Source organism: Xanthomonas hortorum, from assembly GCF_040279205.1.
GTDB lineage: Bacteria > Pseudomonadota > Gammaproteobacteria > Xanthomonadales > Xanthomonadaceae > Xanthomonas > Xanthomonas hortorum_F.
This window is the reverse complement of sequence record NZ_JBEOLS010000018.1, coordinates 1-57,492: the sequence shown is the minus strand read 5'-3', so window position 1 is coordinate 57,492 and position 57,492 is coordinate 1. Positions and strand designations below refer to the sequence as shown.

Genomic DNA, 57,492 nt, shown 5'->3' with positions numbered 1-57,492 from the left:
CAGGAACAGCGAGCGCGCCAGCCGATGCTTGAGGCTGCCGGTGGGGTGGCTGGACTCGTCCTTGAAATACAGGTCGATGCCCGGAAAACCCGGCAGGTCCATCGGAATCAGGTGGGTGTCGGCCGAACGGTTGAAATCGGCTTCGATCTTCTGGATGGCGGCGGCCACCCACTGGCGCTGCGACATGGCAGGACTGTGCGGCGAAGGAAGCCCCGATTCTACCGCTGCCAGGCACGCGGACACGGCCGGCGGGTCATCGGGCGGACAGCTGGGAGCCGATGCTATGCTCATCGCACCTGTTCGCCTGCCCTGACCGCCTGTGCTGCGTTGCCTGCTCCGCCTGCTGCTGTGCCTGTGCCTGGTTGCCAATACGGCCACCGGCGCGTGGGCGTCGGTGGGCATGGCGATGCCGGCGATGGCCTCGGGTGCGATGGCGCCGGCTGCGTCAGCTGCGCAGGCTTCCATGCCGGCCGCAATGCCGTGCCATGCCGACATGCAGCCGACTGCCGCCGTGCCTACCCACGACAACGCCAAGCATGCGCACGCAGCCGATTGCTGCAAGCTGGGTAGCTGCGACTGCCTGCAGCACTGCAGCCTCGCCTTGCTGACCCTGCCTGCGGTGCCCGCAGGTCTGCTCGGTCACTCGGCGTTGCCGGCCAACCTGGCCGAAGGACGCAGCAGCCCGTTGCCCGAGCAACCGGTTCGACCTCCCATCGCCTGAGCGCTGACGGCCTTGGCCGTCATCGGGCCCGCGTGCTTGCTGCGCGGGGTTTCTAAGCGATGCGATGCGCCCGCCCTCCTCGGTGGGCCGCAGCGGAGATGTCATGTCTTTCGATCCCACTTCTTTCGATCCACCCTCCAACGGCAGCCTGAGCCGACGCCGCTTCGTGCAGGGCATCGCCCTGGGCGGTGTTGCCGCAAGCGCCGGCCTGTGGCGCAGCGATGCGCGTGCCGCGAACCCGGCGACGCCTGTGTTGCGCGGAAGCAGCCAGTCGCTGCAGATCGGCCGCATGCCGATCAACTTCACCGGGCGCACGCGCAGCGCCGTCACCGTCAATCAAAGCCTGCCGGCGCCCACGCTGCGCTGGCGCGAGGGCGACATGGTGAGCGTGCGCGTACGCAACGCGCTGGCCGACCAACCTACCTCGGTGCACTGGCACGGCCTGTTGCTGCCGGCCAACATGGATGGCGTGCCGGGGATGAGCTTTAACGGCATCGCGCCGGGCCAGGAGTATCACTACCGCTTCGCGCTGCGCCAATCCGGCACCTACTGGTACCACAGCCATTCGATGTTTCAGGAGCAGGCCGGGCTGTATGGCGCGATCGTCATCGACCCGCTGACACCGCCGCCTTATCGGCACGATCGCGAGCATGTCGTGTTGCTCTCTGACTGGACCGATCTGGAGCCGGCCGCGCTGTTCCGCCGGCTCAAGCAGATGCCCAGCCACGACAATTACGCGCAGCGCACGGTGGGCGATTTCCTACGCGATGCGCGTGACGATGGCTTGCGCGCAACGCTGGCAGATCGCGGTATGTGGGGGCGCATGCGCATGACTCCGACCGACCTGTCCGATGTCAACGCCAATACCTACACCTACCTGCTCAATGGCGTCGCCCCGGCCGGCAACTGGACCGGCATGTTCAAGCCCGGCGAGAAGGTGCTGCTGCGTTTCATCAACGGCTCGTCGATGACCTACTTCGACATCCGCATCCCCGGCCTGCGGATGACCGTGGTGGCTGCCGATGGCCAGTACGTGCATCCGGTCAGCGTCGACGAGCTGCGTATCGCTGCGGCCGAAACCTTCGACGTGATCGTTGAACCCATCGGGCAGGATGCATTTACGTTGTTCGCACAGGACATGGGCCGCACCGGATTCGCTTGCGGCACGCTGGCGGTGCGGCAGGGGCTGCAGGCACCGATTCCGGCGTTGGATCCGCGTGCAATTTTGACCATGCAGGATATGGGGCATGGCGATGGCATGGCGCATGACGCTCCCCCAATGCACGGCGCCGCCGGGATGCAGGCGGCGCATGCGACGCACGACATGCATACGCATGGCGATACCCAAGCGAATACAGATGACAAGACGCCACACCACCCTGCCAGCGAAGACCGCAACCCGCTGATCGACATGCGTAGCAATGCCACTGCGCCGCGCCTGGACGATCCCGGCGTTGGCCTGCGCGACAACGGCCGCCGCGTGCTGTGCTACGCCGACCTGCACAGCGTGTTCGACGATCCGGATGGACGCGAGCCCGGCCGCGAGATCGAGCTGCATCTCACCGGCCATATGGAAAAGTTCGCCTGGTCCTTCGACGGCGTCGGCTTTGCTTCGGCAGAGCCCTTGCGGCTGCAGTACGGCGAGCGGCTGCGCATCGTGCTGGTCAACGACACCATGATGCAGCACCCCATCCATTTGCACGGCATGTGGAGCGATCTGGAAGACGCCGATGGCAATTTCCAGGTGCGCAAGCACACCATCGACATGCCGCCCGGCACGCGCCGCAGCTATCGCGTGCGTGCCGACGCGCTCGGCCGCTGGGCCTATCACTGCCATCTGCTGTACCACATGGAAGCAGGCATGATGCGAGAAGTGCGGGTGGAGGCATGAGTACGCTTCGTACGCAACACGTGTTGGTGCTCGCGCTGTTGATAAGCACATCGGCCGGTGCGCAGGAGCATGTGCATGCGGCGATGGATGCATCTGCACATGCCGATGGCGCGCATGCGATGCCGATGGCCGAACAGGCGACGGCTACCCAGCCGCAGACGTCCATCGCGACAGAGGCATCGCCGCCATCCGCGCAGGAGAGCGCTGATACGATGCAGATGGATCATGCGCATATGCAGCACGCGCAGCACTCAAGCGATGCATCGTCACCGGAAGACGCTACTGACAGCATGCCAGAACAGCAACCTGTGCCAGCTGACGTTCCGGCATCGCATGCATCGATGCAACACGCAGGAATGCAGCATGCCGCACACGAGACATCTCCGATTCCACAGATGGACCACACCCACATGTCGCACACAGACATGGACCATGGGGCAGTGAATCACGTGTCGATGCAGCACGGATCGATGCAGCACGAGTCCATGGATCACACGAAGATGGATCACGATCTGCATACCAAAGCCGTCACGCAAACGTCTGCATCACCCAATAACGCCGCACTACCACGCGAGCCGATTCCCCAACTCACAACCGAAGACATCGTTTCAGCCTTCGCACCCTTAAAAAGCCACGCAATGCACGCGGCAGGCATCAATCATTACGTGTTGCTCGATCGGCTGGAAGCCTTCGACACCGACCGCGGCAGTGGTCAGGACTGGGAAGCACGCGCCTGGATCGGCGGCGACATCGACCGGCTCTGGCTGCGCAGCGAAGGCGAGCGGCAGGATGGGCGCACGCAGGACGCATCGTTGGAGGCGTTCTATGGCCATGCCATCTCGCCATGGTGGGACCTGCTGGTCGGCGCACGTCAGGACATCGGCGCGGGCGCGCATCGCAGCTGGGCCGCCTTCGGCGTGCAGGGACTGGCGCCCTATAAATTCGAAACCGAAGCCACGCTCTACATCGGCAGCGGCGGCAGCGCGGCACTGCGACTGGAAGGCGAGTACGACGTACTGCTGACCAACCGGCTGATCCTGCAACCGCGCGTGGAAGCCAGCATCGCGCTGACCGACGATGACCGGCGCGACATCGACAGCGGATTGGAACAGGCCGAGTTCGGCCTACGGCTGCGCTACGAAATCACCCGCCGCTTCGCGCCGTACATCGGCTGGGTACACAGCCGTAGCTTCGGCGATACCGCCCGAGGCGCCACGATCGAAGACGAACCGGCGCGCGACAGCCGGTTCGTTGCCGGCGTGCGCATCTGGTTCTGAGACGGCGGCTGTGCGTGCATGGACCTGATCGTTCGGGTCCATGCAACACCCTCTAAGAGGGCAAGGAAGTCTGCTTACAGCGATCACCTAAAGAACAGCCGCGATGAGCGAAAGAAGCATAACGGCCAGATCACCGATTTCTCGCAATGCAGACATACCGACAACCATTGCCTCGCTACTATCGGCGTCCAACGCAGCCAGACCTGCTCCCCCATTCCATCGAGGAGACCGCAATGCCTTTGACCGATCTGCAACACGTTCCCGGCGCCAGCGCCGCGCCCGCCGAGACCGGCGGTTTCGTGTTCAACCACACCATGCTGCGCGTCAAGGATGCACAGCATTCGCTGGATTTCTACACGCGCGTGCTGGGCTTCCGCCTGCTCGATGCACGCGATTTTGCCGATGCAAAGTTCAGCCTGTACTTTCTGGCCTTACTGCCTGAAAACACTTCAATCCCCGACGACGATGCAGAGCGTCGCCTGTGGATGGCAGGCATCCCCGGCGTGCTGGAACTCACCCACAACCACGGCACCGAAACCCAGGACGGCCCGGTCTACCACGACGGCAATAGCGAGCCGCGCGGCTTCGGCCACATCTGCATCTCGGTGCCCGACATCCACGCCGCCTGCGCCCGCTTCGACACCCTCAACGTGCCCTACCAGAAGCGTCTGGAAGACGGCCGCATGAAGCACCTGGCCTTCATCAAGGACCCGGACGGCTACTGGGTGGAGATTATCTCCAATACGCCGCTGGCCTAAGCACGCGGGCCACCCGGCAACTCTGACGTTTCAGCAGATGGGTAAGGCAACAACGGGGATGCGGACGTGAAAACGCCTCCCGTCCCCTGCCCGGAGGCTCTACGCCCAGCAGGAAACAGGCACCGCCAGGTGCGGCGTGACGACTGGACACATCGCCGGGCTGGAGTAGACTTTCGCCGCCCTCCGCAATGGATGCACATTGATGCTCGCCAGGAAGATCCCACTGATCCTTGCGTTAGCGCTGCTCGCCGCCTGCAAACCGGAGCCACCGGATGCCGCGGCTTCGAAGACGCCAACCCCCACGGCCAGTACTGCCACTAAACCTTCAGACAAGGACGCTTCTCCCATGCAGGATGCAACCCAGGGTTCAACCCAACAGATCCAGCCGCCCCGTCCGGACAGCGTGCTGTATTTCATCAGCAACGTGGACGGCGACGGCGCGACGTCTTACGAGGTCGCCAATGGCAGCTGGATCAATTACTGGTATGGCTTCCAGTTCGAACTCGGTGGTACGCGTTATTACACCGGCTTTGCCTGGGAAACGCCCGAGCTCTATGGCGCCGAGCGTGAGAATCACTCTGCCGCGCCGGGTACCAAGGTGACCTTGGCCCACGCCACCTTTGTGACCAGCGAACCCGGGAGTAAATCGCCCTGGAAGCTTCTTGGCGCAGAGCCGTACATCGGCGAATTCGGCGGAATGGAACAAGGCAACACCGTCGACACGACGCGCGAGGCAGAGAACGTTGTCACTGACGACGGCCGGCTGGTCCTGGCCGTGCCCACGTGGAGCCTGCAGTCGGGCGTACGGATCCTTTCCTACGATGCATTCGTGTTCAACCCGAAGGAAACCGATGACGTCAACGACAAGCATTGGACCTATATCGGCAATATCCCGGCGGGGCAGGACAACAGTGCAAATTGTGGCGAGGATGCGCCCGGGAAGATTGCCTGCGTCAAGAACAGCAGCACGCTTGCGTTCGTTAAGCAGCCCGGCCTGCCCGCGCTGCGGGTGAGCGTTTCTGCAGACCCGCCGACCAGCGGGGGTGACGAAACGCTTGAATACCGCTACGATGCGGCCCAGAAATCGTATTTGCCGACCCCTTAATACAGGACCAAAGGAATTGGTTCGGGCGGCGTACCGCTGCAGCCGCGTGGCTGCAGCACTCAATCAAGGACCTTGAGCGATGCCGACGAATTACTCACGAGCCCAAGTGCTCGACATCATCGAACGTGAAGCGACCGAGCGGAATATTCCGCGTGACGACTTCCTGCGTTTTGCCCACGTAGAGACTGGCGGTGCCTTCGACGAGTTGGCCAGCCGCGGAGCCGGTGGCGCGAAGGGGCTCTTTCAGTTCACTCCCCCGACTGCCGCGCAATACGGCATCGCTGGGCGCGAGTTGGACGCTGTGGTCAACACCGACGCAGCCGCGCGGTTGTATCTGGATAACAGGACGAGTCTGGTTGACCGGCACGAACGCGATGGCCGGCCTTACCTCTCGGGCAAACCTGCGCCGGACGGCCTGGACATGTACTTGGCCCATCAGCAGGGCGCCGGTGGCTACCGCTCTCTTCAGACTGCGATCGCCACGGGATCTTTTGGTCTGGAAAGCACACGCGCCAACATCATCAACAATGTCGGCGAGAAAGAGCTGAAGTCACTGACGGGTGTCGATTCGGCGACGTTCCGCAGTATGTCCGACAAGGATATGGCGCAGACGTTCGTGCAGTACTGGGATACGAAGATGGACCGTATCCGTATCCCTGAAAAAGGCATCGAGCCCATTTCGGCCACGCAGCAGACACCGTCGTCGCAGGCTGCGCCATCGCAGTCCGCGCCTGCCCAGCCGGAGAAGGCTGCAGCGCAGGGCATCGCGCTCCACGCCGCCTATGACCTCACCAACAAATACGACCACGTCAAGTACGGCCTGGGCGCAAAAGATCCGGACAAAGGCAAGGTCGATTGCTCTGGCTGGGTGGTCGAGATGCAGAACGCGACCATGGATGAGATCAACAAGGGCGCCGGCAAGGCTGTCTTCACCAAGGACGAAAAGTTCAGCCCTGGTTTCGACAGTGCATCCGAACTGCTGCGCAAGGCCGAGCAGCGCTCTGGTGTGCTGATCCAAGGCAAAGACGTCACTGCCCAGACCCTCAAAGAGGGCATGATCATTGGTGAGGACAATGGTCCCCAGAGCTGGGACAAGGGGCGCTACAAGGGCATCGACCACATCACCATGGTGGTGCGCGACCCCAAGGATGGCGAACTCAAGATCAGCCAATCGCGTGGTGGCGAGGGTGTCGAACTCAGCTCGTTGGATTCTTACCTTGAGCGCAAGCACGCCAAGGGGGTCAAGCTTTACGCCAGCGACCCGCTGTCTGAGGCGCGCGACCTGCTGCAGGACCGTAGCCAGGACAAGCAGCAGTCCCACGCAGCCACAGAGCACACACCCAGCCAGGCACGCGCCGCCGCTGATGCGCCGGGTGTCCTGCGCGAAAATGCACGTGGCACCGAAGTTCATGCCTTGCAGCAGACGTTGCAACAGCTGGGCTACAAGGACGCTGGCGGCAATGAACTCAAGGCCGACGGCGCATATGGCCAACGGACGAGTGACGCGGTCAAGGCATTCCAGCGTGCACACGGGCTGCAGGACGATGGCGTGGTTGGCCGCGACACGCTCACTGCACTGAAGCAGGCAGAAAAAACGCCGCTGCTTTCGGAGAAAACCAACCCCGACCACCCGCTGTTCAACCAGGCCGTCAGCAAGCTGGAACAGCTGGGTCCGAACGCATTCGCCAACCGGCAGCAGCTGGTGAACGCTGCCGGCCACATGACCTTCGAAGCAAAGGTCAGCGGCCTGCAGCGCATCGACATGGTGGCGCAAAGCAAGGATGGCAACGGGTTGTTTGCCGTACAGGGTCAGCTACATGACCCGGCACACCAGCGGATCTACACGGACAAGGCGGTAGCTGCAGAACGTCCATTGGAGCAAAGCAGCAATGCTGTGCGACAGGAAGCGCCGCAGCCGCAGGTTCAAGATCAGCACGAGCAGCAACGCAACCAGCCGCGCAGCGTAGTTTGATAGATCTGCAATCCAGAACAGAAGGGGCACTGATCGATAGATCAGTGTCCCTTCTGTTCTTAGGGATGTATTTACCGTGATTTTTTGTCAGATCACATCAGGCGCTGGATATCCGGCGTCGAACGATCTGACAATTCGATTGGATGCCGCAACAGCTTCCCTGTCGGGGAACCACTGCGGCAAACGCTCGGCTAATTTCGCCGCACACTCGTCGCTATAGGCTTGCGCAGCGGCTTTGACCAATGCGTAATCGTTGGCTTCCCATTCCTCGATCGACGCAGTGCGAGGAGTGGGCTGGCAACCCAAGCTATACGGACTGGCTTTGCGCTTCAGGAACCCGCTTGACTCACCACCGATGCTGACTTGGTAGCGTAGTTCGTACGGGGATTTATCGTCGCTCAGGCTCTGGTAGACCAGCCGCCATTCGGACATGAGCACCTGCAATGGAAACGGATCAATCGGCATTGCGCCGGGCTTTGCGGTGAAATAGCGCTTCAACTGCGCGTTGATTGCCTCGCGCTGTATCGCGTACCCAGGGTTGCCGATATTTTCTATCGACTCACCCTTCAACTGGCGTTTGTCAAAGGTGAATCCACCAACCCTGCCGAAGATCGCAGCAGCCATCACATTTCCAACAACCTGCCCAGCGATGACCGCGCCGGTATGACTACGACGGATCACGTGCAACATCTCATCACCGGCAGGCTGACCATTGGAGCTGACGACCATGCGCGCCTGTAATGGCAGCAGCAGGGCCCAGTCCGCAGAAAGCGATAGCGCAGCCGCTGCATCCCCACCGGCGATGGTCGCAGGCAGATCTTCTGCCACCACCACTACCGTCCCTGCCTCAGCAGCAACCGCATAGGCGGTTGCGGTTGAAAAATCCCCGCCCGCAAATGCAGGGACGACCGCGATGGCTTCGGCACCACGCGCAGCCGTACAGAACGCGCTGGAAGCACGCATCTGTACCTCATGAAATTCGATGCCGTTGATCTGATGTACGAGCGCATCCTGGCCGTACTGCGCCACCAGTTTGGCAACAATGGCCTCCTGCTCGACCGGCTGCTGGCCGCAGACCTTGGCCGCGGCGATGCGCGACCAGGCGAACTGCAGCGCAGGATCCCACCCCATCGCGTCTTCACCGACGAACCCGTGGTCGTAGTGGTAGGCGTAGATGGCAGGGTCGATTTCTTGCAAGGTCATACCGCCCACACCCGCATAACCGGGCGGAACATCGCCAGCCATCGCAACGCTGCTCAGTGCCGAGATCGCCACTGCAATCAATGCTTTCATAGATTCCTTCCACTGGAAATGGCGTCGCATTGCGTGTCCCCCACGCAATGCGACAAGACACTGTCAGACCGCGCGGACAGCGGCCGATAGCACAGTGCTCGGTCCATCAGACAACGATCCGCAGTCGGCTCGAACGCTTAGTTGCGAACATAGTGTGGGCACATCACGCGCACTTGGCAGTCGGGGCGGTCCCCACATCTGTAGGGACTGCCCCGGAAGTGGCACTTATCTATGCACGCAACAGTCCACCAGTACGCTGCCACTCGCGCGGCGGGCGCAGTGCAGCAAGCGTGTGGACCAACTCGCGATAGCTCTCGGCCAGTTGCGCGAACAGGCTGGCATCGCTGCAACGCGTGTCGGCCACATCGGAATAGGCGCCGCGCCCCAGGTCGATGAAGTAGTCCACGCTGAGCCGGCGACGTTGCGCCACACCAGGAAACAGCCCGGCAATCAGCAGACAGCCATCGCCCACATCGCGCAAAAGATCGGCACGCACACTGCCCATCTGTTCCTGCGCATGCAACCACGCCAATGCCTGCGTGCGTGAAAGCAGATGCGCATCGCGCTGGAAGCGCAGCAACACGAACACCAGATAATGCTCGCGCGATTCGTCCAGCGGCCGCGCGATGCGCTGCCCTGCCTCACGTACCAACGCCTGCCACAACTCGGCCGGCGCGCCCTGTTTGAAAGACTCGTGCATACGTCCTCCTGCGTGGTGGAACCCTCGCCAAGACAGAAGCATATTCCGGGCCAAACAGTTGGCAGTGCCGGGCGTTGAGCGCTAAGGCACCCCGTGCCGACGAGCGCAGATGGCGGCATGGTGCGTGGCCACATGCCAGCGGCATCGAAGCCGCATGTCTATCGCAACGGCAGGGTGGATCCGAGACACCTTACTGTGTCGATGCTCGGCATGTTGACGAAAGCGCGCAACAGCACGACTTGTCCGAAAAAGTGACCTGGCTCGCGCAGCGAGACATTGGCATCAAACGAACGCGACTGTGTGATCCATGCTCGCATTCAAACGCGTGCGCCTCTCTAGGATGGCCGCTGCCCGGCGCGCCCGATGCCGCTGGACATCCAGGTTCTGCGGTCGCGGAGGCGCGATGCACATGCATGACGCCCAGTCCTTGCCGTGCTGCATCGGCGGTCGCAGAACTTCCCAGCGGGATCAATGCGCAGTGGTTTGGCGCGCTCCCGCAATTCCCGGAAGCCTTGTGCTTCCGCAACAGGAGTCATCCGACATGGGTGTAAAAACGTCAGTCGTTTCATTATTCCTGGCATCCACGCTGTGGCTGTCCAGCAGCGATGGCCACGCCTCTGCACGGCCTGGCAACCCGCCGGATGCGCGCACACCTGCAAGCAACAGCAAAACCACCGCGATCGGTCCTGCGTCCGCGGCGTATCCAGGTCCGACAGAGGTGCCAGCCGGCACGGCGATGACGTTCTGGGCATCGCAGCCGGTCGACCGCAACGAGACGGTGGTAGTCAGCGGTGGCAACATCGGCCCCAGCGCCACGGTACGCCTCACGCGGCTCGACGATGGCGCGGTGGGCAGTCCGTTGGAGGCGACAGACAGCACCAACAACGGCTGGAGCAGCGTGACACCGACGCAGGCCACCGAGCAATCGCTCAAGTTTCAGCTTCCCGATAGTGCGCGCGGCGTCTATGCGTATCAGATCGTCACCGGCAGCGGTGCGGGGGCAACGACGCTGGTGAATGCGCCGGATATCTGGTTCGTGCAGGGCAATGTCGGCGGCGGTGCATCGCCGCGTGGCAGGCTCAATGTGTTCGGCACCGCCTTGGGCAGGATGTCGGCATCGAGCCAGCCGGTGCGGGTTGCGCTGGTCCAGAATGGCACCGTGCAGCGTATCGTGATCGCCGACGAATCGAACCCCAAAGAAGGCATGTACGCACAGAGCTTCGCCATTCCGGCCGACATGCCCGAAGGCGACTATGAGCTGTATTTGCACAATGGTTCCGGCGGTCCCAGCGCATGGAGCCGCTATCAGAATTTCGGCGTCGGCGCAGATCGCACCGCCCCACGTCGCACCATCACCACCGTCAGCATTGCCTATCCGACCAACTGGCCGAACATCCAGTGCAGGGTGGCCCCGGCGATCGGCAACGGCGCACCGGACGATGCGAGTTTTGCCGCCGCATTCGCCTGCGCGGCCAACGGCGGTGTGGTGTCGATTCCCGCCGGCAGATACACCTTGTCGCAGCAATACGCACAAGGATTCAATCAGACGATTCCTAACCACGTGGTGATCGCGGGCGCGGGCAAGGACGCCACGGTGCTGTCCTTTCCGATTGCCAATAACACCACGTTGTTCAAGGGCAACGGCATCTTTTACACGCCGCCACGTCAACCCAAGTGCGATCAGCAGATCAACTGGGCCACCAACCTGTTTGGCATACGCGACCTGGCCATCGAAGCGCCCGCCATGCGCGAAGGAACCGGCATCGTGTTCGAGCATATGCCGCTGACGGATCTGCGCTCGGTCCCCTTCGTGCGCGATATCCGGCTCACCCTCGGCAGGCAAACCGATCGCACGGCCAACGGACCGCTGACGACCGGCATCCAGGCGAGCAATATCTCCAACCTGCAGATCAGCGGAAACGACATCACCGCCAGCAAGCCGATCACCATGGATAAGCATGTGTACGGCGCCACCGTGCAAAACAACACACTGCGTTGGCACGAGCTGGCACTGACCTTCAATCACGATGTGCAGAACGCGCTCATCACGCACAACCAGCACATCTCCGCCGGTGCGCCGTCCCACAAGACGCCGTCGGAACTGGGCTTTGCTGCGCCTGGTCGTGATGTGTATTACGCAGACAATGCCAGCCAGTATCCGCAGGATGCGCAGCAGACCTGGCAGCTGACGATGGACGAGGGCATCGGCAACTATCTTGGCAAGGTCGCTGCCAGCTCTGGCACGACGCTGACGTTGGCCAGCAATGCAAAAGACGTTCCGTATCTGTGCGATCCCGATGGCAACTCGGTGATGATCGTCTCCGGCAAGGGGGCTGGCCAGACGCGTTACCTGATGGGCAATGCATCGCCGCTGGGCAACCGCGTGAACCTGGACCGTGCATGGGACATCCCGCCCGATCAGAGCTCCATCGTCACCATCGTGACCACCAACGGGCGGATGTTGTTCGTCAATAACGACCATGGTGGCGCCGGGCCGATCACCAATTTCTTCCCTTCCGCCGATGTCATCCATGCGCACAACCGGCTGCATCGCTTCGGTGCCGGCATCGTGCAACCCACTGGGTTCTATACCGATGCCAGCTCGCTGCTGGCAGGCTGGCATTCGCAGATGCTCAATAACGAGGTCACTGCGGATGCGGTTGCCAATCCGTCCTCGATCGGCGGCCAGACGGCAGCATTCAACCTGCAGGGAAGCAACCTGATGATCAGCGAAGGCAATCGAGAAAACGCCTGGTACACCGATGCGGTCACCAACACCGGCATCATCCGCAATAACGCTTCGCTGCAGGCGCAACTGGCAGCGTGGGCCTGTGGGATCGGGTGAAGAACTCGCTGATCGAGAACAACATCACCCCGGAGGTCCGCATTCAAAACGAAAACGTCAAGGACGCATTGATCCGCGGCAACCGCATGGCAAGCGGGCAAACGTCGCCGGTCATCATGAATGAGCCCCGCCCGGGAAATGGAAATCTGATCGTGCCGTAGCTGACGCGGGTACCGGTACGCTGCGCCCATCGTCTCGCAGCGTACTGGCCTAATTGCTCAGCCGGCGCAACAGGCGCGTTACGCCGAGGACGCGGCTCTGGATAACACCATCTGGTGAACGCTCTTCGGCATGAATCCGCGTCGAAGGCGCCCATCTCGCAGTGAGCGCAGCGCTTTATCGGCCGTTCCTACTCCACCGTCACCGACTTGGCCAAGTTGCGCAGCTTGTCCACATCGGTGCCGCGCGCCAACGCGGTGTAATTACGCCAACAGTTGCACCGGAATGGTGTGGATCACCGGCGACAGCACGCCGGCGTCGCGCGGGGTGCGGATCACGTGCACGCCTTCGGAACTGCCACTGCAGGGCACGTCATCAGGTACGCAAGACCAGTGCCTTTCGCTCTTCACGATTCACGAGCCACGTGAGCAATGCACCCGGCAGCAGGAATCCCAGCGTCACAAGCAAGCCGTGGAGCATATGTACCGCCGGCTCGTCCAGCACGGCGATGTGCTTCATCGGAGACAGCCACGGGGAAAGATTGAAGAACGCGATCGTCAAGACGACAAGCGGCCAAATCCAGTTCACCCCACGCTTGCGCGCAGAATTCCAGGCGTAAGCGGCCAGCACAACAACAAAGACTCCTTCGATCACCCAAGAGGCGGTGCCAAGCCGTCCCCACAGTCCCAGACCAAAGTGGGTCTGGGAATGCGGCAAAAGCGCCAGGTCATTGTTGTGCATCGGCCAGTCGGCGAGGAAGTGAGAGAAGGACGCGATGAACGCCAGGACTGCAACGCGCCTGTCTTTCCAGAAGAAACCGGCCCAGACAACCGACCACACGACCGCCGCCAGCAGCGAATGATCCCAGTCGATGAATGTCAGGTCGAAGAACAGATAGGGGCCTGCAGCGAGGTTGGGCGTTACCAGGTCCCAGCCAAGCATGATGAAGATGCCGTCCAGGATGTCGAGGAAGCCGACGCCCAGCAGGAGCGGAAGCGTCGGGATGCTTGGAAAGCGGGCTTTCAAGGCGAGTCCGATCGCAAAGTGACCCACATACATGGCTGGTGCTCCAAAGATTAGGCCTGCATGGTGCCCCCGTTGAACCCTCCAGACTGTAAAATCAGAACAGTTCGACCACGGTCCCGGCTATGCCTGACGATGGAACCCTGAGTCCAGAGATTGCAGAGATTTTTCTCTCTCAGGCGTCGGTTCGAACGTTTGTTGCGGGCCAGCGGATCTTTGATCTGGGCTCCTCCCCCGCCTGCATGTTCGGCATTCTCAGCGGCGCGGTCCGGGTCTCACTGGAGCCGATGCAGCTCAGCGAGAGGCTGTCGCTGGTGCTTGGACCAGGCCAGTGGTTTGGGGAAGTTCCGCTACTGGATGAGCGGGCGCGGGCATTCAGCGCGGTCGCCCACGGACTTAGCAAGATCGCCGTCGTTTCGACTGTCGCCTTCAACCGGGTCATCGTATCCAACCCGGCTGCGCTCCTGGCCATCACACGCCTGGTTTGCTCAAGATATCGCCAGACTCTGGACTGGATTGAAGCCAACCAGGCACGTTCACTCGAACGCCGACTGGCGGCCCAGCTTCTCACTGCCCAACACAACATCCGCATGCCACAGAGTGCTCTCGCTGACAGGCTAGGCGTCTCCCGTCCTACCGTGAGCCGACTCTTGAAAGCGTGGAAAGCCCAAGGGTTGATCGACGTTGGCTATGGCAAGGTGAATGTGCTCAACGTGGAAGCCCTGACATCGATCTTCGCAGGGGAGCGAGAACGGGACTAGCGCGCCTGGATGCCTACTCGCACCTCGATGATCAGGCCAAGCCACGGAACCAGCATGGCTATCCAATCTGTGGGGGACACGCCGACAGTAATCGCAAGAGTCGCGCCGTGGAAACGCAGAAGGGCGGGAGCAATGACGCCCCCGCCCTTCTGCTCTTTTCATATTTGGACGAGTAAGTACTGCACGCCCGTCACGCGTCAGCGCCAGTTGGACCGCTAGTTACATCCGACCACGCAGGATGCTGCGCTTTTGCTGCTACTCCACCGTCACCGACTTGGCCAGATTCCGTGGCTTGTCCACATCGGTGCCGCGTGCCAGGGCGGTGTGATACGCCAGCAACTGCACCGGGATGGTGTGGATCACCGGCGACAGCACGCCGGCGTGGCGCGGGGTGCGGATCACGTGCACGCCCTCGGACTCGCTGAAGTGGCTGTCCTGGTCGGCAAACACGAACAGCTCGCCGCCACGTGCGCGCACTTCCTGCATGTTGGATTTGACCTTTTCCAGCAGGCGATCGTTCGGCGCAATCACCACCACCGGCATCGCCGCGTCCACCAAGGCCAGCGGGCCATGCTTCAACTCGCCGGCCGGATACGCTTCGGCGTGGATATAGGAAATTTCCTTGAGCTTGAGCGCGCCTTCCAGCGCGATCGGGTAATGCAGGCCGCGGCCGAGAAACAGTGCGTTTTCCTTGGCCGAGAAACGCTCGGCCCAGGCCATGATCTGCGGCTCAAGATTCAGGGCGTGCTGCACGCTGCCCGGCAGAAAGCGCAGCTGCTCCAGATACTCCGCTTCTTCGGCCTCGCTGATGCGGCCCTGCAATTTGCCCAGCACCATGGTGAGCTGGAACAACACCGCCAGCTGCGTTGTGAACGCCTTGGTCGAGGCCACGCCGATCTCGGCGCCGGCACGCGTGTAGCACACCAGTTCGCTGGCGCGCGGGATCGCGCTTTCGGGCACGTTGCAGATCGACAGCGTGTGCAGATGCCCCAGCGATCTGGCGTATTTCAGCGCCTCCATCGTGTCCAGCGTTTCGCCGGATTGGGAGATGGTGACGATCAGATGTTTGGGATTGGCGTAGGCGGCGCGGTAGCGGTATTCGCTGGCGATTTCCACGCTGCACGGCAGCCCGGCGATGGCTTCGATCCAGTAACGCGCGGTCATGCCGGCGTAGTAACTGGTGCCGCAGGCCAGGATCTGCACGCCTTCGATGTCGCGCAACACCGCTTCGGCATTCGGGCCGAACAGAGACGCAGGAAATCCCTTCGCATCGATCGCCGCTTCGATGGTATCGGCCAGCGCACGCGGCTGCTCGTGGATTTCCTTCTGCATGAAATGCCGGAACGGACCGAGCTCCAGCGATGCCAGCGACACATCCGACAGATGCAGCGGGCGTTCGACCGGCGCGTCGTTGCCATCGAAGATGCGCACGCCATCGCGGCGCAATTCGGCCGTATCGCCTTCTTCCAGGAAGATCACCTGGCGGGTGGCCTGCACGATGGCCGAGACATCGGAGGCGACGAAGTTCTCGCCCTCGCCCACGCCGATCAGCAACGGGCAGCCCATGCGCGCGCACACGAAGCGCTCCGGTTCGGCCTGGCTCATCGCCGCCAGCGCGTAGGCACCGGTGAGCTCCTTGACGGTGCGCTGCAGCGCGGTCAACAGGTCGCCTGCGCTGCCCAGATGGTGATGGATCAGGTGCGCGATCACTTCGGTATCGGTCTGCGACTCGAAGGTATAGCCGAGCGCACGCAGCTTCTCGCGCTGCTGTTCGTGGTTTTCGATGATGCCGTTGTGCACCAGCGCCACGCCGTCACTGATGTGCGGGTGCGCATTGGCCTCGGTGACCCCGCCATGGGTGGCCCAGCGGGTGTGGCCGATGCCCAGCGTGGCCCCGAACTGCTCGGCCTGCGCCGCCTGCGCCATCTCCGCCACGCGCCCGGTGCGGCGCACGCGGCGTACCTGCGCGCCATCGAGCACGGCGATGCCGGAGGAATCGTAGCCGCGGTACTCCAGACGCTTCAGTCCTTCGATCAGGACCGGGACCACATCGCGCCCGGCGATCGCTCCGACAATGCCGCACATAGGACAACCCTTGAGGACGAAGCCGGGCATTTTAGCGTGTCCGCTATTGTCCGCTGCATGACCATGCCCGGACAGCGTGTCCGCGTTGGTGTCCGCGGACACTGCGGACACTGCGGACACTAACCATGCAGGCATAAAAATCTTTAGTTTCAACCACTTGGCAATTGGCACAGGTTCTGCTTTATCGCGGTGACGCCAACGAGCCAGCCGATCATGATTCGCGATACCTCTGCCCAGGACCAGGTTCTCCGTACATCCGCCCAGCGCGCGCCGTGGCGCCGTTGGCTATGGCCTGGTATCGCTGCGGTCGCCGTGTTGGCCGGTATTGGTTGGGCGGTCACCGCGTGGAGCGCCGGCAGCCGCTCGTTCGATGCCAGCCGGGTGCGCATCGCCACCGTCAGCCAGGGGGATCTGGTGCGCGACATCGCCGCAGACGGCCGCGTCATCGCCGCCAACAGCCCGGTGCTGTACGCCATCTCGGCCGGCACGGTGACGCTGAGCGTGGTGGCCGGCGACGTGGTCAAGCAGGGCCAGGAGCTGGCGCGCATCGACAGCCCGGAGCTGCGCAGCAAGCTGGCGCAGGAGCAGGCCACGCTGGCCGGCCTGGAAGCCGAATCCAGCCGCGCCGGGCTGGATGCCACGCTGGCCCGTGCCAACGCCAGCAAGCTCACCGACCAGGCCAAGATCGACAAGCAGGCCGCCGCACGCGACCTGGAGCGCTATCAGCGCGGCTACGATGGCGGCGCCGTGCCGCAGGTGGAACTGGCCAAGGCACAGGACACCTTGAAGAAGACCGATATCGACCTGCAGCACGCGCAGCGCGACGCCTCACTGAAGAGCCAGGGTGCGGATCTGGATTCGCGCAACAAGCGCCTGCTGGCCGACCGCCAGCGCGCGGTGGTGGCCGAGGTGCAGCGCCAGGTCGATGCGCTCACGCTGTTGTCGCCGTTCGATGGCCAGGTCGGCCAGGTGCAGGCGGTGCAGCGCACCCAGGTCACTGCCAACGCACCGATCCTGGGCGTGGTGGATCTGTCCAAGTTCGAAGTCGAGATCAAGGTGCCCGAGAGCTTCGCGCGCGATCTGGCGATCGGCATGCCGGCCCAGCTCACCAGTGGCAATGGCGAACCGTTCCCCGGCGCCATCTCGGCGGTGTCGCCGGAAGTGGTCAACGGCGAAGTCACCGCACGCATCCGCTTCACCGACAAGCAGCCGCCGGGCCTGCGCCAGAGCCAGCGCATGAGCGCGCGCGTGGTGATGGACACCCGCCGCAACGTGCTCAAGGTCGAGCGCGGCCCGTTCGTCGAACAATCCGGCGGCAGCTACGCCTACGTGATGGACGGCAACACCGCAGTACGCCGCCCGGTGCGCATGGGCGTCAGCAGCCTGGGCGAAGTGCAGGTGCTGTCAGGGCTGCAGGTCGGCGATCGCGTCGTGGTGTCCGGTGCAGATAACTTCGGCGATGCGCCGCGCGTCACCGTTCACTAACTCTCTTTCGCACACATCTCCTACGCAAAGGACTCGGCAATGCTCAAGATGCAATCGGTCTCCAAGGTCTTCCGCACCGAACAGGTAGAAACGCACGCGCTGCGCTCGCTGGACCTGCATGTGCGCGAAGGCGAATTCGTCGCGGTCACCGGCCCCTCTGGCTCGGGCAAGACCACTTTTCTCAACCTGGCCGGGTTGCTGGAAACCTTCACCAGCGGGCAGTATCTGCTCGATGGCGAAGACGTCAGCCATCTTTCCGACGACGCGCGTTCGCGCCTGCGCAATCAGAAGATTGGCTTCATTTTCCAGGGCTTCAATCTGATCCCCGACCTCAACCTGTTCGACAACGTCGATGTACCGTTGCGCTATCGCGGCATGGCGGCGGCCGAGCGCAAGCAGCGCATCGAAGAGGCCTTGACCAAGGTCGGCCTGGGTTCGCGCCTGAAGCACTACCCCACCGAGTTGTCCGGTGGTCAGCAGCAGCGCGCCGCGATCGCGCGTGCATTGGCCGGCAGCCCGCGCTTGCTGCTGGCCGACGAACCCACCGGCAACCTCGACTCGCAGATGGCACGCGGGGTGATGGAGTTGCTGGAAGAGATCAACAGCCAGGGCACCACCATCGTGATGGTCACCCACGACCCGGAACTGGCCGCCCGCGCGCAGCGCAACGTGCACATCGTCGACGGCCAGGCCACTGATCTGGAACGCAATCCTGCGCTAATGCGCTCGCGCGATAGCGCACCCACCTTGGCCGAATAAGGGGCACGTCCATGTTCGGCTATTACTTCAACCTGGCGGTGCGCAGCTTCCGCCGCAACAAGATCCTCACCGCGCTGATGGTACTGGCGATCGCGCTGGGCATCGGCGCCAGCATGACCACGTTGACGGTGTTCTATGTTCTGTCTGGCGATCCGATTCCGCAGAAGAGCGATCGGTTGTTCACTGCCTTGGTGGACCCGTACCCCAAAGCAGGCTACCAACCGGGAGAAGAACCTGGCGACCAGGTCACTCGCTTCGATGCCGAAACGCTGCTGCGCGAAAAGCGCGCAAAACGCCAGGCCTTGATGACCGGCGGACGAGTGGCGATCGAGCCCGACAAGAACGGCATGACTGCCTTCAAATCGGAAGTACGCTTTACTTCGGCAGATTTCTTCCCAATGTTCGAAACGCCCTTCCTGTATGGCCAGGGTTGGTCGGCCGGTAGCGACGAGGGGCACGAACGCGTTGCGGTGATCACCAAGGAACTCAACGACAAGCTGTTCGACGGCAGCAACAGTGTCGGCCGCGACCTGCGCATGGACAAGAACACCTTTCGTATCGTTGGTGTTCTCAATGACTGGAAAGTCAACCCACGTTTCTATGATCTCAGCAACAGCTACGGCTCGAGCGAGCAAGTGTATCTGCCATTCTCCGTCGCGATGGATCTGAAGATGGATCATTACGGCGGTATGAATTGCTACGGCAAGAACGACAGCGACCAGACAGCGCTCAACGCATCCTGCACATGGATGCAGTACTGGGTGGAGCTTGACAGCCCAGCGCAGGCCGGCGACTACAAAGCCTACCTGGATAACTACTCCGATCAGCAGCGCGCTGCAGGGCGCTTTGAACGTCCGAACAATACCCGCCTGCGCAACGTGATGGAGTGGCTGGACTACAAGGAAGTGGTCCCTAGCGACGTCCGCCTGCAGCTGTGGCTGGCGATGGGCTTCCTGCTGGTGTGTCTGCTCAATACCGTAGGTTTGCTACTCGCCAAGTTCCTGCGCCGCAGTGGAGAGATCGGCGTGCGTCGCGCCCTGGGTGCCTCACGCGGTGCCATCTTTGCGCAATGCCTGGTCGAAGCCGGAACCATCGGACTTGCCGGCGGCGTTGCAGGGCTTGGGCTGGCATGGTTGGGGCTGTGGGTCGTGCGCCAACAACCTGTCGACTACGCCAAGCTTGCGCATCTGGATCCGAAGATGTTGTTGCTCACCTTCGCATTGGCGCTCGTTGCCAGTCTGTTGGCCGGCTTGCTGCCCTCCTGGCGTGCCATCCAGGTTGCGCCTGCGCTACAGCTCAAAGCGTCCTGACCACCAAGCCCGCCGCCCTGCGGCGGGCACGGCCTCTTATCCGAAGGTACCGCCCATGGACATCCGCCCCATCATTTCCACCCTGCGCCGTCACAAGACCGCATCAGCATTGATCGTGCTCGAAATCGCACTCGCCTGCGCCATCATCTGCAATGCCATGTTCTTGATCGGCAACCGCATCGAGACGCTGCAGCAACCCAGCGGCATCGCCGAATCGGAACTGGTCAGCGTCCAATTGGGCGGCATCGGCACCCAGGTCAATGCAGAAGCGCGCACACGCGAAGACCTGGCTGCACTGCGCAGCCTGCCAGGTGTCCGCAGCGCGATCGTCATCAATCAGATTCCCTTTGTGCATTACTCATGGAACAGCAGCATCTCCCTGACGCGTGAACAAGAGCGCCAGACACTTAGCGCTGCGCAATACATGGCCAGCGAAGGCACCCTCGGCACACTTGGCCTGCAACTGGTCGCAGGGCGTGATTTCACCGCAAGTGAATTCATCGATATGGCACAGGCCAATAACGACAGGTCCATCGACCAGAAAGGCCTTTCAGTGATCATCACTCGGCGCATGGCTGACAAGCTGTTCCCCTCGCAGAATGCATTGGGAAAGACAGTCTATGCAGGCGATACCGCACTCCACATCATCGGCATCGTGCAGACACTGGCACGCCCCACCAACAATAGCGCCGGCGGTGTTGATCAAAGCAATTACTCGATGTTGCTACCACTGCGCATCGACTACACCGCAGGCCAGTACATTATTCGTGTCACCGATCCAACGCGTCGGGCAGAGGTGCTGCAATCTGCCGTCGCTGCGCTGATGAAATTAGACAATAGCCGGCTGGTGCTGAAACAGGAGACGTATAGCGAAATCCGCGCGGAATATTTCGAGAATGATCGCGCAATGGTGTGGCTACTTGGCGCGGTCTGTATCGCACTGCTGATCGTCACCGCACTAGGCATCGTGGGCTTGGCCAGCTTTTGGGTGCAGCAACGCACCAAGCAAATTGGTATTCGGCGTGCCCTGGGCGCCACGCGCGGCCAGATCCTGCGCTACTTCCAGATCGAAAACTTCCTGCTGGCCTCGGTCGGCATTGTGCTCGGCATGTTGCTGGCGTACTCGATCAATATCTGGCTGATGGCCCGTTACGAGTTGCCACGCCTGCCGGTGCTGTATCTGCCGATCGGCGCGTTACTGCTCTGGGCGCTGGGCCAGATCGCCGTGTTCTGGCCCGCGCGCCGCGCCGCGCTGGTACCGCCGGCAGTGGCCACGCGCAGCGCGTGAGGTGACACAGATGCCGATCGACACACGCAAAGACGTCCGGTGATGTTGCATTACTGCCTGCAACTGGCCTGGCGCAGCCTGTTGCGCACCCCGATCGCCAGCACCCTGGTGGTACTGGCAATCGGTCTGGGTATCGGTGCGAGCATGACCATGCTGACGGTCCTGCATGTCATGTCGCGCGACCCGTTGCCCGGCAGAAGTCAGCGGCTCTACACCCCACATCTGGATCCGCTGCCCCTAGACCTTCCACGTACGCGGGAATGGGGCGACCCTTCAGACAATCTGACCTGGCCAGATGCGATGGCCCTGCTACGTGCAGGGCCGGCTGTCCATCAAGCGGCCTTGGCGAGCGGACAAGCGCTGATCTGGCCGGTGCAGGTCGCCACGGCCCCACTCGACCTCAATGGCCGCTATACCACTTCAGAGTTCTTTGCGCTGTTCGGCATCCCGCTGCAACGTGGGAGCGGCTGGAACAGACAGGACGACCAGAACCACGCGCGCGTGATCGTGTTGAGCCAGCAGCTTGCAAGAACCTTGTTCGGTTCACGCGATCCAATCGGCCAGACCGTCGCCGTCGGCGGGCAGCACATCGGCTTTCGCGTTATCGGCGTCGTTGGCAAATGGAATCCGCAACCGCTGTTTTATGCCGACCCAAGCCGCAAAGGCGCCTTTGGCGACCAGGACGATTTCTTTCTGCCGCTCTCGACCGCGATGGAGCTTGAGCTGGACGCCGGCACCAGCATCAGCAGTTGGGAGACGCGCAGCGACAGCGGCGTCAAACAACTCCAGAACCCATCCACCAGTTGGCTGCAGTTCTGGGTGCAACTGGATACCCCGCAACAGGTGGCTGCGTATGAGCGCTTTCTCTACGACTACGCCGCAACCCAACATGCCAGCGGGCGCTTTCAGCGACCACCGCAGACGGCCCGACTGTATTCGTTGATGGACTGGCTGGAACACCTGCAGATGGTGCCCAACGACCTGCGCCTGCAGACGCTGCTGGCCTTGGGATTTCTGTGGATCTGCCTGATCAACGTGATTGCCCTGTTGCTGGCGAAATTCCTGCGCCGCAGTGGCGAGATTGGCGTGCGCCGCGCACTTGGCGCGCGCCGCGGCCACGTGATGTTGCAGTTTGGCACTGAAGCGGCACTGATCGGCGTCGTGGGTGGCCTGCTGGGAACCGCGATCGCCGCAGTGGGGCTCTGGAGCGTGCGCCAGCGCCCCGACGACTATGCCGCGTTGGCGCACCTGGATGCGCCAATGCTGCTGACCACCGTGGCGCTTGCCATCGTCGCCGCACTGCTCGCAGGACTGCTGCCGGCCTGGCGGGCAAGCCGCATCAACCCGGCCCTGCAGGTCAAGGACCTCTGAGATGCGACTGCCACTTCGCCCGATTCTTTCCAGCCTCGGACACCACCGCCTCACCGCCGGGCTGTTGGCCCTGCAGGTGGCGCTGACCTGTGCATTCGTCACCAATGCGGTGTTCCTGATCGGCGACCGGATCGACAGACTGCGCACGGCGACCGGCTTGCCCGAAGACCAAGTGTCGCTGGTCACCGTTCGCGGCCTGCATGCCAAGGCCGGTGCGCCAGCGCAATGGCAGGCCGACCTGATCGCGCTGCGCGGCATTCCCGGGGTCACGGCAGCCACGGCAATCGGCGAGACGCTGCCGCTGTCCGGTGGCGCCGACGACAGCGGCATCTGTGCCGATCAACGCGCACTGGAGCGCGCAATCGCACTGCGATCCAGCGGCGCTGCCGGCTGCGTCGACGCCAGCTATTACACCGGCTCGCCCGGCTTCGTGCGGGCCATGGGCGCACGCCTGATCGCCGGCCGCGATTTTCGGCCGGACGAGTATTCCAGCTCCACGCCGGGCGCGATCATCGTCACCCGCTCGCTGGCGCAGCAACTCTGGCCAGATCAGGTGGCCGTCGGCAAAACGCTTTATGGATGGGACAGCCAAAGCACCGTCGTTGGCGTGGTGGAGGACCTGCTGCGACCAAGGCTGCGCAAGCCCGAGCTCGATCATCTGGTGGCCTTGTCGCCGCAGCTCCCCACCGGCAATCAGACGCACTATCTGTTGCGCAGCGCGCCGGAAGACCGCCGTCGCGTGTTGGCGCAGGTGGCCGGCGTGCTGGTCAAATCAGGCCCGTTGCGTATGATCCCGGGCGACAAGCAACGCAGTTTTGCGCAGATACGCGCACGCTACTTCCAACGCGATACGACGATGATCGGCCTGTTGCTTGCGGCGACCACGGGCCTGCTGTTTGTCACCGCCCTGGGCATCGGAGGATTGGCCAGTTTCTGGGTCCAGCAGCGGACGCGACAGATCGGCATCCGTCGCGCCATCGGTGCGACCCGTGGCGATATCCTGCGTTACTTCCAGACGGAAAATCTGCTGATCGTCGGCAGCGGCAGCGCCTTGGGCATGCTGTTGGCGCTGCTGCTCAACCAATGGCTGATGCTCCGCTACGACGCGCAACCCGTACCGCCGCTTTACTTACCAGCCGGTGCGGTGACCGTGCTGCTGCTCGGCCAGCTTGCGGTGCTGTGGCCTGCACGACGCGCCGCGGCAGTGGCCCCGGCGACCGCGACGCGCAGTGCATGAGGTGCCTGAGCCGTCGGATGCCGGCACGACAACCCTGCCTGCTACTGCGATGATGCGATCTGCCTACCCCGTTCGTCCGTTCGCTCTCGCATTCCAACAAGGTTCCCGATGCCGCAAATCCTGATCATCGACGACAACACCGCCGTGGCCACCGCGCTGGAGGTGCTGTTTTCGTTGCACGACATCGACGCGCGGCATGCGCATTCGCCGCAGGCCGGATTGGCGTTGCTGGACGAGCAAGGGTTCGATCTGGTGATCCAGGACATGAACTTTACCGCCGACACCACCTCCGGCGAAGAGGGCGAAGCGCTGTTCGCGCAGATCCGTCAGCGCCACCCGGATCTGCCGGTGATCCTGCTCACCGCCTGGACCCATCTGGGCAGCGCGGTGGGCCTGGTCAAGGCCGGTGCGGCCGACTACATCGCCAAGCCCTGGGACGACACCAAGCTGCTGACCACGGTCAACAACCTGCTGGAACTCTCCGAAGCACGCCGCGAACTCGAACGCCGCCGCGAGCGCGAACGCCGCGGTCGCGAGCAGCTGACCCAACGTTACGATCTACGCGGCGCGGTGTTCGCCGACAACGCGCGATCGCGCTCGCCTGCCAGGTCGCACGCTCGGACCTGCCGGTGCTGATTACCGGCCCCAACGGCAGCGGCAAGGAGAAGATCGCCGAGATCATCCAGGCCAACTCGCCAGCAAAGAACGGCCCGTTCATCGCGCTCAACTGTGGCGCACTGCCCGGTGAATTGATCGAAGCAGAATTGTTCGGTGCCGAGGCTGGTGCCTACACCGGTGCGAACAAGGCGCGCGAAGGCAAGTTCGAAGCGGCCGATGGCGGCACGCTGTTTCTCGACGAAATCGGCAACCTGCCATTGGCAGGTCAGATGAAGTTGCTACGCGTGCTGGAAACCGGCCGCTACGAGCGCCTGGGCTCCAATCGCGAACGCCACGCCAAGGTGCGCGTGATCAGCGCTACCAATGCCGATCTGCAAGCGATGATCCGCGAGGGCAGTTTCCGCGAGGATCTGTATTACCGCCTCAACACGGTGGAAATCGCGCTGCCCGCACTGGCCGAACGCCCCGGCGATATCGAGCAGTTGGCCGAGCACTTTCTGGCCGGCGACAAACCGCTGTCCACGCAGGCGCGCGATGCCTTGCAACGGCATGCCTGGCCCGGCAACGTGCGCGAGCTGCGTAACGTGCTGCAACGTGCGTCCCTGCTCGCGCAAGGTGTGCGTATCGAAGCCAGCGATCTGAACTTGCCACGCGCAGCCGCACCGCGCCCGGTTGCGCCGGCGGCAGGCGAGCCGGATCGTGCCCGCATCGAACAGGCACTGGCGCGCGCACAAGGCGTCATCGCCCAGGCTGCCGCCGAGCTTGGCCTGAGCCGACAGGCGCTGTATCGGCGCATGGACCGCTACGGCATCACCTCGGAATGATTCCCCGTATGTGGCAGCGTTCTTTCACGTTCTCGCTGTTTTTGCGGCTGTTGCCGGTGCTTGCGCTGGCGGCTGCACTGCCCTGGTTTACCGCGTACTGGCTGGATCGCGGCTGGGAAGTGGCGGTGTTATCGGCGGTGGTCCTGTTGTCGGCAATGTGGTTCAGCCTCAGCCGCGCCACAGCTCCGATGCGCTCGCTGTTCCGCGCATTGGCCGGCACCACCAGCAGCTACCGCGATGGCGAATACAACTTCGGCGTGTACTGGCGCGGCACTGACGAGCTGGCGCAGCTGGTGCAGGCGCATGCAGAGCTGGGCGAGGTGCTGCGCGCGCAACGGCGCAATCTGGTGCAGCGCGAATTGATGCTCGACACCATGTTGCAGAACACCCCGGTGGCGATGTTGCTGGTGGTGGCCGGTGGCGATGGCGTGCGCCGTATTGGTTTCTCCAACAACGCAGCGCGCAAGCTGCTGCATGACGGACGCAAACTCGAAGGCCAGCATCTGGACGATGTGCTCGGTCGCATGCCGAACGAATTGCGCGATGCACTCGCACGCGGCGGCGATTGCCTGTTCGCAGTGCGCGAAGACGGCGATGACGAAGACGACGAGCAGATCTATCACCTCTCCCGCCGCAGTTTTCATCTCAACGGACGCGGCCACGAGCTGTTGTTGATCCGCACCTTGACCAACGAACTGCGCCGCCAGGAAGTGCAGACCTGGAAGAAGGTGATCCGTGTGATCAGCCACGAATTGAACAATTCGCTTGCACCGATCGCCTCGTTGGCGCATTCCGGCGCCGAGTTGCTGCGTCGCGAACGCACCGATCGGCTCGGCATCGTGTTCGAAACCATCGAAGAGCGCGCACGCCATCTGGAAGGCTTCATCCGCGGCTACGCACGCTTTGCCAAGTTGCCGCAGCCGCAGCTGCAGACCATCGAATGGGCGCCGTTTTTGGAACGTTTGCAGCAACAGATCCCCTTCCAGCTGCAAGGCGCGCTGGCGGATGTCTCCAGCCGCATCGATGCGGCGCAGATCGAACAGGCATTACTCAACCTGCTCAAGAACGCACACGAAGCCTGCAGCGAGGCGCAGCCACCCAACAGCGACGTCGCTGTGCGCGTGACCCGCGTGCCGCAATGGCTACGCATCGAAGTGCTGGACCGCGGCAACGGCATGAACGAGGCCGTGCTGCATAACGCGCTGATGCCGTTCTACTCGACCAAGCGCAACGGCACCGGGCTCGGACTTGCGCTCACCCGCGAGATCGCCGAAGCCCATGGCGGACGCATCTCGCTGCACAATCGCGAACACGGCGGGTTATGCGTCACCTTGTTGCTGCCGTCTGCGGTGGCCGGTTAGTTCGCTGCAAGCTGTAGCGAGCAACCGTTTGATAACGGCTTCACTCGCCACGAAGCGTGCCACGCTCTTCGATTCGCGGTTTCTTCAACTCACCACAGGCGTCGTCTGCACCCGTCGTTCGCGTGGCGTCGATCGCGCCGTAATAGCCAGCCCCCACCGTGTTGTCGAAGAACTGCCCGCCTTGCGAGGGACACTCGCCTTCAGGCTTGATCCAGTCCGAAAACGCCGCGTACTTGCCTGCCCTGACGAAACGGTTGGCACCCACGTAAGTGTTGTCAGAAGCATCGCGGGTGCGTACCGCATCGCCGTTGACGTCGATAAACGTATTGCCCTCGATCCGATTGCCGGAGGAGTGACGGGCCAGATACAGCGCATGGATGAAGCCCGAGGTCTTGGTGTCATTTTCGATGGCCACGAAGCGATTGCGTTCGATGCGATTGTCGCGCGAATTCTGCAGCCGGATCGCCGCGAACGAATACGCAGCCTCGCTGCTGCTGCCGTGGATGCCACCAATCCGCTCGAAGGTCATATTGCGGATCACGTTGCCGCTGTTACCGTCCTGGCCGCGTTTGCTGCTGCCCAGATCCATTGCCATCCAGTAATTGCTGACCTTCAACCCGGTGAAGGTCAGCCGGGTGGCAGCATCGCCGCCGCCCTTCAGCGTGAACCAGGTCGCGCCACCGCGTCCGTCGAACCACGGTGGCGCGGCAGCGTCGGACGCGGCGATAAAGCGAATGGGCGCCCCGTTGGTGAATGACCATTGCACCGACTGCCGCAAATAGGTGCCTGCGGCAATCACCACATCTACCGCGCCGGTGGGGCGCCGTTCGAGCAAGCGCTGTTGGGCTGCATTCAAACTGCGCAATGCCGTCGAGGCACTGGTGCCTGCTGCGGTGTCGTTGCCATCCGGTGCCAGATACAGCCGCAAGGTCTGTGCGCATACCGCGCCGGGCAGCAGCGCTGCCAGGAACACCATCAACAAGACTGCGTAGCGTCGCATTTGCATCGGGCACCTCGTGATCGGTGGTGACGTGCGTGGTCTGTCGGTATCGTCACTGCGCAGCACGTATACAGCGCAGTGCAACGAGCCGCACACACCAGAACTACTTTTTGGTCGGACGCTCCCAGCCTTCGACCACGGTCTGACGCGCACGGGTGACGCTAAGCTGCCCGGCAGGCGCATCGCGGGTGATCACCGAACCCGCGCCGACGGTGGCCATGGCACCGATCTCTATCGGTGCCACCAGTGCGCTGTTGGAACCGACAAAGGCGCCATCGCCGATGGTGGTCTGCGACTTGTTCACCCCGTCGTAGTTGCAGGTGATGGTGCCGGCGCCGATGTTGACCTTGCTGCCGATCACCGCATCGCCCAGATAGGTCAGATGGTTGGCCTTGCTGCCCACGCCCATCGTGACCTTTTTGGTCTCGACAAAGTTACCGATGTGCACGCCATCGGCTAATACGGTGCCAGGCCGTAGCCGCGCGAACGGGCCGATCATCGCTGCGCCCTCGGTCACCACGCCTTCCAGATCGCAGTGCGCGCGTACCTGGGTACCGGCGCCGAGCGTGACATCGCGCAGCCGTACGAACGGGCCGATCACCACGCCATCGCCCAGCGTCACCTCGCCTTCCAGAATCACATCGATATCCAGTTGCACGTCATTGCCCACTGTCACCGTGCCGCGTTGCTCCACGCGCGCCGGGTCGGCCATGCGCACGCCGCGCAGGCACAGCGCACGTGCCGCACGTGTCTGCCAGGCGCGCTCCAGTAGCGCGAGTTGCCACAGGTCGTTGGCACCTTCCACATCCTGCGGATCACTCACATGCACCATGTCGGCCGGGGTGAAATCGGCCGCGGCGCTGGCAAACACATCGGTGAGGTAGAACTCGCCCTGCGCATTCTGGTTCGACAAACCACTCAGCCAACGACGCAGCGCCGTGGACTCGGCGGTGAGGATGCCGGTGTTGATGGTGCGGATGCGGCGCTGCTCGTCGTTGGCATCCTTCTGCTCGACGATCGCGGCGACCTTGCCTTCGGCATCGCGCAAGATGCGGCCGTAACCGGTGGGATTGGGCACATCGGCCACCAGCACCGCCATGCGCCCGGGTGCGTGCAGCAGTTGCAGCAAGTCGTTGGACTGGATCAGCGGCACATCGCCGTACAACACCAGCACCGTGGCTGCGTCCGGAATCGCATGCATCGCCTGCTGCGCCGCATGCCCGGTGCCCAGTTGCTGACGTTGCTCGGCCCAGTGCAGATCGCTTTGCGCAGCGAACGCCGCCTGCACCTGCTCACCACCGTGCCCGTGCACCACATGGATCGCGGCTGGCTGCAACTGCCGCGCAGTGGCGATCACGTGCGCCAGCATCGGCTGGCCGGCAAGCGGCTGCAGCACCTTGGGCAGGGACGAGCGCATGCGCTTGCCCTCTCCCGCGGCCAGGATCACGACGTGCAGGGGCAAAGTCATCGAAGCGTTCCAAAACGTGAGATGGACAAATTCTAGTCGCTGTCTCGGCAGCGCGTCGTTACCGCATCGCCGTCTTTTGGTGATTACGATTTTTAAGCGCCGCTGCCGTTAGCATGAGCGCCCTCTCACGATCACCCGGCCCGCATGAGTCTGTTCCGCCAAGGCAGCCAGTTCACCCTGATTGGCGCCCTGCAATTGGCTGTGGATTGCGGCATCTTCATTGCCGCCACGGCGGCGGGCATGCCGACAGTGCCTGCCAATCTGCTCGGGCGCATCAGCGGTGCAGTGCTCGGCTTCTGGCTCAACGGCCGCTACACCTTCGCCCAGGAAGGCGGTGCACGTCTGGGCTGGCAGCGCTTCCGGCGCTTTGCGGTGATGTGGCTGGTGCTCACACTGATCAGCACCTGGCTGCTGTCGGCGACGGTGGACCTGGTCGGCCTGCGTCAGGCCTGGCTGGCCAAACCGCTGGTGGAAGGCGGCTTGGCGATCGTGTCGTTTTTTCTTGGCCGGCATGTGGTGTATCGCTGAGCGAGCGCACTGACGCTAGCGTAGTGACGGATGACGGTGTTGCTGCTTTCCGCTGGAGGGAACGCCATCTGTACCGCCGCCAAGTGCAGACAAGCCAACACAGGTTTAGCTGATCGCTTGCTCGGTAGAGCGTCCCCCTCGTAAAGGGAGGGTCGGCGCTTAGGTGCTGGTGGCGGGCCGAATTTCAATCAGCATCGGTTTCATCGAAACCAGCAACCGACAAGCGTTGCTGCGTTCGTATTCAACCGATACATGCCGCTCAACTCAGCGGCAGAAATCGCCCAGGCTGCGTACCAGTGCGGCGCGATGCAGCGCATCCAGCTGCCATTGCGCCGCGTAATGCGCTGCTGCACGCGCGGTGCTGGCCGGGCACCCGGGCGCTGCGCGCAAGGGTGCAACGTCGGCCAATGCATCGAGCAATTGTCCTTGCAGCTGATCCAGACGCACACGCAACGTCGCCAGATCCGGACGTGCGGTGTCCGGCGCGCGTCCGCGTTCGCGCCAGTGATTCAACAGTGCGTACTGCACTGCCTTGTTGGCCTCGATCTGCGCCGCAAAGAACCGCGCCGCATCCTCGGCATCCAGCCCGTGCGCAGCGGCCTGATCGCGCACGCTCTGCAGCACCGCCGCCTCGCGGGTCTGATCCAGCACCGGCTTGCCGCTGTCCCACTTGCTCAGCGCCACCGCATCGCCGATCGCATTGCGCTGCACGATGCGATCCAGCAACGGATCCAGCGGCGGCTGGCTACGCGCCGGCAGTGCACAGCCCAGCAGTGCGACGGCCAGCAGGCCGGTCAGCGCGTAACTGCGAAAGCCATCGATCGTGCGGGTCATTGGGTGTTCCTCAACGTGCATGGGTGAGAGGCCGCGCCGCCTGCAGAAGGCGGCATCGCGCAAGGCACGCAGTGTGCCTGCTCCCCCGGTGCAGGTGGGCTGCGCCACGCAGGCGCATCTCTGAAAACGAAAACGCCGACACGATGGTCGGCGTTTCCAGTGCCACACCTGCGTGTGGCTGTAGATCTGTTGTCACGCTTGCACGCGCCGCGGGGGCGCACGCCATCGTGCGTTTAGTGCTTCAGCGTACGACGCAAGCGCTCCAGCGCCTGCAACTGCACGGTCGCCTCGGCCAACCGACGCTGCGCTTCCGCCACATCCACCGCGTCGCCACGGTTGGCCAGCAGACGTTCGGCCTCTTCCTTGACCTTGCGTACCGCAGCTTCATCGATGTCCTGGGCACGCACCGCGGTGTCGACCAGCACGGTCACCACCTGCGGCTGCACTTCCAGGATGCCGCCGGAAATGGCGAAGTCCAACTGCTCGCCGCTGGCGGTGGTGACCACCACCTTGCCCGGCTTCAGGCGCGTGATCAGCGGCGCGTGCTTGGGCGCAATGCCCAGCTCGCCCAACTCGCCGGTGGCCACGACCAGCGTCGCCTCACCGTGGAAGATTTCCTTCTCGGCGCTGACGATGTCGCAACGGATAGTGCTCATGGTGCCTCACTCTGTGAGGCGGGGAATCGGGAATCGGGAATCGGGAATGGGAAGAGCCGCTGGCTGCGTACGCTTCCTGGTTCCCACATTTCCGACTCGCCTACAACCCGCCTTTACGATTCCCGATTCCCGATTCCCGATTCCAGCCGCACAGCGGCTGGGATCACATCAGGCCTTGGCGCTCATCTTGTTGGCTTTCTCGACGGCTTCTTCGATGCTGCCGACCATGTAGAACGCCTGCTCCGGCAGGTGGTCGTACTCGCCATCGCAGATCGCCTTGAAGCCGCGGATGGTGTCCTTCAGCGAGACGTACTTGCCCGGCGAGCCGGTGAACACTTCAGCCACGTGGAACGGCTGGCTGAAGAAGCGCTCGATCTTGCGTGCGCGCGATACCGACTGCTTGTCTTCTTCGCTCAGCTCGTCCATGCCCAGGATCGCGATGATGTCCTTCAGTTCCTTGTACTTCTGCAAGGTCTGCTGCACGCGCTGGGCGGTGTCGTAGTGCTCGTGGCCGATCACCAACGGGTCCATCTGGCGGCTGGTGGAATCCAGCGGATCCACGGCCGGGTAGATACCCAGCGAGGCGATGTTACGGCTCAGCGTGACGGTGGAATCCAGGTGGGCGAAGGTGGTCGCCGGCGACGGGTCGGTCAGGTCGTCCGCGGGCACGTACACGGCCTGGATCGAGGTGATCGAACCGCTCTTGGTCGAGGTGATGCGTTCCTGCAACACGCCCATTTCTTCAGCCAGGGTCGGCTGGTAACCCACTGCCGACGGCATACGGCCGAGCAGCGCGGACACTTCGGTACCGGCCAGCGTGTAGCGGTAGATGTTGTCCACGAACAGCAGCACGTCCTTGCCCTTGCCGTTCTCGTCCTTCTCGTCGCGGAAGTACTCGGCCATGGTCAGGCCGGTCAGCGCCACGCGCAGACGGTTGCCCGGCGGCTCGTTCATCTGGCCGTACACCATCGCGACCTTGTCCAGGACGTTGGAGTCCTTCATCTCGTGGTAGAAGTCGTTGCCCTCACGGGTACGCTCGCCCACGCCAGCAAACACGGACAGACCCGAGTGCGCCTTGGCGATGTTGTTGATCAGTTCCATCATGTTGACGGTCTTGCCGACGCCAGCACCGCCGAACAGGCCGACCTTGCCGCCCTTGGCGAACGGGCACATCAGGTCGATGACCTTGATGCCGGTCTCCAGCAGCTCGGTGCTGGAAGACTGGTCTTCATACGACGGCGCAGCGCGATGGATTTCCCAATGGTCCGAGGCCTGCACGTCGCCGGCTTCGTCGATGGGGCGACCCAGCACGTCCATGATGCGGCCCAGCGTACCGGCGCCGACCGGCACCGAAATCGCGCGCTCGGTGTTGGTGGCCAGCAGGTTGCGCTTCAGGCCGTCGGTGGAGCCGAGCGCAATCGTGCGCACCACGCCATCGCCGAGCTGCTGCTGCACTTCCAGGGTGATTTCGGTGCCTTCAACCTTCAACGCGTGATAGACCTTCGGCACTTCATGGCGCTGGAATTCGACGTCGACGACCGCGCCGATGATCTGAACGATCTTGCCCTGACTCATTTTGCTGCTCCGGTTAGCTTTGTTCTGTCCGAGTGGCAGATGCCATCTCGTGGAATTTTGTGATTTGGGATTCGTGATTGGGGATTCGCAAGGGCGCAATCCGCTGCGCTCCTACCAATCCCGAATCCCCAATCCCGGCCGTGCCTATACCGCGGCCGCGCCGCTGACGATTTCCGAAATTTCCTGGGTGATCGCCGCCTGACGCGCCTTGTTGTAAACCAGTTGCAAGGTGCCGATCATCTTGTTGGCGTTGTCGCTGGCGGCCTTCATCGCCACCATGCGCGCAGCATGTTCGGAGGCCACGTTTTCCAGCACGGCCTGGTACACCAGCGACTCGATGTAACGCGTCATCACGTGCTCCAGCACGCTGGCGGCATCGGGTTCGTACAGGTAATCCCAATCGTGATGCGCCACCTTGTGCTCGGCGGCCGGCAACGGCAGCAGCTGATCGAAGCTGGCCTTCTGGGTCATCGTGTTCACGAAGCGGTTGTAGACCAGATACACGCGATCGACCTTGCCTTCGGTGAAGGCATCCAGCATCACCTTGATCACACCGATCAACTGCTCGATGTGCGGGCTGTCGCCCAGATGGGTGACGCTGCCAACCATGTTGACCTTGATGCGGCGGAAGAACGCCGAGGCCTTCTGACCGATGGTCACCACGTCGATCTCGGCGCCCTGCTCCTGCCACGGGCGCACTTCGCCCAGCATCTTGCGGAACAGGTTGTTGTTCAGACCGCCGGCCAGGCCGCGGTCGGAAGAGATCACGATGTAACCGACCCGCTTGACCTGCTTGCGCTCGACCAGGAACGGATGCTGGTAGTCGGTGCTGGCCTGCGCCAGATGCCCGATCACCTGCTTCATGGCCTGCGCGTAGGGGCGCGAGGTCTTCATGCGGTCCTGCGCCTTGCGGATCTTGGAGGCCGAGACCATTTCGAGCGCGCGCGTCACCTTGCGGGTGTTCTGCACGCTCTTGATCTTGGTTTTGATTTCGCGTCCGCCTGCCATTGCTCGCTCGCTTCGCTGGTGGGATTCGGGATGGGTGATTCGGGATTGGCCAAAGCCTCCCGCATCCCGCACCACGACTCCCGAATACCTGAATCTGGAGATTCGTAAGTGGTACTTCGAGTGGCCTAAGCCCCCGAACCACCGCTCTTACGAATCCCGACTGCCCAATCCCAAATCCCGGCTACTGACTTACCAGCTACCGGTGGTCTTGAACTCTTCGATGCCCTTCTTGAAGCCGGCTTCGATGTCGTTGTCCCAACCGCCGGTTGTGTTGATCTTGGAGATCAGCTCACCCTGGGTGTTGGCGAAGTGCGCGTGCAGGCCTTCTTCGAACGCCAGCAGCTTGTTGACCGGCACTTCATCGAGATAGCCCTCGTTGACGGCGTAGATCGACAGCGCCTGGTTGGCGATGGACATCGGCGCGTACTGCTTCTGCTTCATCAGCTCGGTGACGCGCTGACCGCGCTCGAGCTGCTTGCGGGTAGTTTCGTCCAGATCCGAGGCAAACTGCGCGAACGCCGCCAGCTCACGGTACTGCGCCAGTGAGATACGGATGCCGCCAGACAGCTTCTTGATGATCTTGGTCTGGGCCGCACCACCGACGCGCGACACCGAGATACCGGCGTTCACGGCCGGACGGATACCGGCGTTGAACAGGTCGGTTTCCAGGAAGATCTGGCCGTCGGTGATCGAAATCACGTTGGTGGGCACGAATGCAGAGACGTCGCCAGCCTGCGTTTCGATGATCGGCAGCGCCGTCAGCGAACCGGTCTTGCCGGTCACCGCACCGTTGGTGAACTTCTCCACATATTCCTCGGACACGCGCGCAGCGCGCTCGAGCAGACGGCTATGCAGATAGAACACGTCGCCCGGATAGGCTTCGCGACCCGGCGGGCGCTTGAGCAGCAGCGAGATCTGGCGGTAGGCCACGGCCTGCTTGGACAGATCGTCGTACACGATCAGCGCGTCTTCGCCGCGGTCCATGAAGTATTCGCCCATGGTGCAGCCGGCGTAGGGGCTGATGTACTGCATTGCGGCCGATTCGGACGCGGTCGCAGCCACCACCACGGTGTGTGCCAGCGCGCCGTTCTCTTCGAGCTTGCGCACGATGTTGGCAACGGTCGAGGCCTTCTGGCCGATCGCCACGTAGACGCACTTGATGCCGGTGCCCTTCTGGTTGATCACCGCATCGATCGCCAGCGCGGTCTTGCCGGTCTGGCGGTCGCCGATGACCAGCTCGCGCTGGCCGCGGCCGATCGGGATCATCGCATCGACCGACTTGTAACCGGTCTGCACCGGCTGGTCGACCGACTTACGCCAGATCACGCCCGGCGCAACACGCTCCACCGGTGCGGTCTGGGTGGCGCCCAGCGGGCCCTTGCCGTCGATCGGCTCGCCGAGCGCGTTGACCACGCGACCGAGCAGCTCCGGACCCACCGGCACTTCCAGGATGCGGCCGGTGGTCTTGGCCACGTCGCCTTCGCGCAGGTTCTCGTAGTCGCCCAGCACCACGGCGCCGACCGAATCGCGCTCCAGGTTCAGCGCAAGCGCGAAGGTGTTGTTGGGCAGTTCGATCATTTCGCCCTGCATCACGTCGGCCAGGCCGAAGATGCGCACGATGCCGTCGGACACGCTGGTCACGGAGCCTTCGTTGCGCGACTCCGCGGACAGCTTGACCGTCTCGATGCGGGTCTTGATCAGGTCGCTGATTTCGGAGGGGTTGAGCGTGGTTGCCATCGTTCAGTCCTAGGTGCCGGCCGCGAGGGCCATGCGTTTATGTGAATTCAGTGGGCGAGCGAGCTTTGCAGACGCGCGAGCTTGCCCTTCAGCGAGCCGTCGATGACCACGTCGCCGGTGTCGATCACCGCGCCGCCGATCAACGAAGCATCCACCGCGGTGGTGATGTCCACCTCGCGGCCAAAACGCTTCTTCAGCGCAGCAGCGATCGTGTCCAGCTCGGTCGCGGTCATTTCGGTTGCCGAGGTCACCGTCGCCTTGACGACATGTTCGGCCTCGGCGCGCAGCTGTTCGTACAAGCCTGCGATTTCCGGCAGCACCGACAAACGCTGCGCATCGGCCAGCAGGCCAAGAAAACGCAGATAGTCTTCGCTCGCCGTTGACGGCGCCAGCAACGTCACTGCCTGTTCCTGGCGCAAGGCCGGGTTGAGCAGCAATGCAGCCACGCGTGGGTCGCCGGCCACCTGCGCCGAGAACGCCAGCGCATCGGACCAGAGTGCGAAGGTACCGCCCTCACGCGCGATCGCAAACGCGGCACGGCCGTAGGGACGGGCAAGTGTGAGGGCCTGGCTCATCGATTAAATCTCCGCCGCCAGCTCGTCGAGCAGCGCCTTGTGGGCGTTGGCATCGATTTCGCGCTTGAGCAGCTTCTCGGCACCGCTGACCGCCAGCACCGAGATCTGCTTGCGCAGTTCTTCGCGGGCACGGGTGGCAGATGCGTCGATTTCGGTCTGCGCCAGATCCTTCTGACGGTTGGCTTCGGCAATTGCCTCGTGCTTGGCCGCTTCGATGATCTGGTTGGCGCGCGCATGGGCCTGATCGATGATCTCGTTGGCCTTGGTGCGTGCGTCCTTCAGTGCTTCGTTGACCTTTTCCTGCGCCTGCGCCAGATCCTTCTGACTGCGATCGGCCGCAGCCAGACCTTCAGCGATCTTTTGCTGACGCTCTTCGATCGCCTGCAGCAGCGGCGGCCAGATTTTGGTCGCGACGATCCAGATCAGACCGGCGAAGGCCAGCGCCTGGGCAAAGATGGTAAGGGTGATGTCCATGGGTCGCTCAATCGCTCTTTAGGGGTGAAAGCGCCGCCGCATGGCGACGCTTTCCGACCTTCATCCGCGGAGACAACCGCACGCGGTTGCCTCCACATCCTGCTACCGCTGGATCAGCCAGCAGCCTGCGACAGACGCTCGATGAACACCTGGGCCATCGGGTTGGCGAAGGCGAACAGCAGGCCGACAGCGACGCTGATGATGAACGCGGCGTCGATCAGGCCAGCGGTGATGAACATGCGGACCTGCAGCACCGGGATCAGTTCCGGCTGGCGCGCGGCAGATTCCAGGAACTTGCCAGCCATGATGGCCAGACCGAGGCCGGCACCCAGCGCGGCCAGGCCGATCATGATGCCGACGGCGAGGACGGTGGAGCTCTGGACTTGAGCGAGGTTGGTCAGGACGGCGAGGTACATGGTGATCTCCGAACGAAAGTTTCTAAGGGTGATGGATGAATCGGGATGAAGCAGATGAAGGGTGCAGCAAACTCAGTGACTGTCTTCGGCAAGGCTCAGATACACGATCGACAGCATCATGAAAATGAAGGCCTGCAGCGGAATCACCAACAGGTGGAACAGCATCCAGCCGAGGCCGAATACGCCGCCAGCAACCATGCCGGCGATGCCCGCACCGCCCAGCACCCAGATCAGCAGGAAGACGATCTCGCCGCCGAACATGTTGCCGAACAGTCGCATCGCCAACGAAATCGGCTTGCTCAGCCACTCGACGATGTTCAAAAGCAGGTTGAACGGCATCATCCACTTGCCGAACGGCGCCGTCAGGAATTCCTTGGTCATGCCGCCCACGCCCTTTGAGCGCAGCGAGAAGAAGATCATCAGGAAGAACACGCTGATCGACATGCCCAAGGTGGCATTGACGTCGGCGGTCGGCACCGGCTTCCAGGCGTGGATGCCGGCCCAGCCCAGCGGGATGGCAATGAAGTCGGCCGGGATCATCTTGATGAGATTCATCAACAGGATCCAGAAGAAGATCGTGATCGCGATCGGGGTCACCAGCTTGCTGGTGCCGTGGTAGGTGTCCTTGGCCTGCCGGTCGACGAACTCCAGGCAGATTTCCACGAACGCCTGCCACTTGCAGGGCACGCCGGCGGTGGCATTGCGGGTCGCCGTCCAGAAGCCGACGACCATCACCAGGCCCATCAGCACGGCCATGACCAGGGTGTCGACGTGGATGGTCCAAAACGTACCGCCACCCTCGCGAACCGGATAGATCAGGTTCTGCAAGTGATGCTGGATATAGGAGGTAGGTGTTGCTGCCTCGCCCGCCATGTGTCCGGAGCCCTTTAAGTTCGAATCAACGCCTGGCCAGAGCCAGAACCTGAAAAATCAGCCCGATGGCGATACCCGCCAACAAAGCCAGAGGAGGCAGCCGCCACAGGCCGAAGCCAAGCGCCAGCGCCACGAAAACCAACACCCACTTCAACACCATTGCCAGAATCAGCCGGACCATGGCAATGCCGGCTGCCTGAATACCGCCACCTAGCGCGGTCCGTGCTGCCACCCAACCGCCCAGCACCGTCGCAAACCCGGTCAATGCCAGACCGGCAGCGTAACGGGGACCGACCAACAGCAACCCCAGACTGGTTATAGCTACAGCGGCAAGCGGATATACCGCAGCGCGCAGCATCAACCGCCGACCCGCGTCAACGGAGTTCAGCACTACGGTTACCTTACGTGTGAATGAGTGGGAAGCGCAGATGCGCCTCGTCGAGCCGCGAAAGTATAGCAATGGGACAAATTGCGAGACAACCGGCAGAAGTCACTGGCTGCTGCGGCGCACCATACAGGTGCTGCGGCAGCGGTGGGAACTTTGCCACAAACAGACGGTCATAACCTACGAGGCCTGCACATCCTCGTCGAAAGGTACTGCCGCAGGCTGCGTCTAGGAGCCCCGGGAGACCGGGGCTCCTGCTTTTTACGCATTTTGTCGCACCCTGCGACCTTCCCATCGGCGGTCCAATCGACGCGTTCCTGGCGCGATACCAGCCGCATCGTTTCGTTATTGGCGCCTCGATTGCGCGGCGCACGACTAAAGTCGAACTGCCCGCGGCACCGGACCGTTTTGTCCGATTGCTATTTCGGCCTTCACATCGAATCGACAGCTCGTTCACTTGTGAACGACACCATTTTATCGATAGTGCGCGCCACAGGTCGGTTGCCTGCCTCTCTTAGAACTATGGAGCTCCCCATGAAACACCTTCTCGCACTGGTCATCCCGTGCGTACTGGCTGCCGCTTACGCCGCGCCTGCCCATGCCGAAGACACCGATGATCGCTTCCAGATCCGTCTCGGTGCGATGAACGTCGACAACGACAACACCATCCGTGGCAACACGCTGGTGGCAGGCAACAACGTGTCGGTCAATGAAGATTTCAAGCTCGGCGGCAAGGAATGGGAGCCGCGTGTCGATGGCGTGTTCCGCATCAGCACCCGTCAGCGCCTGATCTTCGATTACTTCAAGTACGACAAGGATCGCCGCGAGACCCTGACCCAGGATCTGAGCGGCGGCGGCATCACCGTGCCGACGGGCAGCTTCATCAAGGGTGAGCTGAAGTACCAGGTCGCCACCCTGGTTTACGACTACTCGGTTATCGATTCGCCGGAATTCAGCCTGGGCCTGCAGCTCGGTGCCGAATACGCCAAGGTCGAAGCCAACGCCTATGCCGATCTGGGCAGCGTGTTCAGCGGCGACGTGCTCGACGAGAAGGCCGACGGCGTTGCGCCGGTGGTCGGTATCCGCTTCACCGCACGTCCGAGCGAGCATTGGCTGTTCAACGTGCAGGGTCAGTACCTCAACACCAGCTGGGGCAACTTCGACGATTACAAGGGCGACCTGAGCCGCGCCAACGCGATTGCCGAATACCGCTTTACCAAGAACTTCGGCCTGTTCGCCGGCTACGACTGGTTCAAGCTCGACGTCGACCAGCGCGGCAGCGATGGCCTGATCGGTTTGAAGCAGGAGTTCAAGGGCCCGGTTGCAGGCGTGACGTTCGCGTTCTGAGTTACACCCACCGTTGAACCCAAAAGGCCCGCTTTTTGCGGGCCTTTTGCGTTTTTGGGGCGTTGGTGTAGAGGCCTTTTATGGCGCCGGAAAGAGCTGTGCGGCTACGCAGATGTAATCGGCCAGCGGCATCTCGCCCACAGCCGCACGGCGCATATCCACGCGATCCGGATCCTCAATGGGCTTGGGCACCCAGCGGCCCTGCTGCGCGGCCAGCTGAGTGCCATAGCGTTGCGGCTTGCCGTTGCCGACAAGGACGCGGTCGGTCAACAGCACCAGAGAGCGTGCCGGAATTTCGCCGCGCGTAACGTGTTGTGCCAGCGTGCTCAATACCTGCTCCTGAAACGCAGGATCGGTATCGGCATGCTGCACCAGCAGCCAGGCTGCAGCGACACCATCGCGCCCCACCTGGGCCGCGCTCGGCAGGCCTTCGTGCTCGGCAACGATGCGGCGAATCTGCGGTAGGTGCGCGGCATCCACGGCGGCCATCTTGGTCACGGCCGCTTGCGACCAATCGCCACTGCGGACCAGTTGGTCGGCGCGCTCCATCTCCAGCAGACGCGCGCGTAGCGCCGGATCGGAAGGCGTTGCGAGTTCGGATGCGCGCGCTGCCTCGGCACGCGCTTTTGCCTGCCGTTGCGCACGATCGAACGTTTCGGCCCCCGGGCACTTTGCCAACGCAGCGGCCAATTGAGGATTTTCCGGTTCTTGTGCGCAGGCGGCAGACACCGCCGCGACGCTGCACAGCATCACCATTCCCAGCATTCCGTAGCGCATGCAGTGTCTCTCCCTGTATCGGCTGCAATCCCTTGGCATACCGTGCAGCCCGTCCTGGCAGCATGCCCAAACGACGACGCCCCGCGCAAGGCGGGGCGTCGTTGGTAGCGCCGCATGGGCGGTGCTTACTTCTTCTTCGGGATATACAGATCGGTGATGGTGCCGTCGTAGACTTCGGCGGCCATGCCGACCGATTCGCTCAGGGTCGGATGCGCGTGGATGGTGTGGCCGATGTCTTCGGCTTCCGCGCCCATTTCGATGGCCAGACCAATTTCGGCCAGCAGATCACCGGCATGCACGCCGACGATGGCGCCACCGATCACCCGATGCGTTTCTTCATCGAAGATCAGTTTAGTGAAGCCCTCGGTGCGGCCGATGCCGATTGCGCGGCCACTGGCGGCCCACGGGAACTTGGCCACGCCGACCTTCAGGCCCTTGGCCTTGGCTTCGGTTTCGGTCACGCCGACCCAGGCGATTTCCGGGTTGGTGTAAGCGACCGACGGAATCACCCGAGCCACCCATTCCTTCTTCTCGCCGGCAGCCACTTCGGCGGCCAGCTTGCCTTCGTGGGTGGCCTTGTGCGCCAGCATCGGGTTACCGACGATGTCGCCGATGGCGAAGATATGCGGCACGTTGGTGCGCATCTGCCGATCGGCCGGGATGAAGCCGCGCTCGGTGACGGTGACGCCGGCCTTGTCGGCGCCGATCTTCTTGCCGTTGGGCGTGCGGCCCACAGCGACCAGCACGCGATCGTAGGCGGTCGCTTGCAGACCCGGCTTTTCGCCTTCGGTCGCGGCTTCAAACGACACCGTGATGCCGCTGGCGTCGGCCTTGACGTCGGTGGCCTTGGTCTTGAGATGGACTTCCACGCCTTGCTTCTTCAGGCGGTCGGCCAGCGGCTTGACCAGGTCCTTGTCGGCGCCCGGCATCAGCTGGTCCATGAACTCGACCACGGTGACCTTGCTGCCGAGCGCGCTGTACACCGTGGCCATTTCCAGGCCGATGATGCCGCCGCCGACCACCAGCAGGGTCTTGGGGATGTCGTGCAGCTCCAGCGCGTCGGTGGAGTCCATCACGCGCTTGTCGTCCCAGGGGAAGTTCGGCAACTTCACCGCCTGCGAACCGGCGGCGATGATGCAGTGCTCGAAGCGCAGCAGCTGGGTCTTGCCGTCGTCGCCGACGATCTCCAGCTCGTTGGGCGAGACGAAGCTGGCCACACCGGTGACGGTGCGCACCTTGCGCTGCTTGGCCATGCTGGCCAGGCCGCCGGTGAGCTTGCCGACCACTTTTTCCTTGTACTCGCGCAGCTTGTCCAGGGTGATCTTGGGCTGGCCGAAGTCCACGCCGAAATCGCCGGCATGCGCCACTTCATCGATCACCGCAGCGGCATGCAGCAGCGCCTTGGACGGGATGCAGCCGACGTTGAGGCAGACCCCGCCCAGGCTGGCGTAGCGCTCGATCAGCACCGTATCCAGGCCAAGGTCGGCGGCGCGGAACGCGGCGGTGTAGCCGCCGGGGCCGGCGCCAAGCACCACCATCTTGCATTCGATATCGGCCGGCTTGCCGCTGGCCAGCGCCGGCTTGGACGGCGCCGGTTCGGCCGGGGCACGATGCGAGGGCGTCACCGGCGGCTTGCTGCCCGGCGCGGCGGCCGGTGCTGCAGCAGCCGGCGAAGGCTTGGTGTCGGCCTTGGCGGGCGCAGCCGGTGCGGCGGCCTCGCCTTCGGTTTCCAGCAGCAGCACGACCGCCCCTTCGGACAGGTTGTCGCCGACCTTGATCTTGAGCTCCTTGACGACACCGGCGGCCGAGGACGGCACTTCCAACGTGGCCTTGTCCGATTCCAGCGTTACCAGGCCCTGATCCTTGACCACGCTGTCGCCGACGGCGACCAGCACTTCGATGACGGGGACATCGCTGTAATCGCCGATGTCTGGAACCTTGATTTCAATGACCGCCATTTGCTTCTCCTGTGGCTCAACCGGCCGTGCCGGCAAGCGTCTGCTGGAGTTCATCCAGCGACGATTCGATTTGGATCCAGCGCTTGTCGCGCTTCTTTTGCTTGCCTTCGCTGGCTTCGATCAGCAACGCGGCCTGCTGCACCAGCAACTCGCCGGCGCCGCAGCCCGGACGCGCGCCGCTGTAGCGCACGCCATCGACCTGGAACGACAGCACCTCTCCCTCGCTCACCGGCGCGGTGCGTCCGGTCGGTGCGAGCTGGGTCAATGCGGCGGTCCAGTTGCTGACCAGGCGCTTTGCCAACGCTGCCGGAATCGGAATTTCCACCGTTTCCGGGGTCTGCTCGGTACGGAACTGCACGCTGCCGCGATCGCTCTGGCTGACCCAGCTGTAGACGCGCTCGTCGGCACGGCTGTGGCGCAGGGTCCAGTCGGCGCCGTCCTTGCCCGGCAGCAGCGAGATGCCGCTTTCCACGCCGCGGGTGGGCAGCGTGAGCAACGACAAGCTCGGCTTGCCACCAGCATCGAGCAGCGTGGTGACCGCGGTGCCGTAGTTGCCCACCGCCGGCGGCCAGCCGCGCCCGAGCGTGCTCTCACACTCGCGAGCTGCCGCAGCCGTGCACGGCAGAACGCCCAGCAGGGCGAGCGTCAGCAGCGCCGCTCTCACAGCAGGACGCGTCGCATGTCGGCCAACACCTGGGCGAGATAGGTGGTGAAGCGTGCGGCCAGCGCGCCGTCGATGACGCGGTGGTCGTAGCTCAACGACAACGGCAGCATCAACTTGGGCGCGAATTCCTTGCCGTTCCACACCGGCTGCATCGCCGACTTGGACACGCCCAGGATCGCCACTTCCGGCGCATTGATGATCGGCGTGAACGCCGTACCACCGATGCCGCCGAGCGAGCTGATCGAAAAGCAGCCGCCGCTCATGTCGGCCGGGCCGAGCTTGCCGTCACGCGCCTTCTTGGCCAGCTCGCCGCTTTCCTGGGCGATCTGCAGCACGCCCTTCTTGTCGACATCGCGGATCACCGGCACGACCAGGCCGTTCGGGGTGTCGGCGGCAAAACCGATGTTGATGTACTTCTTCAGCGTGAGGTTTTCGCCGGCTGCATCGAGCGAGGCGTTGAACTCGGGGAATTTCTTCAGCGCCGCGGCGCTGGCCTTGACCAGGAAGGCGAGCATGGTCAGCTTGATGCCGGCCTTCTCGTTTTCCTTGTTGAGGGCCACGCGCAGGGCTTCCAGGTCGGTGATGTCGGCCGATTCGAACTGGGTGACGTGCGGAATCATCGCCCAGTTGCGTGCCAGGTTGGCACCGGAAATCTTCTTGATGCGCGACAGGGGCTGGGTTTCGGTCTCGCCGAACTTGCTGAAGTCCACCTTCGGCCAGGCCAGCAGGTTCAAGCCATTGCCACCACCGGCCGGCGCTGCACCGGCCGCGGCAGCCACGCCGCCACTGAGTGCGGCCTTGACGAAGCGCTGCACGTCCTCACGGGTGATGCGCCCGCCCTTTTCGCTGCCCTTGAGCTGGTTCAGATCCACGCCCAGCTCGCGTGCGAACACGCGCACCACCGGGCTGGCGTAGGCCACCTTGGATGGCAGCACGCTGTCGGCATCGAAGGTCACCGGTGGGCTGGACGGGTTGCCCGCCGACGGCTGGCCGCCCTGTGCAGGCTGCGACGCCTCGCTGGAGCGCGCGCCCTGTACCTGCGCGATCTCGCGCTGGGCCAGCTTGTCCGGTACCGCAGACACCGCGACCGGCTCGACCTTGCCCGCCGTTTCGGCGGTCTCGGTGCTGGGCTTGGCCGGGGACTGCGCCGCACCAGCACCGCCATCGCTGGCAGCGATGATGGCGACCACATTGCCCTGCGAGAGCGTGTCGCCGACCTTGACCTTGAGTTCCTTGACCACACCGGCGGCCGAGGACGGCACTTCCATCGTGGCCTTGTCCGACTCCAGCGTGACCAGGCTCTGGTCCTTGGCGACGGTATCGCCAACGGCGACCAGCACTTCGATCACCGGGATGTCGGTGTAGTCGCCGATGTCGGGCACAAGCGCCTCGACCAGGCCGCCTTCCGAGGATGCGGCAGGCGCGGCCGGCTCAGCCTTGGCGGCAGGCGCCGGGGCGGCAGCCGGCGCGGCCTTGGCCGGAGCAGCGGGCGCAGCCGCCGGAGCGGGGGCAGCCGCGGTTTCGGCACCGGCATCGGCCACTTCGATCAACGCGACCAGCGCGCCCTGCGACAGCGAATCGCCGACCTTAACCTTAATTTCCTTGACCACGCCGGACACCGACGAGGGCACTTCCATCGTGGCCTTGTCCGATTCCAGCGTGACCAGGCTCTGGTCCTTGCTGACCGTATCGCCGACCGACACCAGCACCTCGATTACCGGGACATCGCTGTAGTCACCGATATCGGGGACAAGTGCTTCCTTGATTTCGGCCATACGGGGAACTCCGGCAACAGAATGGGGAAACCCCTATTGTGGCCGGCTGCGGGCCGCAGCGCCAACCATTGCCGTGGAAAAAGTCGCGCACCGGGTGGGATGCAGCGTTTGCGCACGCACGCGCTGGATCATTTCGAGGCGCGTCGATCGACCCGCAACAGTTGCAGTGGCTCGCCCGAGGGCAAACGATACGCCAGCGCATTGTCCAAGCCATCGAGCGCTTCCACCCGCTCGCACAACTGCTGCGCGCGCGGCCGCAACGCACGCGCCTGCGGCTCGATCAGGCGCTCGATGCGCTTTTCCACGCCATCCGGCGACCGCAGCTGCACATCGTTTCCGGTCAGTGCCGACTGCACCGCACCGGCGACGACATCGCCGATCAGTTGCGGCAGCAGCTCGGCCACCATCGCGCCGATGTCGTCATCGATATCGATCGTGGTGAGCTGGCTTTTGCTGAAGCTCTGCTTCAGGCGCGTATCGATCTTCTCGCGCACGTTCGCCATCTGGGTGCGGGTGGCCTCCGGGGTGCGGCTGAAACCGGCCGCCACTTCGCCCAGCGCGGTGACGGCGATATCGGCCGCTTCGCGCCCGACCTCCTGCGCCAGCGGTACCACGTCGCGGGTCTGGCGCTCGAACTGGATCAAGCGTGCGCGATCGTCCGCGCTCAGCGCCACCCAGCGGTCGTCGACGAACAACGCGCCCTGGCGCATCACCAGGCGCTGCGGCGTGCCCGATTCGCGGATCAGGATCAGGCTGCGCGGGTTGAGCGTGAGGTCGTAGTCGCTGCTGACTTCGCAGTGCAGGTCTTCGGCCGCTGCCGCGTCCACGACACCGAACATGCCTGCTAGCAGCCCTAGCGCCATCGTCAATCCGTGCTTGCTCGTCATCGCGCTGCTCCGTTGTGCATTGGGTACAGCATGCCCGCGCGTGCCGGGCGCGTGCCTGTGCCGGACGCTGGCATGACTTCTGGCCGATAGCGGTGCCGCAGCCGGTCAAATCGGCGCTGCAGTTGGTATGCACGTTGGTTCAAGCCGCTAAAACGCGTGCACATCGCTCGACCGGCATCATGCGCCTCGCTCGTGTCTCGATCATGGGCATGTCTTCGATCACGACGTCGATGCATGCCTGGCCAAGATCGCTAGTCCAACGCATCGCGCAACGGCTGCCAGGCGTCGCACAACCGCTGCAGCGACCACGCTGCGTTGGCCGGACTGGTGGACGGCAACGCCCAGACCGGCACTGCCTGCCACTGCGTTGGCAACAGCGGGTGCACGTGCCGACGCCACGCCTGCGCCGCAGCGGCACCATTGCAGGCCACCGCGCGCAGCTGCGGCAGCGTCGCCAGGCGCGCCGCCAACGGATTGACCACGATGCTGCTGGCGACGATGGCCGTATCCAGGCTGCCGCGCCGTTCGCATTGGCCGATCACATCCCACACGCCGACGCCGCAGTGCGCCAACGCCTCCAGACGCTCGGCATACGCAACGCTTGCATCGATACCCAACAACGCCTGCATCAACGGCCAGAACCGATTGCGTGGGTGCGCGTAGTACATCGCCGCGTCCAGCGAGGCGTTGCCGGGCATCGAACCGAGCACCAAGACACGGCAATCGTCAGGAATGTGCGCTGGCAGGCCTTGCAACACGCCGTTTTTCGTCACGGCGATCGCACCTGGGTGAATGTCTTTTTCAGCTTGCATGTCGCAACCACGGCCTTCTTCGGAAACTTGCTGAACAAACGAAATTTTAGCGAGCTGCGGGTGGGCGTGGATTCAGATTTTCAGGAATAGCTTTGGCGCGGCCCACTCCACGGGCCCAACAAGAACACGAGGAGACCCCCAATGCGTTCCATTTCCATCCTGAGCCTGGCTGCTGTATCCGCACTTGCGTTTGCGCCGTCCGCTTTTGCACAAGACACCACCTATACCGGTGACACCTCCTCGGCTTCCACCAGCGCCGATAGCGCCTCTGGCAAGCATTGGGCAGTGGTCGGCGGTGTGGCCCTGATCAAGCCGAAGAACGACCCGGCTCCGGGCCTGGACGTCGATGGCGGCCCGGCGCCGACGCTGAGCGCCAGCTACTACATCAACGACAACTGGGCCGTTGAACTGTGGGGCGCAGCCGACAAGTTCAACCACCGCGTCAACGCCGATGGCGTGGGCAAGGTCGGTACCGTCGAGCAGCAGCCGATCGCCATCAGCGGCCAGTACCACTTCGGCCAGGCCGATAACGTGTTCCGTCCGTTCGTGGGCGTGGGCTACTACGAGTCGAACTTCAGCAACGAGAAGATCGACGCGGCCTCAGCCAGCGGCCAACACGTGGGCCTGGACACCGCCAAGGGTGTCATCGGCACCGTCGGCGTGGACATGAACATCAACTCCACCTGGTTCGCACGTGCCGACGCTCGCTACATGCGTTCGCGTCCGGAACTGCGCGAAGGCGGCCAGGGCACCGGCAGCGAGCTGGAACTGGATCCGTGGACCGTCGGCTTCGGTGTCGGCGCGCGCTTCTAAGCACGTTCGAGCAAGCTAAGTGTCAGTTGAAGAAAAACGGGCCGCAAGGCCCGTTTTTTTATGCGTGGGAAGCGCGGCGCTCTACACATTTCGGAGCGCTGAATCGCGCGCGTTCTACGTGCAACTGCCGGGCGGGATGGGCGGTTCCCGCGACGGTGCCTACTGCGTGCCAGTGTGAGTGCCGCCGGTGCCGGTGCCAGCGAAGCATCGACATGCCCTCACGTGCAGGCGCCAGCTCACCGCCAGTAGACGCTACCGCGCAGGCGCGCACTGCGCCAACGCCACCACAGCAAGGTGGCATACGCGAGCGCATATCCAAGCAGCACGCCGGCCGCGCCCAGCAGACTGGCATGACTGAGCCAGCCTTCCGTGGGCCAGGCCACGCCCTGCCAGGCGCTGCGCCAGCCCTGCACCATGCCGGCGATGACGCGTACCACCACCAACGCCGTCACTGCGAGCACCAGCCACAGATTGGGCCGGTAAAACAGGCCCTGCTGGGTGCGCTCGAAGCGGGTCAACCGCAACGCCAGCAGACCCAAGGCCAGCCCGCAGGCCCAGCCGAATGCGGCGTGGCTGATCGCGCCGGGCCAGAACGCCGCAGCAACCAGCGCGAAAATGACGAACAACACATTGGAGAGCGCAGCCGAGGCCAGATTGATCATCAACAACCAGCCACGCGCCTGTCGCCGCGCAGTACCGACACGGAAGCGCTGCACCAGCGACAACGGAAACAGCACAGCGAACACCGCCAGAGCGATGATCACGGCCAGCGGAATAGCGAGGAGAAGTGGCATCAGATGCTCAGTTGCGGCGAAAAGTGGTTAGCAAAACGTCGCGGGCGCACGTCAGGCGGACGTGGACGGCGCGCTCAGGACCGCAGTGCACGCGGAATGCGTGCCGCGACGGGTACCGATCGCACCCGCCTGGCCACTGCACAGCCGTGTTGATGGCCGCTCTTAAAATGCCGGCAACACCGCGCCTTTGTACTTCTGCTCGATGAAGGCCTTCACTTCCGGGCTGGTCAAGGCCTTGGCGAGCTTCTGCACGCGCGCATCGTCCTTGTTGTCCGGGCGCGCCACCAGGAAGTTTACGTACGGCGAGTCCTTGCTTTCGATCGCCAGCGCATCGCGGGTCGGGTTGAGGCCGGCGTCGAGTGCGTAGTTGGTGTTGATCAGCGCCAGATCGACTTGATCAAGCACACGCGGCAGCATTGCCGAATCGAGCTCGCGGAACTTCAGCTGCTTGGGGTTCTCGACGATGTCGCGCTGGCTGGACAACGCGTTGCTGGGATCCTTGAGTTTGATCAAGCCGGCCTTGTCGAGCAGGATCAGCGCGCGGCTGTTGTTGCTCGGGTCGTTGGGAATCACCACGTCCGCGCCCGTGGGCAGTTCGGCCAGCGTCTTGAACCGGCGCGAATACGCACCGAACGGTTCGATATGCACGCCGACCACGGTCACCAGCTGGCTCTTGCGGTCGCGGTTGTAGGCGTCCAGATACGGCTCGGTCTGGAAATAATTGACGTCGATCTGCTTCTGCACCACCTGGTCGTTGGGCTGCACGTAGTCGTTGAACACGCGCACGTCCAGTTTCAGGCCCTGCTTGGCCAGCAACGGTTCGACCACCTCCAGGATCTCGGCATGCGGCACCGCGGTGGCGGCCACGGTCAGCGTGTCGCCGCCGCTACTGCCACCGTTACCGCCGCAGGAGGCCAACGCCAGCGTGGCCGCAGCCAGGAGGGAACGAAACGCGAATGTGCTCATGTAGGGGTCCGTGGGAGGAGGAAGGCGGCGCTGCCGCAGGAGCTAAACCTAGCAGACCGCGGGTGCAGCGGCGATTCGCAAGCCCATGTTTCGTGCGTGACCCTCCGCGCCACGCGGCACCCGGTCGCAGCCGACCTCAGCGCCGGCTGTAACGCGCCACCAGCCGGTCGCCCAGCATCTGCAACAACTGCACCAGCACCAGCAGGGCGATCACGGTGACCAGCGCGACATCCGAATGCGAGCGCAGGTAGCCTTCGCGATACGCCACATCGCCAAGGCCGCCGGAGCCGATCGCACCGCCCATCGCAGTGAAGCCGATCAGCGCGATGGTGGTCACGGTGGCACCGGCAATCAGCCCTGGGCGCGCTTCGGGCAGCAGCACGCGCAGCACCAGCTGCCACGTGGTGGCGCCCATCGCCTGGCTGGCTTCGATAATGCCGCGGTCCACCTCGCGCAAGGCGGTTTCCACCAGCCGCGCATAGAACGGCGCAGCACCGACCACCAACGGCAGGATCGCGCCGCGCACGCCCAACGAGGTGCCCATCAGCATCAGCGTGAGCGGAATCATCGCAATCATCAGGATGATGAAAGGCACCGAGCGCAGCAGATTGATCAGCGCCGCGAGTGCGCCGTACAGCACCGGGCGGCGGCGTAGTTGGGGCGCGCCGCACAGGAACAGCGCCACGCCCAGCGGCAGGCCGATCAACAACGTCAGCGGCAGCGCGCCGGCCAGCATCAGCAAGGTGTCGAGCGTGGCCTGGCCGATATCGCCCCACTTGCCGGCATCGAGATTGCGGAAGAACCCATTGGCAGTGGCGATCAACAGAGTCATACGCGCAGATCCTCCACTTGCACACCGGCCGCGACGAAGCCGGCACGTGCCGCGTTATGGTCGCCGCCGGTCAAGGCGACGATGAGCTGGCCGTACGGGGTGTCCTTGATGCGGTCCACGCGCCCGGACAGGATGTTGTAGTCCACGCCGGTCTCGCGCGCGATGCGGCCCAGCACCGGTTCGTAGGTGCCATTGCCCAGGAAGGTCAGCCGCACGATGCGCCCGCCCACCGCAGCGAAGTCGCGATGCAGCTCGGCTTCGTCCACGTGCTCGGCTTCGGAGACAAAGCGCCGGGTGGTGGCGTGCTGCGGATGCAGGAACACCTCGGTCACCGGGCCGGTTTCGACCAGCTTGCCGGCGTCCAGCACTGCCACGCGGTCGCAGACGCGGCGGATCACGTCCATTTCATGGGTGATCAACACGATGGTCAGGCCCAGCTCGCGGTTGATCTGCGCCAGCAGTTGCAGCACCGAGGCGGTGGTCTGCGGGTCCAGCGCGCTGGTGGCCTCGTCGCAAAGCAGGATCTGCGGCCGGGTGGCCAGCGCGCGCGCAATGCCCACGCGCTGCTTCTGCCCGCCGGACAACTGCGCCGGATACTTGTTGGCGTGCTGTTCCAGCCCGACCCGCGCCAGCAGCTCGGCCACACGCGCATCGACCTCCGCGCGCGGGGTGCCGGCCAGTTCCAGCGGAAACGCCACATTGCCGGCCACGGTGCGCGAAGACAGCAGGTTGAAGTGCTGGAAGATCATGCCGATACGGCGGCGCAGCGTGCGCAGGCCCTGGCTGTCCAGCGCGGTGACGTCCTCGTCGCCGATCAGCAGGCGCCCGCCGCTGGGTTCTTCCAGCCGGTTGATCAGCCGGATCAACGTGGATTTGCCGGCACCGGAATGGCCGATGATGCCGAACACTTCGCCGGGGCCGATCCGCAGATCGAGCGGGTGCAGCGCCACGATCTGGCGACCGTCAACGGAATAAGACTTGTGCAGGCGCTGAAACTGGATCACCGCGCGTGGCCGATTGGGGGGCCGTGAAGCCTACCAGTCAATGTTTGCGGACGATATTCCATTGAGTTCTAAGGTAGGGAGTGGGGAGTCGGGATTGGGGAGTCGTAACAGCCAAAGCGCCTTGCCGTGCTCTAGCGAATCCCCAATCCCCAATCACGGCCTATCCAACGGTGGCGGCCTGTCGGCCTTCCGAATCCGCTCCCGGCGCAACAAATACAGCCCGCTGGCGACGATGATGCCGGCGCCGGTCCAGGTCCAGTTGTCTGGCAGGGTCTGCCACAGCAGCCAATCCCAGCCGATCACCCAGACCAGGCCGGTGTATTCCAGCGGCGCGATCATCGAGGCCTCGCCGCGCAGGAAGGCCTGGGTCAGCGCAATCTGCCCCAGCGCCCCGGCCAGGCCCATGCCGGCGATCAACCAGGTGTGCTCGCTCCGCAACGGCATCCAGCCGGGGATCGCCAGCAGGCCGGCACCGATCGCCATGAACAGCAGAAACCACACCACCATCGCCTGCGGGGTATCGGTACGCGTCAACAGGCTCACGGTGATGGCCGCGATGGCGTAGGCAGTGGCCGCCAGCAGCACCATCAGGCCCGGCAGCGAGATCAGGCCATCCACGCCCGGGCGCAGCACCACGATGACTCCGACCAGGCCGATGCCAATGGCGGTCCAGCGTCGCGGGCCCACATGCTCGCCCAGCAGCGGCACCGATAGCGCCGCCACCAGCAACGGCGCCACGAAATACAGCGTGTAGGCGGTGGACAGCGGCATGCGCTTCAGGCCGTAGACGAAGCAACCAATCATCACCATGCCCAGCACCCCGCGCAGCAGGTGCAGGCCCCAGCGCACCGGCACGATCGAACGCGGCCCTGCGGTGGCGAACACCCACACCAGTACGAACGGCAGCGATGCGGCGCCGCGCAACAAGGTGACCTGCAGCGGTGGGTAATGCGCAGACAGCAGCTTCATGCCCGCATCCATCAGCGAGAAACAGGCCACGGCGGCCACCATCCAGGCGATGGCGGGAAGCGGAGAACGGGTGTTGGGCATGACGCATTATCGCTGCGCCTGCGCACCGACCGCCAACCCCCGTCTCGACAGTACGCACGACGCGATGCCCTAGAATGGCGGCTGTTTTCAGATAGCAGGAGCTTTGCATGCCTTCCTTCGACGTGATCTCCGAAGTCGACAAGCACGAACTGACCAATGCGGTGGATCAGGCCAATCGCGAGCTGGATACGCGCTTCGATTTCAAGGGCGTGGAAGCCAGGTTCGAGCTGGAAGACGACAAGGTGATCAACCAGTCCGCGCCCAGCGATTTCCAGGTCAAGCAGATGACCGACATCCTGCGCGCACGCCTGCTGGCACGCGGCATCGACGTGCGTTGCCTTGAGTTCGGCGATATGGAAACCAATCTGGCCGGTGCGCGCCAGAAGGTCACCGTCAAGCAGGGCATCGAGCAGAAGCAGGCCAAGCAGCTGGTGGCCAAATTGAAGGAAGCCAAGCTCAAGGTGGAAGCGCAGATCAATGGCGACAAGCTGCGTGTGAGCGGCAAGAAGCGCGACGATCTGCAAGATGCGATGGCGCTGCTGAAGAAAGCCGATTTCGAGCTTCCGCTGCAGTTCGATAATTTTCGCGACTGAGCTAACCATCGACAGCACTGACCTCAAGCCTGGCAACGCCGCACGCTGCCACTGGCAACATGCGGCGCAGGCACGCACACCGCTGGCGCTGCTGTACCTGCACGGCTTCACCGCCAGCCCGGGCGAAGCCGGCGCACTGCCCGAACAGATGGCCGATGCGTTGGGCGCCAACCTGTACGTGCATCGTTGGCCTGGGCATGGATGCAGCGCGGCCGACGCGATGCAAGGACTCACGCCTGCCGCGTTGCAGGCATCGGCACTGCAAGCATTGGCGCAGGCGCAGCGGATGGGCGAGCGCGTGGCGATCGTCGGCTCGTCGATGGGCGGCACGCTGGGGTTATGGCTTGCGGCGCAACAGCCCGACGCGGTGGCTGCGGTCGTCGCATGGTCGCCCGGCATCCGGCCTGCAGACCCTGCACTGCTCGATCAGGTCTGCGCGGCGCAGGCGCCATTGACCGATCCACGCCCACGCAACGCCGCATCCTTGGCATTCTGGTCGAATATCATCCACCCGGATGGATTCCGCGCGCTGCGCAGCTTGTTCGCGAGCGTGGCCGCCGATCCTCCGTGGTCGCGTGTGCGCTGCCCGGTGTTTGTTGGCTACTACCGCGCGGCCAACGGCGACGAAGATCCCACCGCCTCGGTGCCGGCAATGCTGGCCATGTTCGATGCGCTCGGCACCGCGGCAAGCCACAAACAGGCGATGGCATTCGACACCGGCGCGCATGCGATCGGTTCGCCGCACAAAACCCCGCATGCCGATGCGGTTGCACAGGCATCGATCGCGTTTCTGCGCGAGCATGTGGTAGCTCCTGCGCAAACCGAGACTCGATAGACCAGCGCCGCCAAGGCCGAACTGCACGTTGCAGTGACAGGGCGCGCCGCCATCGCTCGCGTCTGCTTCACCCGGATACCGGAACAACCGCGCGCGGCCGCGAAAATACCGATCGCATACACTGACGCTCCATCACGCAGCCGCCACGATGACGTCCACGCCTTCCACGCTTGACCCGTTGACCGCCACCCGCCAGTGGATCGAGCGCGCGGTGATCGGTTTGAACCTGTGCCCGTTCGCCAAGGCGGTCTACGTCAAGGAGCAGGTGCGCCTGGTCCTCAGCGACGCCAGCACGCCCGAAGCGCTGCTCGAACAACTGGCCGAAGAACTGGTGTTGCTGCGCGACACGCCAGCAGAGCAGATCGACACCACCTTGATCGTGCATCCGGACGTGCTCACCGATTTCCTGGATTACAACGACTTCCTGGATAACGCCGATGCGGCGGTGGAAGCGCTGGATCTGGACGGCGTATTGCAGGTGGCCAGCTTCCATCCGGACTATCAGTTCGCAGGCGCGGCCGTGGACGATGTGGCCAACTTTACCAACCGCTCGCCCTTCCCCACCTTGCACCTGCTGCGCGAAGACAGCGTGGAGCGTGCGGTGGCCGCCTTCCCCGACCCGGACGTCATCGTCGAGCGCAATATCGAGACGCTGGAACGCCTGGGCCAGGATGGCTGGGAACGTCTGTTGAACGCATCGACGCACTGATCAGCCGAGACACGGCGCGCGCAGGCAAGTGCAGTCGATGCAGCGACAGCCCGCGCGCGCATCTTGCTGCGACCACCACAACGCACGCGCTACAGTGCCGACGACCTCACTGACGCGATGCTCCGATGCCCTTGATTCCGGCTGTTTCCGCATGGAACCCGTCCCCGCTGCAGGACCGCGTGGTGGTGATCACCGGTGGCGCGCAAGGCATCGGCCGCGGCATTGCGCAGGCGGTGCTGGGCGCAGGCGGCAGCGTGGTGATCGGCGATCTGGATGCCGAGGCCGGCAAGGCCTGTCTGCACGAGTGGGCACTGCCGCAACGCAGCGCCTTCGTGCGTTGCGATGCCGCGCGCGAACCCCAGGCAACGCGTTTGATCGCCACGGCACTCAAACGCTTCGGTCGCCTCGATGGCCTGGTCAACAACGCAGGCGTGGCCGATCCGCATGTTGCACCCTTGCCGCAACTGGAGTGGGACGAGTGGAATCGCCGGCTGGCGAGCCTGCATGGCGCATTTTTGTGCAGCAAGCAGGCCTTGCCCGCACTGGCGCAAGCCGAGGGCGGCGGTGCGATCGTCAACATCGCCTCCACCCGCGCCTGGCAATCGGAGCCGCATAGCGAAGCCTATGCCGCCGCCAAGGGTGGTTTGGTGGCCTTCACGCATGCATTGGCGCTGAGCGAAGGCCCGCAGGTGCGCGTCAACAGCATCAGCCCGGGCTGGATCAGCACCGATGCCTGGCGTGCACCGCAGCGCAGGCGCACGCCCAAACTCTCGCGCCGCGACCATGCACAACACCCGGCCGGCCGGGTGGGCACGCCGGAAGACATCGCGCAGCTGGCGGTGTATCTGCTGTCGCCGCAGCTGTCCGGCTTTGTGACCGGGCAGGACTTCGTTGTCGATGGCGGCATGTCGCGCAAGATGCAGTACGTCTAAAGGTCTGTCGCAGGTTAGCTACTTGGAGCGGGGCGACAAAACGACGTGCACCGCCAGGCGAGCGCGGCCGTCTTCGTGGTCCCCATCAGCACACGAACACGTTGGCGGGCGCGGTGTTCTCACTGCTTGCGGGACCTGTGGGGCATCGATCATGCCTGCTCGCTGCGGCCGAACAAGACCTCAAGATCGGGCGCTTCCAGCGTGCGCCATTGCCCTGACGGCAGGCCTTCCAACGACAGCCCGCCGATGCGGCTGCGGTGCAGCGCCACCACATGATTGCCGGCGGCGGCAAACATGCGCCGCACCTGGTGGTAGCGGCCCTCGTGCAAGGTCAGGCGCGCTTCGCGTGAGCCGAGCACATCCAGTTCGGCCGGCAGCAATGGTTTGGTTTCGCCTTCCAGCAGCAACGTGCCGCTGGAAAACAGCGCGGCTTCGTCGCCACGCAAGTCTTCCGCCAGGGTGACGTCGTACACCTTGTCCAATGCGGACTTGGGCGAAATGATCCGGTGCAGCAGCGCGCCGTCGTCGGTCATCAGTAGCATGCCGCTGGTTTCGCGATCCAGCCGCCCTACCGGTGCCAGCACCGGCGCGCGCGAACGGAAGCGCAGCGGTAGTAACTCGTAGATCAGCCGGCCGGTGTCCTTGGTCGAGCAGGTGTAGCCGCTGGGTTTGTGCAGCAACAGGCTGAAACCCGGCGGCGGATCCAGCGGCTCGCCATCGATGCGGATCGCGTCGTGCTCCACCTGGTCGTCGGCATACAGCACCTCGCCCTGGACATCGGTGACCGCGCCCTGGCGAAACAGCTGGGTCACCTGCTTGCGGCTGCCATAACCGAGATTGGCGATGTGCTTGACCAGCTTCATGCGCGCGCTCCACGGCCGCGGATGGCAGAAATCAGCTTGAAACCGTGGCGTTCGGCGGCCACGCGTACCTGCCCGAAGCTTTCGTTGAGCACGTATTCGTAAGGCAGATGCCGGTTGGCGACCAGCAACAACTGCCCGCCCGGGCGCAGCGCCTGCGCGGCCACCGAGATGAAGCGCTGCCCGATATCCGGGCGATCGGCACGCGAAGGCGTGTGGAACGGCGGATTGCTGACGATGAAGTCGTACTGCGCCACCAGGCCGGCGGTGACGTCGTGCCAGTGGTACTGCAGCTGCGCCGGATGCGCGATGCCCTGCAGATTGCGCTGCGCCAGGGTGAGTGCGCGCGCCTCGGCCTCGTACAGATCCAGCGCGGTGACCTTGGGGCAACGCGCCAGCACTTCGGCCGACAGATAGCCAAAGCCCGCACCCAGATCGGCGCCGTGCCCGGCCAGCGTGGTCGGCAGATGCTCGACCAACAGCGCAGAGGCAGGATCGATGCGGTCCCAGGCGAACACGCCCGGGCGGCTGACGAAGCGCCCGTCCAGAATCTTGCGCGGCGCATCCAGCGCGGCCCAGCGCGCCTGCAGCGCCACATCGGTGTCGGCCGGCAACGGGGCGCTCCAGTAGGTGCGGCAATGGTGCTTGGTCAGGCTGCCGGCCAGGCCGGTGAGCTGACGCAGATCGGCTTCGCCCGAGCGCGCGCCCTCGTTGTTGGACTGGCAGGCCACCACGCGGCCACCCGGCGCGGTCAGCGCCACGGCGCGCGCAAACAACGCACGCGCTTCTTCGCGCTGACGCGGCGGCAGCACCAGCACCAGTGCGTAGCGGGTGCTGTCGGCCTCGATGTCGCTCTCTTCGCGCACGTTCCAGCCGCTGCGCTCCAGCGCCTCGGCGAACGGCCGAAAGCTCTGCTCGCAGGTCAGCGTATCGGCGGCGGCATGCTCGCTCAGCGCAAAGCCATCGCGCGCGCGCAGGAACAACACCGGGCCTTTCGGCCACGGCAGCACGCCCTGGGCGAAGGGCAGGAACAGGGTTTGAAGTGGGGCGTCGTGCGGGCCAGCCATCGGATCATCGGGTCGGGAACAGGCGGCCATTGTAAGGGACCGCTGCCGGCTGCCCGGCGGCGCCATCCGCTGGGAGCTCTCAATTGCGCCGATCTTGATTGAGCGAGTCAGAAGCTTAGTCGGTCGAGGGCGCGGTGCCCTCACCGCACCGGAGGGTCGCGTCAGAAGCCTGGTCGGTCGAGCGCGCGGTGCCCTCACCGCTCGCGGGACACGCCGTGAACCCGTCCTGGGGGCTCGGTGGCGGCATCCATGCCGCCACACGGTCCCGCAATCGGCAAGGACACCGCACCAGGGAGTTTGTCGGTTGCTTTACTGAAAACTATGCACACCGACCATCTCGACTGGTCCTTGCCCGCCCACCGTCGCGGGACCTTACGCGGCATGGATGCCGCGTAAGAGCCTACATGGACGTACTTGCGGCGTGTCCCGCGAGGGTGGGCGGGCA

The 57,492-nt window shown here is 63.7% G+C and carries 53 protein-coding genes, 1 other RNA gene and 1 pseudogene (1 of these 55 only partly in view); 24 read left to right on the top strand and 31 right to left on the bottom strand.

The features are described from left to right. A protein-coding gene (locus ABS769_RS09560; RefSeq protein WP_317060060.1) for a PLP-dependent cysteine synthase family protein crosses the window boundary here: on the bottom strand, window positions 1-186 show its start. 918 nt of this gene lie to the left of the window's left edge; 186 of the gene's 1,104 nt are visible here — the first part of the coding sequence; it begins with the start codon at window positions 184-186; its stop codon lies beyond the left edge, outside the window. Between the two features lie 133 nt (window positions 187-319). Between ABS769_RS09560 and ABS769_RS09555 the strand changes: the two genes are divergently transcribed. The 6 genes from ABS769_RS09555 to ABS769_RS09530 all read left to right on the top strand — a co-directional run bounded on the left by ABS769_RS09555 (window position 320) and on the right by ABS769_RS09530 (window position 7,724). Next, on the top strand, window positions 320-721 hold the full coding sequence (locus ABS769_RS09555; RefSeq protein WP_006450448.1) for a CopL family metal-binding regulatory protein: 402 nt from the start codon (window positions 320-322) through the stop codon (window positions 719-721). 82 nt (window positions 722-803) lie between these two features. Further along, window positions 804-2,612, top strand: coding sequence for a copper resistance system multicopper oxidase (locus ABS769_RS09550; RefSeq protein ID WP_317060112.1), 1,809 nt, complete (start codon window positions 804-806; stop codon window positions 2,610-2,612). Between the two features lie 212 nt (window positions 2,613-2,824). Then, window positions 2,825-3,889 (top strand): copper resistance protein B, encoded by a 1,065-nt coding sequence (locus ABS769_RS09545; RefSeq protein ID WP_430544117.1) that lies wholly within the window; start codon window positions 2,825-2,827, stop codon window positions 3,887-3,889. Window positions 3,890-4,122: 233 nt separating this feature from the next. Further along, window positions 4,123-4,647 carry a lactoylglutathione lyase gene (gene gloA, locus ABS769_RS09540; protein WP_317060062.1) on the top strand — a complete coding sequence of 175 codons (525 nt, stop codon included), beginning with the start codon at window positions 4,123-4,125 and terminating at the stop codon, window positions 4,645-4,647. Window positions 4,648-4,993: 346 nt separating this feature from the next. Then, a complete protein-coding gene (locus ABS769_RS09535) occupies window positions 4,994-5,752 on the top strand; it encodes a hypothetical protein (protein ID WP_317060113.1) in 759 nt (252 codons plus the stop codon). Between the two features lie 106 nt (window positions 5,753-5,858). Beyond that, entirely contained in the window at window positions 5,859-7,724 is a 1,866-nt protein-coding gene (locus tag ABS769_RS09530; protein WP_317060063.1) for a peptidoglycan-binding protein, read from the top strand. An 87-nt stretch (window positions 7,725-7,811) separates the two neighbouring features. Here ABS769_RS09530 and ABS769_RS09525 read toward each other — a convergent pair whose 3' ends face one another. Both ABS769_RS09525 and ABS769_RS09520 read right to left on the bottom strand, forming a co-directional pair. Next, on the bottom strand, window positions 7,812-9,017 hold the full coding sequence (locus tag ABS769_RS09525; protein WP_317060066.1) for a hypothetical protein: 1,206 nt from the start codon (window positions 9,015-9,017) through the stop codon (window positions 7,812-7,814). 229 nt (window positions 9,018-9,246) lie between these two features. After that, complete coding sequence (locus tag ABS769_RS09520; RefSeq protein ID WP_317060067.1) at window positions 9,247-9,717, bottom strand: hypothetical protein; 471 nt, start codon at window positions 9,715-9,717, stop codon at window positions 9,247-9,249. A gap of 541 nt (window positions 9,718-10,258) precedes the next feature. On the opposite strand from ABS769_RS09520, the gene ABS769_RS09515 reads away from it, so the two are divergent. Further along, the gene (locus ABS769_RS09515; protein WP_317060068.1) at window positions 10,259-12,562 is read left to right on the top strand and encodes a hypothetical protein; all 2,304 of its coding nucleotides are present in this window, start codon (window positions 10,259-10,261) and stop codon (window positions 12,560-12,562) included. Further along, window positions 12,541-12,723 (top strand): hypothetical protein, encoded by a 183-nt coding sequence (locus ABS769_RS09510; RefSeq protein WP_350498149.1) that lies wholly within the window; start codon window positions 12,541-12,543, stop codon window positions 12,721-12,723. The genes ABS769_RS09515 and ABS769_RS09510 overlap by 22 nt, the downstream gene beginning before the upstream one ends. A gap of 373 nt (window positions 12,724-13,096) precedes the next feature. Here the strand turns inward: ABS769_RS09510 and ABS769_RS09505 are convergent, their stop codons facing one another. Then, a complete protein-coding gene (locus ABS769_RS09505; protein ID WP_317060070.1) occupies window positions 13,097-13,780 on the bottom strand; it encodes a hypothetical protein in 684 nt (227 codons plus the stop codon). Between the two features lie 89 nt (window positions 13,781-13,869). Between ABS769_RS09505 and ABS769_RS09500 the strand changes: the two genes are divergently transcribed. Then, window positions 13,870-14,505, top strand: a complete 636-nt coding sequence (locus tag ABS769_RS09500; protein WP_317060072.1) for a Crp/Fnr family transcriptional regulator — start codon at window positions 13,870-13,872, stop codon at window positions 14,503-14,505. A gap of 255 nt (window positions 14,506-14,760) precedes the next feature. On the opposite strand, the gene glmS is transcribed toward ABS769_RS09500, so the two are convergent. Beyond that, window positions 14,761-16,590, bottom strand: a complete 1,830-nt coding sequence (glmS, locus tag ABS769_RS09495) for a glutamine--fructose-6-phosphate transaminase (isomerizing) (protein ID WP_317060114.1) — start codon at window positions 16,588-16,590, stop codon at window positions 14,761-14,763. A gap of 213 nt (window positions 16,591-16,803) precedes the next feature. Between glmS and ABS769_RS09490 the strand changes: the two genes are divergently transcribed. The 8 genes and pseudogenes from ABS769_RS09490 to ABS769_RS09455 all read left to right on the top strand — a co-directional run bounded on the left by ABS769_RS09490 (window position 16,804) and on the right by ABS769_RS09455 (window position 26,843). Further along, complete coding sequence (locus tag ABS769_RS09490) at window positions 16,804-18,075, top strand: efflux RND transporter periplasmic adaptor subunit (RefSeq protein ID WP_317060073.1); 1,272 nt, start codon at window positions 16,804-16,806, stop codon at window positions 18,073-18,075. Between the two features lie 39 nt (window positions 18,076-18,114). Next, on the top strand, window positions 18,115-18,834 hold the full coding sequence (locus tag ABS769_RS09485; RefSeq protein ID WP_023902459.1) for an ABC transporter ATP-binding protein: 720 nt from the start codon (window positions 18,115-18,117) through the stop codon (window positions 18,832-18,834). 11 nt (window positions 18,835-18,845) lie between these two features. Further along, complete coding sequence (locus ABS769_RS09480; RefSeq protein ID WP_317060074.1) at window positions 18,846-20,144, top strand: ABC transporter permease; 1,299 nt, start codon at window positions 18,846-18,848, stop codon at window positions 20,142-20,144. 55 nt (window positions 20,145-20,199) lie between these two features. Continuing rightward, on the top strand, window positions 20,200-21,432 hold the full coding sequence (locus tag ABS769_RS09475) for an ABC transporter permease (protein ID WP_317060116.1): 1,233 nt from the start codon (window positions 20,200-20,202) through the stop codon (window positions 21,430-21,432). 42 nt (window positions 21,433-21,474) lie between these two features. Next, window positions 21,475-22,803 carry an ABC transporter permease gene (locus tag ABS769_RS09470; RefSeq protein ID WP_317060117.1) on the top strand — a complete coding sequence of 443 codons (1,329 nt, stop codon included), beginning with the start codon at window positions 21,475-21,477 and terminating at the stop codon, window positions 22,801-22,803. A gap of 1 nt (window position 22,804) precedes the next feature. After that, on the top strand, window positions 22,805-24,040 hold the full coding sequence (locus tag ABS769_RS09465; RefSeq protein WP_317060075.1) for an ABC transporter permease: 1,236 nt from the start codon (window positions 22,805-22,807) through the stop codon (window positions 24,038-24,040). Window positions 24,041-24,148: 108 nt separating this feature from the next. Further along, window positions 24,149-25,482: pseudogene (locus tag ABS769_RS09460) on the top strand (sigma-54-dependent transcriptional regulator). Window positions 25,483-25,490: 8 nt separating this feature from the next. After that, on the top strand, window positions 25,491-26,843 hold the full coding sequence (locus ABS769_RS09455) for a sensor histidine kinase (protein ID WP_317060077.1): 1,353 nt from the start codon (window positions 25,491-25,493) through the stop codon (window positions 26,841-26,843). Between the two features lie 40 nt (window positions 26,844-26,883). On the opposite strand, the gene ABS769_RS09450 is transcribed toward ABS769_RS09455, so the two are convergent. Together ABS769_RS09450 and glmU are read right to left on the bottom strand one after the other, a co-directional pair. Next, a complete protein-coding gene (locus tag ABS769_RS09450; RefSeq protein ID WP_317060078.1) occupies window positions 26,884-27,849 on the bottom strand; it encodes a right-handed parallel beta-helix repeat-containing protein in 966 nt (321 codons plus the stop codon). A gap of 97 nt (window positions 27,850-27,946) precedes the next feature. Beyond that, window positions 27,947-29,311 carry a bifunctional UDP-N-acetylglucosamine diphosphorylase/glucosamine-1-phosphate N-acetyltransferase GlmU gene (glmU, locus tag ABS769_RS09445; protein ID WP_317060079.1) on the bottom strand — a complete coding sequence of 455 codons (1,365 nt, stop codon included), beginning with the start codon at window positions 29,309-29,311 and terminating at the stop codon, window positions 27,947-27,949. A gap of 144 nt (window positions 29,312-29,455) precedes the next feature. Here glmU and ABS769_RS09440 point away from each other — a divergent pair, with 144 nt between their 5' ends. Next, window positions 29,456-29,839, top strand: a complete 384-nt coding sequence (locus ABS769_RS09440; RefSeq protein WP_168957199.1) for a GtrA family protein — start codon at window positions 29,456-29,458, stop codon at window positions 29,837-29,839. 264 nt (window positions 29,840-30,103) lie between these two features. Here the strand turns inward: ABS769_RS09440 and ABS769_RS09435 are convergent, their stop codons facing one another. From ABS769_RS09435 to ABS769_RS09390, 10 genes are all read right to left on the bottom strand, one after another. After that, entirely contained in the window at window positions 30,104-30,673 is a 570-nt protein-coding gene (locus ABS769_RS09435; RefSeq protein WP_317060086.1) for a chorismate mutase, read from the bottom strand. Between the two features lie 233 nt (window positions 30,674-30,906). Further along, a complete protein-coding gene (locus ABS769_RS09430) occupies window positions 30,907-31,329 on the bottom strand; it encodes a F0F1 ATP synthase subunit epsilon (protein WP_006450428.1) in 423 nt (140 codons plus the stop codon). Between the two features lie 168 nt (window positions 31,330-31,497). Beyond that, complete coding sequence (gene atpD, locus ABS769_RS09425; protein ID WP_006450427.1) at window positions 31,498-32,904, bottom strand: F0F1 ATP synthase subunit beta; 1,407 nt, start codon at window positions 32,902-32,904, stop codon at window positions 31,498-31,500. 144 nt (window positions 32,905-33,048) lie between these two features. Beyond that, window positions 33,049-33,912 carry a F0F1 ATP synthase subunit gamma gene (gene atpG, locus ABS769_RS09420; protein ID WP_317060087.1) on the bottom strand — a complete coding sequence of 288 codons (864 nt, stop codon included), beginning with the start codon at window positions 33,910-33,912 and terminating at the stop codon, window positions 33,049-33,051. Window positions 33,913-34,101: 189 nt separating this feature from the next. Continuing rightward, on the bottom strand, window positions 34,102-35,649 hold the full coding sequence (atpA, locus tag ABS769_RS09415; RefSeq protein WP_317060088.1) for a F0F1 ATP synthase subunit alpha: 1,548 nt from the start codon (window positions 35,647-35,649) through the stop codon (window positions 34,102-34,104). A 47-nt stretch (window positions 35,650-35,696) separates the two neighbouring features. Then, window positions 35,697-36,224, bottom strand: coding sequence for a F0F1 ATP synthase subunit delta (locus ABS769_RS09410; protein ID WP_317060090.1), 528 nt, complete (start codon window positions 36,222-36,224; stop codon window positions 35,697-35,699). 3 nt (window positions 36,225-36,227) lie between these two features. Next, a complete protein-coding gene (locus ABS769_RS09405) occupies window positions 36,228-36,698 on the bottom strand; it encodes a F0F1 ATP synthase subunit B (RefSeq protein WP_006450423.1) in 471 nt (156 codons plus the stop codon). A gap of 113 nt (window positions 36,699-36,811) precedes the next feature. Next, a complete protein-coding gene (gene atpE / locus ABS769_RS09400) occupies window positions 36,812-37,114 on the bottom strand; it encodes a F0F1 ATP synthase subunit C (RefSeq protein ID WP_317060091.1) in 303 nt (100 codons plus the stop codon). 72 nt (window positions 37,115-37,186) lie between these two features. Continuing rightward, a complete protein-coding gene (atpB, locus tag ABS769_RS09395) occupies window positions 37,187-37,987 on the bottom strand; it encodes a F0F1 ATP synthase subunit A (RefSeq protein WP_317060092.1) in 801 nt (266 codons plus the stop codon). Between the two features lie 25 nt (window positions 37,988-38,012). Continuing rightward, on the bottom strand, window positions 38,013-38,378 hold the full coding sequence (locus ABS769_RS09390) for a hypothetical protein (protein ID WP_005920882.1): 366 nt from the start codon (window positions 38,376-38,378) through the stop codon (window positions 38,013-38,015). Window positions 38,379-38,906: 528 nt separating this feature from the next. Here ABS769_RS09390 and ABS769_RS09385 point away from each other — a divergent pair. After that, window positions 38,907-39,719, top strand: coding sequence for a hypothetical protein (locus ABS769_RS09385; protein ID WP_162498308.1), 813 nt, complete (start codon window positions 38,907-38,909; stop codon window positions 39,717-39,719). 78 nt (window positions 39,720-39,797) lie between these two features. Here the strand turns inward: ABS769_RS09385 and ABS769_RS09380 are convergent, their stop codons facing one another. The 6 genes from ABS769_RS09380 to ABS769_RS09355 form a co-directional block, all read right to left on the bottom strand. Continuing rightward, on the bottom strand, window positions 39,798-40,496 hold the full coding sequence (locus ABS769_RS09380; RefSeq protein ID WP_317060093.1) for a DUF6624 domain-containing protein: 699 nt from the start codon (window positions 40,494-40,496) through the stop codon (window positions 39,798-39,800). A 125-nt stretch (window positions 40,497-40,621) separates the two neighbouring features. Then, window positions 40,622-42,454 carry a dihydrolipoyl dehydrogenase gene (lpdA, locus tag ABS769_RS09375; protein ID WP_317060094.1) on the bottom strand — a complete coding sequence of 611 codons (1,833 nt, stop codon included), beginning with the start codon at window positions 42,452-42,454 and terminating at the stop codon, window positions 40,622-40,624. Window positions 42,455-42,470: 16 nt separating this feature from the next. Continuing rightward, the gene (locus ABS769_RS09370) at window positions 42,471-43,118 is read right to left on the bottom strand and encodes a hypothetical protein (RefSeq protein ID WP_317060096.1); all 648 of its coding nucleotides are present in this window, start codon (window positions 43,116-43,118) and stop codon (window positions 42,471-42,473) included. Beyond that, window positions 43,115-44,893: a dihydrolipoyllysine-residue acetyltransferase gene (locus tag ABS769_RS09365; RefSeq protein WP_317060097.1), complete on the bottom strand. Its 1,779-nt coding sequence runs from the start codon at window positions 44,891-44,893 to the stop codon at window positions 43,115-43,117. Before ABS769_RS09365 ends, ABS769_RS09370 begins: the two co-directional genes overlap by 4 nt. Before the next feature lie 128 nt (window positions 44,894-45,021). Continuing rightward, window positions 45,022-45,780, bottom strand: coding sequence for a DUF2884 family protein (locus ABS769_RS09360; protein ID WP_317060098.1), 759 nt, complete (start codon window positions 45,778-45,780; stop codon window positions 45,022-45,024). Window positions 45,781-46,031: 251 nt separating this feature from the next. Then, window positions 46,032-46,592, bottom strand: coding sequence for a DNA-deoxyinosine glycosylase (locus ABS769_RS09355; RefSeq protein ID WP_317060099.1), 561 nt, complete (start codon window positions 46,590-46,592; stop codon window positions 46,032-46,034). A 141-nt stretch (window positions 46,593-46,733) separates the two neighbouring features. Here ABS769_RS09355 and ABS769_RS09350 point away from each other — a divergent pair, with 141 nt between their 5' ends. Beyond that, window positions 46,734-47,405, top strand: a complete 672-nt coding sequence (locus ABS769_RS09350) for an OmpW/AlkL family protein (protein ID WP_006450414.1) — start codon at window positions 46,734-46,736, stop codon at window positions 47,403-47,405. A gap of 236 nt (window positions 47,406-47,641) precedes the next feature. On the opposite strand, the gene ABS769_RS09345 is transcribed toward ABS769_RS09350, so the two are convergent. From ABS769_RS09345 to ABS769_RS09320, 6 genes are all read right to left on the bottom strand, one after another. Continuing rightward, window positions 47,642-48,199, bottom strand: coding sequence for a hypothetical protein (locus tag ABS769_RS09345; protein WP_006450413.1), 558 nt, complete (start codon window positions 48,197-48,199; stop codon window positions 47,642-47,644). Between the two features lie 25 nt (window positions 48,200-48,224). After that, window positions 48,225-48,301, bottom strand: a non-coding RNA gene (locus ABS769_RS09340) — sX9 sRNA. Between the two features lie 60 nt (window positions 48,302-48,361). Then, complete coding sequence (locus tag ABS769_RS09335) at window positions 48,362-49,165, bottom strand: MetQ/NlpA family ABC transporter substrate-binding protein (protein WP_317060100.1); 804 nt, start codon at window positions 49,163-49,165, stop codon at window positions 48,362-48,364. 136 nt (window positions 49,166-49,301) lie between these two features. Further along, window positions 49,302-49,997, bottom strand: coding sequence for a methionine ABC transporter permease (locus tag ABS769_RS09330; protein WP_104550637.1), 696 nt, complete (start codon window positions 49,995-49,997; stop codon window positions 49,302-49,304). Then, window positions 49,994-51,001 (bottom strand): methionine ABC transporter ATP-binding protein, encoded by a 1,008-nt coding sequence (locus tag ABS769_RS09325; RefSeq protein ID WP_023902439.1) that lies wholly within the window; start codon window positions 50,999-51,001, stop codon window positions 49,994-49,996. Before ABS769_RS09325 ends, ABS769_RS09330 begins: the two co-directional genes overlap by 4 nt. 153 nt (window positions 51,002-51,154) lie before the next feature. After that, complete coding sequence (locus tag ABS769_RS09320; protein WP_317060101.1) at window positions 51,155-52,051, bottom strand: DMT family transporter; 897 nt, start codon at window positions 52,049-52,051, stop codon at window positions 51,155-51,157. Window positions 52,052-52,158: 107 nt separating this feature from the next. Here ABS769_RS09320 and ABS769_RS09315 point away from each other — a divergent pair, with 107 nt between their 5' ends. The 4 genes from ABS769_RS09315 (at window position 52,159) to ABS769_RS09300 (ending at window position 55,120) form a co-directional block, all read left to right on the top strand. Next, complete coding sequence (locus tag ABS769_RS09315) at window positions 52,159-52,644, top strand: YajQ family cyclic di-GMP-binding protein (RefSeq protein WP_006450408.1); 486 nt, start codon at window positions 52,159-52,161, stop codon at window positions 52,642-52,644. A 7-nt stretch (window positions 52,645-52,651) separates the two neighbouring features. Next, complete coding sequence (locus tag ABS769_RS09310) at window positions 52,652-53,479, top strand: alpha/beta hydrolase (RefSeq protein WP_317060118.1); 828 nt, start codon at window positions 52,652-52,654, stop codon at window positions 53,477-53,479. 148 nt (window positions 53,480-53,627) lie between these two features. Continuing rightward, entirely contained in the window at window positions 53,628-54,188 is a 561-nt protein-coding gene (locus ABS769_RS09305) for a DUF1415 domain-containing protein (protein ID WP_006450406.1), read from the top strand. A gap of 125 nt (window positions 54,189-54,313) precedes the next feature. Beyond that, entirely contained in the window at window positions 54,314-55,120 is an 807-nt protein-coding gene (locus ABS769_RS09300; protein WP_317060102.1) for an SDR family oxidoreductase, read from the top strand. Between the two features lie 149 nt (window positions 55,121-55,269). Here the strand turns inward: ABS769_RS09300 and ABS769_RS09295 are convergent, their stop codons facing one another. Then, window positions 55,270-55,983, bottom strand: coding sequence for a pseudouridine synthase (locus tag ABS769_RS09295; RefSeq protein WP_317060103.1), 714 nt, complete (start codon window positions 55,981-55,983; stop codon window positions 55,270-55,272). Next, a complete protein-coding gene (locus ABS769_RS09290; protein WP_317060105.1) occupies window positions 55,980-57,047 on the bottom strand; it encodes a class I SAM-dependent methyltransferase in 1,068 nt (355 codons plus the stop codon). The genes ABS769_RS09295 and ABS769_RS09290 overlap by 4 nt, the downstream gene beginning before the upstream one ends. Window positions 57,048-57,492: the final 445 nt, after the last annotated feature.

Coding starts and splice junctions, on each gene's coding strand:
- ABS769_RS09365 (WP_317060097.1), bottom strand. CDS start 44,893: ATGGCCGAAATCAAGGAAGCACTTGTCCCCGATATCGGTGACTACAGC.
- glmU (WP_317060079.1), bottom strand. CDS start 29,311: ATGACTTTGCCCCTGCACGTCGTGATCCTGGCCGCGGGAGAGGGCAAG.
- ABS769_RS09545 (WP_430544117.1), top strand. CDS start 2,825: ATGCAGATGGATCATGCGCATATGCAGCACGCGCAGCACTCAAGCGAT.
- ABS769_RS09335 (WP_317060100.1), bottom strand. CDS start 49,165: ATGAGCACATTCGCGTTTCGTTCCCTCCTGGCTGCGGCCACGCTGGCG.
- ABS769_RS09455 (WP_317060077.1), top strand. CDS start 25,491: ATGTGGCAGCGTTCTTTCACGTTCTCGCTGTTTTTGCGGCTGTTGCCG.
- ABS769_RS09305 (WP_006450406.1), top strand. CDS start 53,628: ATGACGTCCACGCCTTCCACGCTTGACCCGTTGACCGCCACCCGCCAG.
- ABS769_RS09505 (WP_317060070.1), bottom strand. CDS start 13,780: ATGTATGTGGGTCACTTTGCGATCGGACTCGCCTTGAAAGCCCGCTTT.
- ABS769_RS09320 (WP_317060101.1), bottom strand. CDS start 52,051: ATGCCCAACACCCGTTCTCCGCTTCCCGCCATCGCCTGGATGGTGGCC.
- ABS769_RS09410 (WP_317060090.1), bottom strand. CDS start 36,224: ATGAGCCAGGCCCTCACACTTGCCCGTCCCTACGGCCGTGCCGCGTTT.
- ABS769_RS09535 (WP_317060113.1), top strand. CDS start 4,994: ATGCAGGATGCAACCCAGGGTTCAACCCAACAGATCCAGCCGCCCCGT.
- ABS769_RS09290 (WP_317060105.1), bottom strand. CDS start 57,047: ATGGCTGGCCCGCACGACGCCCCACTTCAAACCCTGTTCCTGCCCTTC.
- ABS769_RS09515 (WP_317060068.1), top strand. CDS start 10,259: ATGGGTGTAAAAACGTCAGTCGTTTCATTATTCCTGGCATCCACGCTG.
- glmS (WP_317060114.1), bottom strand. CDS start 16,590: ATGTGCGGCATTGTCGGAGCGATCGCCGGGCGCGATGTGGTCCCGGTC.
- atpG (WP_317060087.1), bottom strand. CDS start 33,912: ATGGCAGGCGGACGCGAAATCAAAACCAAGATCAAGAGCGTGCAGAAC.
- ABS769_RS09430 (WP_006450428.1), bottom strand. CDS start 31,329: ATGAGCACTATCCGTTGCGACATCGTCAGCGCCGAGAAGGAAATCTTC.
- lpdA (WP_317060094.1), bottom strand. CDS start 42,454: ATGGCGGTCATTGAAATCAAGGTTCCAGACATCGGCGATTACAGCGAT.
- atpB (WP_317060092.1), bottom strand. CDS start 37,987: ATGGCGGGCGAGGCAGCAACACCTACCTCCTATATCCAGCATCACTTG.
- ABS769_RS09465 (WP_317060075.1), top strand. CDS start 22,805: ATGCGACTGCCACTTCGCCCGATTCTTTCCAGCCTCGGACACCACCGC.
- ABS769_RS09330 (WP_104550637.1), bottom strand. CDS start 49,997: ATGACTCTGTTGATCGCCACTGCCAATGGGTTCTTCCGCAATCTCGAT.
- ABS769_RS09405 (WP_006450423.1), bottom strand. CDS start 36,698: ATGGACATCACCCTTACCATCTTTGCCCAGGCGCTGGCCTTCGCCGGT.
- ABS769_RS09380 (WP_317060093.1), bottom strand. CDS start 40,496: ATGCGCTACGGAATGCTGGGAATGGTGATGCTGTGCAGCGTCGCGGCG.
- ABS769_RS09435 (WP_317060086.1), bottom strand. CDS start 30,673: ATGACCCGCACGATCGATGGCTTTCGCAGTTACGCGCTGACCGGCCTG.
- ABS769_RS09355 (WP_317060099.1), bottom strand. CDS start 46,592: ATGCAAGCTGAAAAAGACATTCACCCAGGTGCGATCGCCGTGACGAAA.
- ABS769_RS09360 (WP_317060098.1), bottom strand. CDS start 45,780: ATGACGAGCAAGCACGGATTGACGATGGCGCTAGGGCTGCTAGCAGGC.
- ABS769_RS09475 (WP_317060116.1), top strand. CDS start 20,200: ATGGACATCCGCCCCATCATTTCCACCCTGCGCCGTCACAAGACCGCA.
- ABS769_RS09350 (WP_006450414.1), top strand. CDS start 46,734: ATGCGTTCCATTTCCATCCTGAGCCTGGCTGCTGTATCCGCACTTGCG.
- atpD (WP_006450427.1), bottom strand. CDS start 32,904: ATGAGTCAGGGCAAGATCGTTCAGATCATCGGCGCGGTCGTCGACGTC.
- ABS769_RS09295 (WP_317060103.1), bottom strand. CDS start 55,983: ATGAAGCTGGTCAAGCACATCGCCAATCTCGGTTATGGCAGCCGCAAG.
- ABS769_RS09500 (WP_317060072.1), top strand. CDS start 13,870: ATGCCTGACGATGGAACCCTGAGTCCAGAGATTGCAGAGATTTTTCTC.
- ABS769_RS09480 (WP_317060074.1), top strand. CDS start 18,846: ATGTTCGGCTATTACTTCAACCTGGCGGTGCGCAGCTTCCGCCGCAAC.
- ABS769_RS09520 (WP_317060067.1), bottom strand. CDS start 9,717: ATGCACGAGTCTTTCAAACAGGGCGCGCCGGCCGAGTTGTGGCAGGCG.
- atpA (WP_317060088.1), bottom strand. CDS start 35,649: ATGGCAACCACGCTCAACCCCTCCGAAATCAGCGACCTGATCAAGACC.
- ABS769_RS09300 (WP_317060102.1), top strand. CDS start 54,314: ATGCCCTTGATTCCGGCTGTTTCCGCATGGAACCCGTCCCCGCTGCAG.
- ABS769_RS09525 (WP_317060066.1), bottom strand. CDS start 9,017: ATGAAAGCATTGATTGCAGTGGCGATCTCGGCACTGAGCAGCGTTGCG.
- ABS769_RS09485 (WP_023902459.1), top strand. CDS start 18,115: ATGCTCAAGATGCAATCGGTCTCCAAGGTCTTCCGCACCGAACAGGTA.
- ABS769_RS09470 (WP_317060117.1), top strand. CDS start 21,475: ATGTTGCATTACTGCCTGCAACTGGCCTGGCGCAGCCTGTTGCGCACC.
- ABS769_RS09345 (WP_006450413.1), bottom strand. CDS start 48,199: ATGCCACTTCTCCTCGCTATTCCGCTGGCCGTGATCATCGCTCTGGCG.
- ABS769_RS09440 (WP_168957199.1), top strand. CDS start 29,456: ATGAGTCTGTTCCGCCAAGGCAGCCAGTTCACCCTGATTGGCGCCCTG.
- atpE (WP_317060091.1), bottom strand. CDS start 37,114: ATGTACCTCGCCGTCCTGACCAACCTCGCTCAAGTCCAGAGCTCCACC.
- ABS769_RS09450 (WP_317060078.1), bottom strand. CDS start 27,849: ATGCAAATGCGACGCTACGCAGTCTTGTTGATGGTGTTCCTGGCAGCG.
- ABS769_RS09490 (WP_317060073.1), top strand. CDS start 16,804: ATGATTCGCGATACCTCTGCCCAGGACCAGGTTCTCCGTACATCCGCC.
- gloA (WP_317060062.1), top strand. CDS start 4,123: ATGCCTTTGACCGATCTGCAACACGTTCCCGGCGCCAGCGCCGCGCCC.
- ABS769_RS09315 (WP_006450408.1), top strand. CDS start 52,159: ATGCCTTCCTTCGACGTGATCTCCGAAGTCGACAAGCACGAACTGACC.
- ABS769_RS09385 (WP_162498308.1), top strand. CDS start 38,907: ATGAAACACCTTCTCGCACTGGTCATCCCGTGCGTACTGGCTGCCGCT.